This window comes from Pollutimonas bauzanensis (assembly GCF_040393045.1).
Lineage (GTDB): Bacteria > Pseudomonadota > Gammaproteobacteria > Burkholderiales > Burkholderiaceae_B > Pollutimonas > Pollutimonas bauzanensis_A.
The window spans coordinates 1-41,396 of the sequence record NZ_JBEBUX010000018.1; the positions used below are offsets into that span (position 1 = coordinate 1).

Here is a 41,396-nt window from a genome sequence, read left to right on the forward strand (position 1 = left end):
GAGGGGGTAGTGGCGAAAGCTGTGCGAGTTCGAGTCTCGCCGTCGGCACCAAGAAGCAGTATCAGGTAGCACACAGAAGTACATCAGGCCCGCGATTCTCTATAGAGACGCGGGTTTTTTGTTGCCTTTCTAAAAGGTACCAAAGACGATCTGTCTTTGGGGGCCAAAAGCACCAAGCTCATATTAAAGCTCGGCCGGACATTTCTGGCGGCCACTTCATGTTCATCTAAGCCATTCATACTGCGGTTCTTTACGCGTAGGCGTTACTTTCCCATCTTAAGCCCAGCGTCGACGCGCCCAATAGCGTCTCGTTTCAAACGTAAGTACGCCGTTGAGAGCTCAGCACGCGGCATTTGCTCGAAATCGGTAAGCGGCGCTCAGATTTGCTCAGTTTCAACTGGCGGGAAGTTGCTATGCTCAGTTTCCCGTCAGGTCGTTGTGCGCGCACCCCGTTCCTAGCCATTCGACACCAGCATGAGTCGAGCGACAGGAAAAAACGTGCCTCCAATTCATCATTACCCAATTTTGTGTATGCAGGCGCCACTTCATGGCGTGCATCAAGCTCTGAACGCGCTTTACCGCTGTGACCCTTCGTTTCCTTCAGTAGCTGACTCTAACAAAGCTCTCATGAATCATATTTATCGCATCGTCTTTAACCGTAGCCAAGGAATTTTGCAGGCCGTCAGTGAAAACGCCCGTGGGCAAGGCAAGGGCAGTCGTCGATTGACGCCTGCCGCTAATCTCCGCAGCCCGAGTGTGTTATTGAAGGCCGCCACGCTTGTTATGGCTCTGGCGGGCATCTGCAGTGCGCAACTCGCCTGGGCGCAAACCGTCACGGGGGGCGGGGACGTGATACCCGCTATCCTGGTGCCGCTGCCGTCGTGGACGGTTAGCGGCACCAACCTCTATGTCGGCAAATCTGGCATCGGCACGTTAGACATCTTGGACGGGGGTGACGTTTTCAGTGACTCTACCTATCTCGGCTCGGAACTGGGAAGCAATGGTACTGTTACGGTGTCTGGCATTGGCTCGACCTGGACGAACAGTGGGTGGCTCCTTGTCGGCGATGGGGGCACCGGCACGCTGAACATCATGGAAGGCGCATCGGTCACTAGTGACAGAGGCGTTATTGGCGAGATTTTGACGGGTCATGGCAAGGTCAATGTCTCCGGGGATGGGTCCGCCTGGCACAATGCTGCCGAACTCAATATTGGCGTCTTCGGTACGGGCACATTGACCATTCAAGATGGCGCTATCGTCTCCAATACCGTCGGTATTGTGGGTGCTAGTTCCGACGGCCATGGCACGGTCGATGTGTCCGGCACGGACTCCACGTGGAATAATGCGAATATCCTCATTGTTGGTGTATTCGGGACCGCCACCGGCACGCTGTCCATCGCGGACGCGGGCAGGGTAGTCGTTGGCAGCGGCGCTGGCATCACTGGCTTGGCTCTCGATGCCGGTTCAACTGGCACGATTAATATTGGCGCGGCCTCGGTCCTTCCTGGTGACGCCACAGGGGCCGGCACGCTCGAGACAGCAAGCATCGAGTTTGCCGCCGGCACGGCTTCGCTGAATTTCAACCATACCGATAGCAACTACGTATTCGCCACGCCGCTGCACAGTTCCGGTGGAGGTACGCATCGCCTCAATCACTATGCTGGAGCCACACGGCTCACGGGCGACAGTGCGGCCTTCCGCGGCGCGACCTCGGTAGCAGGCGGCACGCTCATTGTCGCGAACACGCTTGGTGGCACCGCCGCCGTGAGCGCAGGCCGTTTTCAGGTGGACGGCACCTTCGACGGTTCTGTCGCCGTGGAAAAAACCGGCACCTTGGCCGGGGCTGGTAACGTCGTCGGCAATACGAGCTTCCTGGGTGGCGGCACGCTGGAGGGTACGCAAGGCCAGACGCTGAAGGTGGGCGGCAGCTTCGTGCTGGACAGCGCGAGTCAGATCAATGTCGCCTTGGGTGGTGCACCGAGCAGTGCGCTGTTCGATGTGACGGGAGACCTTGTACTCGACGGCACGCTTAATGTGAGCAATCAGGGCGGCTTTGGCGCAGGCGTATATCGATTATTCGACTATCGGGGCACGTTGACCGACAAGGGCTTGCTGATCGGTTCAGTGCCTGCGGGTTCAATGGCCGAAGTTCAGACTTCGGTCGGCGGCCAGGTCAACCTGGCTTCGACAATGGGTGGGGAAATTCGCTTCTGGGATGGCGGCAACGCCGCGCGCCATTTCAATGGCGTGATCGATGGCGGGGCAGGCGTGTGGAAAGCCGACGGCAACAACTGGGCCGGTGCCGATGGCAAGCTCAATGGTTCGTTCCAGCCAACCCCCACCTTCGCCGTGTTTCAGGGCACGGCCGGAACCGTGACGGTTGACTCGACGGCGGGCGCAATCGGCGTCACTGGTCTGCAATTCGCAACCGACGGCTACAAGATCGACGGTGACGCGATTGCCCTGCAAGGCGCGGGCGGCGAGAGCATCATCCGGGTCGGCGATAGCACGGCGAGCGGCGCTACGATGACGGGCACGATTGCCGCCAAGCTCACTGGCGCGAGCAAGTTGGTGAAGTCGGACCACGGTACGCTGGTTCTGACGGGCGACAACACGTACAACAGCGGCACGGAGATACGTGGAGGCGTGTTGTCAATCTCCCGCGACGCCAATCTGGGCACGGCCGCAACTGGCGTTAATCTCAATGGCGGCATATTCGCCACCACGGCCAGCTTCAACACGGGCCGGGTGATCACGCTCATGCAGACGGGCATTGTCGATGTTGCCACGAGTACGCAATTGGGCCTGAGCGGTGCCATCGCAGGTAGCGCTGACCTGGTCAAGGCGGGCGCGGGTCAATTGCAAATCACGGGCGACAGCGGCGCGTTCACCGGTCATACACGAGTGCAAGCCGGTACGCTGGCGGTGGGTGTAGGTGGCGTGGGTCAACTGGGCGGCACGCTGACCGTGGCCGATGGCGCCACGCTGCTCGGCACGGGCCGGGTGGGTGCGACCACGTTGCAACGCGGCGCCACCATTGCCCCGGGTAATTCCATAGGCACCTTGACCGTGGCGGGTGACCTTACCTTCTTGCCCGGCTCAGTTTACCGTGTCGAGGTCGATCCGAATTCAGCCGTCAGCGACCGCATCGCGGTCACGGGTACGGCAACGCTGGCGGGCTCGGTGATCCACGTTGGTCCTGAGGGCGGCTTTGCCAGCAAACGCCAATACACCATTTTGACGGCCAATGCGGTGCAAGGGCAGTTTGGTTCGATCAGTTCGAACTACGCCTATTTGGATCCAATACTGAATTACGGCGTGCAGGACGTCACGCTACAACTCGCACGCAAGGGCTCCTTTGCTGACGCAGCACAAACCGCCAACCAGCGCGCCGCAGCCAACGGCCTGGACAGCCTGGCTGACAGCAGCCCGTTGCACGAGTTCATTCTGACCCTGCCGCAAGGCGCCCCTCCAGCCGTCTTCGACAATCTCTCGGGCGAAGTCCACGCAAGCGTGGCGTCCAGCTTGATAGGGGCTGGCGCCACGGTGCGCACGCTGCCGCTGGCGCACTTGCGCACCAACCTGGGCGCAGGCATGCAGCCCGGGGCACTGCTCGCGCAAGCGGGCAGTGCGCTGCCGGCCTCGGTGTTGCCCAGCTCCAACGCACGGCCCGCCTGGGCCGAGTTGGTGGGCAACTGGCAGACGCTTGATGGTAACGGCAACGCGGCACAAGCCAAGCAACACACCGGGGGCCTCTTCGTGGGGGCCGACCACGCCGTGGGTGGCGGCTGGCGTGTGGGTGCGGCGTTGGGTTACACCGATGGCAAGATCCGCGTCGATGAGCGCAACTCCAAGGCCGATGTGTCCAGCTACAGCGCGGCCTTATACGGCGGCAAGTCATTCGACGTCGGCGCAGGCAAACTGAACGTGCTGGCAGGCACCTCCTATACCTGGCACAACATCGATAGTGAGCGCTATGCCAACGTGGCCGGCGCCTCGCAAAAGCTCACGGCGGATTATGGCGCAAACACGACGCAGATCTTTACTGAACTGGGCTATGCAATGGCATTATCGGATCGCGCCAGCATTGAGCCCTTTGTCGGGCTGGCCTGGAACAACATGCGCACCCGCGGCTTTTCTGAATCAGGTGGTTCGGCGGCGCTCAGCGGTCAGCACAGCAGCGACGAGCAAACCAGCTCCACGCTGGGCGTGCGGGCGCAGACCGGCTTCTCGCTGGGGCAGAGCGCAGGCAAACTACGCGCCACACTGGGTTGGCGCCATGCGTTTGGCGAGGTGATGCCGCAATCGACAATGGCGTTTGATGGTGGCCAAGCCTTCACTGTGGCCGGCGCCTCCATTGCACGCAACGCGGCATTGGTTGAGCTGGGTGCAGACTTGGCTATCTCGCGCAACGCGACCGTAGGCTTGAATTACAGCGGCCAATATGGCGGGGGTAATCGCGAACATGGGGGTTCGTTCAATGTGCGTTGGCGCTATTGAGACCAACCCGAAAAACCAAGCCTTGCGCGCTTTTCATGGGGCTTCAGTTGATCGCTATTTTTGCCTTTTCTGCGATGACTTTCAGACGTTTTCCGTCCTCTTTCATGCGCTTGTCTTGTTCAGCGGGGGTGCCATATTCCGGCTCGAAGCCATTCGCCACAAATTGCTCTTGTAGCGTTTTGTCCTTCATGGTTTGAGCAATGGCCGATACCAGCTTGCCTTGTACCGCTGAAGGTAGGCCGGCCGGTGCGACAATAGCGAACCATGTGCTGAACTGGACTTCGGGATAACCGCTTTCTGTCGCGGTGGGAACTTGCGGCAGCATTTGCGATCGGTTTGCACTGGACACGGCAATAACCTTGATTTTGCCAGCCTTCAACTGCGGGGCGGCTGCAACGACAGTGTCCACGCTTAGCGGTACCTGGCCGCCAATCAGGTCTGTCATGGCCGGAGCACTGCCCTTGTAGGGTACGTGAAGAGCATCGGCTTTCAGCGCGGCGTTAAACATTTCCCCAACGAAATTCGATGTGCTTCCGCCGCCGAACGAGGCGTAGGCGACGTCGCTTCTTCCTTTCAGCTCGGCTTCGAGCTCTTTGAGCGTGTTGGCTTTGATCAGGTTGAGGTTGGCAAGCAGCGCCAAAGGCGTAGCCGCGAGAATGCCTAGCGGCTCGAAAGCTTTTTCGGGGTCGTAGGGAAGCTTTTTATAAAGTATTGGATTCACGGAATAAGTGGATGCTCCACTGAATAGAAGGGTGTAGCCGTCTGCGGGCGACTTGGCCACAGCATCGGCCCCTACGACTGTCCCCGCACCGGGCTTATTCTCGATAATAATGGTTTGTTTCAGCGTTTCGCTTAGCGATTTCGAGAATAAGCGGGCAAGCACATCGGTTGAACCGCCAGGAGGAAAGGGGACCACCATTCGGATCGGCCTTTCGGGGTATTGTTGCGCATGCACTGAAGCTATTGGCGTCAACAGTGTGGAAGCGGCAACGAGCCAGCCTAGGGTATTGAATCGGGGCATTGTAAGCATTCTCCGGAAGTCATCAAAAAATGATGTTGCATTTTTAATTGTCGTATTGCTCAGGCTTCAGGATACTTAGGTATTCCCGAACGGAGAATCCTGATGCTGCTCGGGGATCGCAACTTAACACCTGTTACTTGCAGTTATCGACCCTTTTGATTGCATTTTTATTGCCGTTGCGCTTGGGGTTTTCCCTTGAAGAAAGATGGGCTGATTTCGCCGTTTGGTCTCGAAGCGTAAGCATTGATAGGGTTTCATGCTCGGGGATAGGGGTAACCTCGCAGGAATTGCCCGCTTGAATGCCGCTTTCTAAAAAAAGCAACGCAAAAACGCTTATAGTGACACCAGCAAAAACCAGCCACAATCGTTGTTGCCCTCCGGCAGCAGCTGGCCACAGAGACAATGAAACTAAGCACCCTGCATGCCTCGTCGGTTATTTATTTCTTGGAAGTTGCCAAGCTTGGTTCGATCTCCGCTGCTTCTGAAACGCTGCACGTTGCCGTGTCGGCTATCAGCAGGCAAATAAGCCGTCTGGAATCTGATCTGGGGACCGATTTGTTTCTCCGCAATACCCGTGGAATGGCGTTGACGGAGGCGGGGCAGGTTGTTCAGCAATATGCACGACGCTTATTGCTGGATACGGAAACGTTGCAGGCTGAGTTGCTAGGTCTGCAGGGGCTCAAGCACAGCACCGTTCGTATCGTGTGTACGGACGGTTTCGCCCAAGACTATTTGCCTTCTGTCATCGTTGCCTTTCGCAAGCTCTATCCAGGCGTGATGTTCTCGCTGGATGTATGCGCGCCTGCACTTGCCACCAAGATGGTGCGGGAAGGTATTGCCGATGTTGCATTGACATTTACGATCGCCGCGCAGGAAGGAATCTATGTAGAGTATGCGGAGGCGGCTCCCATCTACGCGCACGTTGATAGACGTCATCCCTTGACGCTGCTCGGGCAGGTATCCTTGCGCGATATCGTGGCCCATCCTGTTGTGCTGCCCACAGGGCCGAACATAGTCCGCCAGTTATTCGACCTGGTCTGCGGCCTGGGAAATCTGCAGCCGACTGTCTTATTGACCAGTAACTCCCTTGCAGGGTTGACCGGGTTTCTTCGTTACGGCAGTGCCGTCAATTTTTGCGGGTCGTTGTCGGTGCGCAATAGTTTGCGGGCCAATCAACAGGTCTTGATCCCAATCACCGATCCGGAAATGAACCAGCGGGTCTTGCAAGTGCAGACCATGGCCGGGCGGCAGTTGTCGCCAGCCGTGCGTGCTTTTATTGATGTGTTGATTGACGATATTAAAAAGCGTCGCCGCGGCGTGCTAAAGTCGCCCGGAACACGTGCCTCATCAAGTATTCGGGTATAGCTGGCATTGCCAAAGGCGGTACGGCTAACTTGTCGGAAGTTCCTCGGCGGTATTCGACGTTTCTCCGAATGATCGCGAATTGGCATCAGTGCGAAACAAGATGGGCTCGCCCGTGTTGGGGTCTGCGGCCTTGTGGCGGGCATGCACCACGACGCGCTGTACTTTATCGTGGAAGGGCGATTTGTCGCATACCGGGTCGGCATTGGCCGCGTCACCCGTCAGCGCCAGGGCTTGGCACCGGCAGCCGCCAAAATCTTGCTCTTTTTCAGGACAGCTTCGACAAGGTTCCTTCATCCAGTCGTTGCCGCGATACTTATTGAAGGCCTCGCTGTCGTACCAGATTTCGTGAAGGCTGTGCTGCGTTACATTGGGAAAGACAATACCCGGCAAGGTTTTTGCCGCATGGCATGGTAGTGCCGAGCCGTCGGGCGCAATGCCCAGAAACACCGAGCCCCAGCCATTCATACAGGCTTTGGGCCGTGTTTCGAAATAGTCAGGCACGACAAATAGAATGCGCATTTTGTTGCCGAGTTTGGATCGGTATTCATGGACGACAGCCTCTGCTCGTGTCACTTGTTCGCGGGTGGGCAGCAGTTGCGCACGATTTGCCAGGCCCCAGCCGTAATATTGGGTGTTGGCTAACTCCAGGTATTCAACGCCCATGTCGTCGGCCATCTGGATGATTTGGCCGACATGGTCCAGATTATGGCGATGCAGTACGACATTCAAGACCATGGGGTAGTCATACTGTTTGATCAGCTTGGCGACACGCATTTTCAAATCGAAAGTCTTGGTGCTGGACAGGAAATCGTTCATCTCTTTGGTAGAGTCCTGGAACGATAGCTGGATGTGGTCCAGCCCTGCCTTTTTCATGAGGGCGATGCGCGGCTCGGTAAGGCCGATGCCGGAGGTGATCAGATTGGTGTAGTAACCAAGCCGGCTTCCTTCTTCCACGAGTGCTTCGAGATCATTGCGCTGCAAGGGTTCGCCGCCGGAAAACCCCAACTGTGCTGCACCGAGCTTGCGCGCTTGCTGCATGACGTCGATCCATTGCGCCGTGGTGAGCTCATGGGGGTTCTGCGCATAGTTCAGTGGGTTGTAGCAGAACACGCAGTGCAAAGGACATTTATAGGTCAGCTCGGCCAGCAGCCAAAGTGGCGGAGTGACAGGCCGGGGCTCGGAATTGGCATTCATGTTGGCAACCTTTTAGCGTATCCACCCACGCTCTTGGGCGGTCCGCATGAAGTCTTCGACGTCAGACTGCAAGCCCGTCGTGGAAAACGTGGTTTCCAGATCGTTGACGATGGCGGCGATATCGCGCTGGCCATCGCAACGCTTCAGGATTTCGGCGGCGCTGGTATTGAGTTTAACCATTCCTTCAGGATATAGAAGTACATAGTTATCTTGTGCTTCTTCCCATTGGAGGCGGAACAGTTTGGACAGCGCGGGTTTTTCGGGAAGTTCGCTCATGGTTCGGTAGCCGGTCAGGGGTTGGCTTTCTCGATGGCGTCCAGCATGGACCACAGGACATCGAGCTTGAACTGCAGGATCTCGAGTGCGCGATCTTGCTGCTCGCGGCTTGTGAAATGGTCCAGCGTTACCTGCAGCCCGTGCTCGACATCGCGTTCCGCAAGTGAAATACGACTACGGAAATACTGCAAACCATCGGCGTTTATCCAGGGGTAGTGTTGTGGCCAATTGGCCAGGCGGTCTTTGTGGATTTTCGGCGCGAACATTTCCGTGAGTGACGAACAGACGGCTTCTTGCCAAGGCGATTGGCGCGCGAAATTTACATAGGCGTCCACAGCAAAGCGTACGCCCGGCGCCAGATGCTTCAACGACCATAGATCTGCGGAGGCGATACCAACAGCTTCGCCCAGGCGTGCCCACGCTTCGATGCCGCCGGCATTGCCGTCGTGGCCGTCGTGGTCCAAGATGCGTTCCACCCATTTTCGACGCGTCTCGCGGTCGGAGCAGTTGGCGATGATGGCCGCGTCTTTACGGGGAATGCTGATCTGATAATAGAAGCGATTGGCCACCCAGGTGCGAATTTGATCGGGCCGCAGTTCGCCATTGTTCATCTTGACATTGAACGGATGATTGATGTGATAACCCGCACCTTTGGCGCGTAGTTGCGCCTCGAATTCTGTGCGGTTCCAGGCGGGGCTTGGTGCTGTATGCAAGGGTGTCGGGGCGTTCACAGGTTGATCTCCATGCCATCGAATGCGATTTCGATATCGTGACGCGCCAGCATGGCTGCCTCGTCCGAGTTTTCGTTGAGTATTGGATTGCTGTTATTGATATGGATAAGAATCTTGCGCGGCGATTCCAGCGCATCGAGTATTTCTATCATGCCACCGGGACCGGATTGCGGCAGATGCCCCATGTCGGCGGACGTTTTCTTCGACAGACCCAGGCGTATCATTTCGTCGTCGGTCCAAAGCGTGCCATCTACCAACACACAGTCTGCTTCACGCATTGCGTTCATGATGTGAGGTTCGATTTCGCCCAGGCCGGGGGCATAGAAAAGCTTCTTGCCGTTCACCGTATTTTCGATGAGCAGCCCCACGTTATCGCCAGGCCCGGGTGCGTTTCGTCGAGGCGAATAGGGTGGCGCCTTGCTTTTGAGCGGCAGGGCGGTGAAGCTGATATTGGTTACGCCCGGTACCTGGACTGTGTGTGCGTTGTTAGTGTCGACCAATAGCTCTTGCCTGTCGACGCCGCAATAGTGTGACAGCACCTTGGTCAGCGGCAGCCCGGTGGAAAGGTCTTCCCACACGGACGCGGTACAGTACAAAGGGATGGGTTTTCCTTCTCGCAGCATGAGCAAGCCGGTGACGTGATCGATTTGCGCGTCCATAAGCATTACGGCGACTATTGCCGTATCGCGCAACTTACGCCCCGGTTGCAGCGCGGGTGTCGCCTTGATCTGCGCCAGTATGTCTGGCGAAGCGTTGATGAGCACCCAGTCTGTGCCGTTGTCGGAGACGGCAATGGATGACTGGGTACGGGCTTTGGCCTGAATGGTGCCTTTGCGTATGCCGTCGCAATTCGGGCAATTGCAATTCCACTGGGGGAAACCGCCGCCGGCAGCCGAACCGAGAACAATGACTTTCATGAGGCATCCGACAAAAAAGCGCGGCGCTGGTTTTTACGAGCGCCGCGCTGTTTGCGATAGATACTAATATCGTATCAACGATTGGCAATGTACATGGTGATTTCAAAGCCAAAACGCAGGTCGGAAAATTCTGGTTTACTCCATTTCATGGTATCTCCTTGCAAAAGTTTGTGTAACTTTTCTAAAGACCACGACTGCGTGAACTATTGCTACCCTGCCGTAATCGCTGCAGTCAATTTGATAATATCACGCAGCTTTCCGTTGTCAAGCGGCCATGAAGGGCAAAAAGGATTATCGTAAAAAAAGCGCTTTTAGCAACAGAATGCCGAAAGTTAATCGCCGTAGCAGTTTGTTGCGCAAACGGATCACGTGTGCCAAAGCTGAAACAAGTCTGAACGACATAAGAAGAGGAAGGGGTCATGATGGTTCCATTTTCCGAAGGCATGCTTGATGTCGGAGACGATCATCTCCTGTATTACGCCGAGTTTGGCGATCCCAACGCCCCGGCAGTGGTGGTCTTGCATGGCGGCCCGGGGAGCTCGTGCAATAGCGCAATGTTGGAATGGTTCGACCTGTCCAGACATAGGGTGATTCTGTTTGATCAGCGCGGCTCTGGCCGCAGCACGCCAAAAGGTGGCCTCGCATGCAACACCACGCAGGATCTTGTTCAAGATATCGAGCGGTTGCGGCGGCATCTGGATATCTCGAACTGGCTGGTGGTGGGCGGGTCATGGGGGGCCATGCTGGGGATTATCTATGCTGGCACGTATCCTGCTTCAGTGCGTGGCATGGTCTTGCGGGGGGTGTTCTTGCCGGGTGATGATCAACTGAACTGGTTTTTCCAGGATTTGAAGGCTTTGGTCCCTATGGCGTGGAACGATCTGACCGCGGGCATGAGTGTGAGTGAAAGCATGGCGGTTCTGCCAACATTGGCTGATCGCTTGCTTGGTGGGACACCTGACATCGCAGCAGACACCGCGGCGCGTTGGGGGCGCTACGAGGATGCGATCATGACAGCCATGCAGGGCAAGCAATCAAATCCGCCAGCGCAGCGGCAAACGGGACAATTGGAGAAATACCGGGTGCAGTCTCATTACCTTTCACAGGCTTGTTTCGTTACCGAGAAAGACATTTTTCTTGCCCTGCGTCGCATCGCTATTACTCCCGTTTTTGTGCACGGTACGCATGACTGGATTTGTCCGCCAGGCAATGTGGTTCGTCTGATGGGCGCCATGCCGAAAACTAATGTCAGATGGGTCCCGAAGGGCACCCATACTGCCACAGACCCGCTGATACGCGATGCGTTACGTCAGGCTGTCAAAGACCAGGAACGCGCAGGGTAGTTTAGGCAAGAACTATAAAAAAAACATTAAGGCAACAAAGGGGGATTGGATGGTTCAACAGTACACCCGCACGGCAATACTATTGCATTGGGTTATCGCGGTTTTATTGATTTGCCAGTTCGCGTTCGGATGGTATCTCGACGGAATCCCGCGCGGCGTGCCCGAACGCAGCTATTTCGTTAATCTGCATAAAAGCACCGGCATCCTGATTGGGTTACTGATCCTCGTTCGCCTGGGTTGGCGGCTTACACACAAGCCTCCGCCACTACCCGACTCCATTTCGCATTTCCAGCAGCGTATCGCTTCGGCTACCCATATCCTGCTCTATGTTCTTATGATCGTGATGCCCTTGTCGGGTTATGTCGCATCCAACTTCAGCAAATGGGGCGTCAAGTTTTTTAACGTGATCACGTTGCCTCCCTGGGGATTTGAAGACGAATTCATTTATGCCGTTTTCAATCAGACCCATAAAGTGACTTCCTGGCTGCTGCTTGGTCTGGTTATTTTGCATGTGCTTGCGGGGCTTAAGCATTTGTTTATTGATCGCGATCGGATTTTTTCGCGAATATTGCCGCGTTGTTTTCCGGAACGGTAATAGCGCATTTCTAAAAATAGATTGGAGACAAACTGATGAGACGTCCACACTTGCAGCATCTTGCCGCGTTAGGATTAATGTCGTTTTCAGCGCTGGTGCTCGCCGAGCCGTTTGCCTACGTTCCCAACGAAGGCTCAGGCACTATCTCGATTATCGATACAGCAACCGACAAGGTCGTCGGCGATATGCCGGCTGGGAAGAAACCGCGAGGGCTGGCCTTTAGCGGCGACTGGCTATACGTCAGCGACCAGCCCAACAACAGTGTGCAATTGATTGACGTGAAAACTCGCAAGCTAGGGCCGGCTGTCGATTTGGGCGAGTCCCCGGAGGGTGTTTATGCTTCACCCGATGGTCGCTGGATAGCCGCCGCCGTCGAGGAAAATAACGAGGTGGCGATTATCGATACCCAAAGCAACAAGCTGGTAGCCAATATCAAGGTAGAGGGGGATAACCCCGAGCATGCAGTCTTCAGTCCCGACGGTAAAATGATGCTTGTGAGCGCCGAGGATGGGGGCGCCCTGGATATCATCGATTTCACGACACGCAAGCAAGTGGCGCAGTTGAAGATCGGTGATCGCCCACGCGGCATCGGCTTTTTACCAGATGGCAGCCGCGCTTATGTGGCCGCGGAAAACAGCAGTGAAATCTACGTCATCGATATGGCCAGCCATAAGGTGCTGACGCATCTGAAAGGAGGAACACGCGCCAATGGCGTTACAGTGCATCCAGATGGCAAACGCGTTTATATCTCCAATGGCGGCGACGGCACCGTATCGGTAATTGACACGGCAAGCAACAAGATCATTGCGACAGTGCCGGTGGGGCAACGCCCATGGAATATGGCTATTACCCCCGACGGCAAGAAGCTGTATGTGGCGAATGGCCGATCCGATAGTGTATCGGTGATCGATACCGAGAAAAACGCCAAGCTGAAAGACATCACCGTTGGAGTACGTCCGTGGGGAGTGGTCATCAGGTAGTCCACGAACGCTGCCCCTTGCTTGCTGTATGGGCTTCTAGCAGGCCTCGCGCAATGCAACGTTGATGTCTAGCCGCTCGAGCTTTCTGTAGAGCGTGTTGCGGCTTACTTTCAGCTGACGCGCCAGTTTGCTCAGGTTCCAATGTGAAATCCGCAGCTCTTGGATCAATGCTTCACGTTCGGCCAGTTCCAGGGGATTCAGCCGGCTGGACGTTACTGGGCCAGGGGTGGCGGGGTCCGCTCTAGGCTCGGCGAAGAAGTTTGCCGGCAGGCATTCCCGCGTCAGTACATTGCCATCGCGCAATGCCACCATGACGCGCAAAACGTTGCGTAGTTGCCGGATATTTCCTGGCCATCGATGGTGATCCAGTATATCCATCAGTTCGTCGCTTATCGTGACGGTGTCGTCGATTGACTCTTGTTCCAGCACGAACTGGATCAGCGCTTTGCGGTCTGCCCGTTCGCGCAAGGGAGGAAGTGTAAGCGTGACGCCCTGAATACGATAGTACAGGTCTTCGCGAAACTGGTTGTTCGCAATTTTTTCCGGCAGGTCGCAGTGCGTTGCACTGATAAGGCGGATGTTTAGTTTAGTTGGCGCCTTTCCGCCCAGCGGGGCGATTTCTCGTTCCTCGAGTACTCGTAGCAGGCGTGTTTGCAGCGCTAGCGGCATATCGCCGATTTCATCAAGGAACAATGTGCCGCCATTGGCCTGGAAAATCTTGCCGACCTGGCCTTCTTTGTTGGCACCGGTAAAGGCACCGGACTTGTATCCGAACAACTCGCTTTCAATCAATTGCTCCGGGATGGAGGCGCAATTGATGGCTACGTAAGGCTGATCGGCCCGGCTGCTGGACAGGTGTATGGCTTTTGCAAACAGCTCTTTGCCGGTCCCTGTTTCGCCGCAAAGCAAAATGGCGACATCGCGGTCGAAGACGCGCATGGCGGTCTGGATGTTATGTTCCATTTGGGCATCATGGCTGCGTTGCAGGTCATCGAGCGGTAAGCGTCGGTTGGACGCCGGCATGTTGCTGAGTGCCGGCGCGGCCACTTGCGTGGCGAAAACTTGCAATGGAGACTTGTTATCGGCTTGTCCGGAAAGCGCGGTCGCAAAGAAACGGCGGCCATGGCGGGCATCAAACACGATAAACGGAGCAGGCCCATGTTTTTGACTATCGTGCAACAGCGGCTTGAACGATACGTTGAAGAACGCGTCCAGGGGCTGGCCGACAATTTCATTTGATGTGACGCCTAGTTGCGCCAGGGCGTTGCGACTGGCGGCAAGGACGCAGCTGTCGGAGTCGAGCGCGATAATGCCTTTGCTCAGGGTGCCCACGAACTCCGGACGACTGTGAAATGTAAACAGGTGGCGGCCAGAGAATTCGTTGATGAATATCTTGTTTTCGATTTCCTGGACCGTCATGTTGACCAGGTCCAGTACATGGTTTGGAACCCCGTGAGTTTCCCCGGAAGCGTCAAGCACAGCCAGTATTTCGCCGCGCCAGTCGAAAATGGGTGCGGCCGCACAGGTAAGGCCGGTGTTGCGAAACAGGAAATGATCGTCCTGGTGGATCATCATCGGGCGTTGTTCTGCAAGACATGTGCCCATGCCGTTGGTCCCCTGGAAGCGCTCGGACCAGACGGCGCCCGGCATAAGGCCGGACTTTGATGCCGCATGGGTAAAACCGGGATCACCAAAGAAGTTCAGCAGAACCCCTTCGGTATCCGTCAGCATGATGGCGTAATTGGATTTGGCGATTTGCTGGAACAAGACAGTCATTTCGCTTTTGGCTGCCCGCATTACCAGTGCGACCTGCTCTTGCCGTTCTAGTAGTTCCTGGTTTTCTACCACGTAGAGTTCATGAGGGATGGTGGGATCGAGTTGGTATTCGCTGATACAGCGGATCCAGGACTCGGTAATATGAGCCGGTACACGCGAATGGGGGGCCGGCGACGACTGGACTACCTCGCGTACTCGGGCGCCATGACTGTGCACGCTTGCCATTTTTGTCTCCTTACTCTTTGATCGAACCATCCGGAGTTCTATAATATTGCCCCGGTATGGATGATGAGCTTGAAAGCAATACGGTATACGAATTCGCCGTCGAAAGCCACTGCTTAGATTATGATCGGTGTTACATGTGAGCAGTGGTGGCGCTTCGTAATTCTGCTTCTACTCAACGACGTGACCGCTGCTTTGCCGGGCGCCGATATCGACGCTGATTTTCCGGTTTCGGCTGGTCACTGGAACCTTATGTTTATCGCCATTTATGGTATCCAGGATGATCTGTATGGGATTGACCCCGAGCGAGGCGTGCAGGCCTACGTGCGACACGGTCATGCGCGGATTGACCTCGAGCACCACCGGCCCGTTTTCTGTCACGATGAAGTCTATGCCGACATAGCCCCATAAGCCCGGGATGGCAGCCAGTACGCGAAGTGCCAGGCTCTTGAACTCTCCGTTTGCATCGTCGAAGCTATTGACGATGCTGCCCATGTAGTGAAACTGATTATCGGATACGACAACGCGTTGATCATTGCATGCCATGAGCAACACTTCTCCGTTGCGGCACAGCAGCGATAAATTGCATGGCCGCCCAGTTACATAGGGTTGCAATACGTAGTCACCTTCTTGATGCGCTGCAATCCAGTCGATCGCCGCCTTTGCATGCAAGAAAATATGAGTGTCGGAGCATCCCGCTCCGTCGTCGGGTTTGACCACCCACCCATGTGGATCGGGCGGCAAGCAGGCCTGCGTCCTGTACGTGGGAACCACCGGAATACCACTAGCTTGCAGCGCCAGTGAATTATGATATTTGCTTGCGGCCATGCGCACCGCGTCTCCGGTGCTGCCGAGCAGTATCTTGTTACGCTGTATTGTCTTTCTGGAAATAGCTTCCAGCAGTCCGTTCGACTCGGGCGCGAGCGGCCAGACTGCATCGGCTTGTTCGATACAGTCGTCGATGGCGTCAAGAAACGCTTCGGGGCTCAAGCTTGGGAGTATGCGCCGATTTGAAAGTTGCGGCGTTTGTGGGACCGGGTGTTGTAGCGTCAGTACGTCGAGCGCTTCAATGCTTGAAATATCAGCCAGCAGAGAACGCAGCATGATATCGCCGCGAAACGCGGAAGAAGACAAGGCTCTGTTGCCGTTGGACGCCACGGCGCTGAGCGTCACTACGCTGGTATGCTCAAAGATGAAAATTTTCACGATGCAGCCCCAATTTGCGGTCCGATACGACTATTGCCAATAGAACGTTTACTTAGTTTTCTGATTTACATTGTTTCGGATCGCCCCCGGCAATGATTAGGCTGGAGTCGGCCGCCTGGTCTGTTTTGTTGTTCATCGTCGTATAGATGCAATACACCTTGCCCGGTACTGCGCCGCTGGTGACGAAAACATACGCCTTCTCGGCGTACGGGGTCAAGCGTTGTCTCTGGGGATCTTCCGAATAGGGGAAGATAGTGATTTCCTGTCCTGGGACAGCCTGGCTGTTGTAATCAACGAGAACATGCCGGATGCGCACATCGGCCGCAGCGAGCGCAAGCCGGATACGCTTGCGAAAATAGTTGACCGAACCGCCGGTCAGGCGCTTCATCTTTGCAATATCGTTTTCCAGGAAGCCGAGGATGATGGGGTTGCCTGTTGCGCCCTCGATAGGCGGGATGGGAATGGCATGTTGGTCTGACAGGAATTCGGTAGTGACCGACGCCGTTCCGTCTGGACGCTGCTCATCCACCTCTATCGTTGCCTTGTCGTCGAACGCTGGAATGTCGCTTGTTTCCTGATGAAACAGATAGGTGAGTTTTTGCTTCCCCGTAGAGCTGAAGTGCTTGTCCAGGAATAGTGTGCGTTCTGCGATAGTGATATCTTGTGCCGCCGCGGTCGGGATGGTCGGGCCAGTGCCCGCAGCGGCCAGTGCAATCAGTATCACCCCTCTGCAGCTTTTCATTTTCAGGCGCATCATCGGTATCAGCCTCCTTGCCCTGCCTGCGTTGTTGGCAGGCAGAGCGATGGTTTCACTTCAGGAAGCTGTGGTGTTGCTTTGGGGCGGTTCCGGTGTCACGATCGGTACGCTGTATTCCTGAAGAATTGCATCGATCTCCGGCTGGCTCGTATCGATGAGCGTATTGATCTGGTCGCGGAATTCCTGCTCGCCATGACGCACGCCCATTGCGATGCTGAAGCCATATCTGATACCGTCAGCCTTAGGGGGGAAAGGAACGACCTCGATAGGTACGCCATGTGCGTTCTTTGCGAAGTAGCCGGTGATGGGTCCCCATGCAATGGCGATATCTAGCTTGCCGGAGGTCAAGTCGTTTTCGATGATCTGGCCCGGGTACTGATCGCGATCACCAGTTTGCAATTGATACGACACCATTTGCTTGGAGAGTTTGTTCTTTATCAGCCAGTCGGCGGCGGGCGTACCCGTGAATATACCGATCTTGAGCTTGTCGAGCGTTGCCTTATCCAGTTTGTGAATATCTTGCGGGGTACGAATCGAATCCAGTCCTTTGCCTTTTACATAAGCCATGGCATACGTGGACGTGAAGTAGGGTTTGGTCGCTATGCCCATTTCGAAGCCGGGCGATACGCTGGTGACCAGGTCACATTTATACGTGTCGGTATCGGGAATCTTGGCTCGCAAGGTATTGCGAATGAAACCCATGCGCTGTGGTGACCAGGTATGCTCCAGTTTCCAGCCCAGCTTCTTGGCGAACAGGGCCGCTATCTTGTTTTCGAAGCCACGTTCCTGCTCGTCCGACATCGGCAGGTTTTTTGGATCCTGACAAACCCGAAGCACCTTTTCTTGAGTATCGGCTGCCGGTTTTTGCTGTGCATTTGCAGAGCAGGCCGCGAGTATGGCTACCATAGCGCCGGCTGTGCGTAGCGTAATGGTTCGATATGATCTTCCTGAAAACATGGATGACTTCCTTTACATAGCCGGTTTCATACATTCGGATTGCACCGGTGGCGGTTATTCAATTGCCTCAAGTCGTCCGGGCGCGATATCGCCCTGCGAGCGCCCCTTCAAGTACGCATAAAGATTGTCGATATTCTCGACGACGCGAGGTACGCCGCCGAACGGCGGCATGCCTTTTTCGATTCGCCCTTCTTTTATCGTATGTTCGAACTCTGATTTACTTAGTGTTTTAAGGCTTGCTATCAAGGAGGGCCCCACCATGCCTTCTTGCTGTGCGCCGTGACATCGAGCGCAAGACAGTGCACGCCAGGTTTTCCAGCCCTCAAGTGTGTTTGCGTCGACGTGATTCTTGTCAACCACGGTGTACAGTTTTTTGTCTGCGGAAGTCTCGCTTTGCGCAGAGGATGACTCGGTGGCCGGCTTGGCCGCGGCATCGTCATTGCTTGCAATGGCATGAGCGGATACTACGCTGGCAACAACAACCAGCAGGCTTACATTGATCAAGGTGAAACGTGACAACATACCGACATATCCTTAATAAAAGAACTCGCATGGCGGCGTGAGCCGCGACGCCAGTTTCTCCTCATGAACAGATATCGCAGCCGGATCGGAGTAAGGTCCGGCCGCGATGTCGTGCCTACTTGGCTGCAACCTTGGTTTGATTGGTTACGCTATCTGGCAGAGCAAAGACCATCAGCACACCTCCGAGTTCGGTGTAGCGTGCAAGGTCTTTGTAGCCGCCGACCGCGCCCAAGCCGTCAGTGGACTTTTCAAGAGCCGCGGCAAGGCCAATGCCAGCCCAACCGCCAATTCCTGACAACACGCCGATGTACTGCTTACCGTTGCGTTCCCAGGTAGTGACGTTGCCGATCACGCCGGATGGGGTCTTGAATTTCCACAATTCCTTGCCGTCGTTGTCGACCGCCTTGATGAAGCCTTCAAGTGTTCCATAGAAGTTGACATCGCCAGCGGTAGCCAGGGCGCCGCTCCAGACCGAAAATTTCTCGGGCTTGGACCAGACGATCTTGCCGGTACCGGCATCCCAGGCGATGAAGTTGCCCATGCCGCCATGGCTTCCCGGAGTTGGATACATGGATAGTGTTGCGCCAACATAAGGTTGTCCTGCGATGTATTCGACTTGATACGGTTCATAGTCCATGCAGACGTGGTTGGTTGGTACATAGAACAAGCCAGTTTTGGGCGAAAAGGCAGCGGGTTGCTGGTCTTTGGTGCCAAGCGCGGCAGGGCAAATGCCTTTGGTATTGACGTCTTCACCATTTTGCAAGGTACTGTACTTGGCATCGACTTGTGGTCGGCCGGTTTTCATGTCGACATGGGTCGCCCAGTTGACTGTCGGGTCGAATTTCTCGGCCACCAGCAGTTCGCCGGTTACCCGGTCCAGCGTGTAGCCGAAACCGTTGCGATCAAGGTGGACTAGCGCCTTGCGGTCCTGGCCCTTGACTTTGATGTCGGCCAGTATCATTTCATTGACACCGTCGTAATCCCATTCGTCGTGGGGAGTCATTTGATAGACCCATTTGGCCACACCGGTATCCAGATCGCGCGCAATAATGGACATCGACCATTTGTTGTCACCGGGGCGTTGCTTGGGGTTCCAGGTGCCAGGATTAGCCGAGCCGTAATAGACGAGGTTGGTCTCTGGGTCGTAGCTGAACCAGCCCCAGGTCGTGCCGCCGCCGATCTTCCACTGGTCGCCTTCCCAGGTTTTGAGGGAAGAGTCCTTGCCGACAGGTGCCATCTTGCCGTCCGTCCAAGTCATCGTCTTTTCTGGATCAAACAGCATTTCTTCATCGGGGCCGACCGAATAGCCCTTCCAGACTTCTTTACCGGTTTTCAGGTCGTAAGCGGTCAAATGACCACGCACCCCGAATTCGCCGCCGCTGATGCCGGTGATGATTTTATCTTTGAAGATATGAGGAGAGTTGGTATTGGTCTCACCCTTCTTAGGGTCGCCATTGACGATTTTCCAGACCTCCTTGCCCGTTTTGGCATCAAGCGCCACCATCGTGGTGTCGGCCTGCTGCAGGATGATCTTGCCATCGCCATATGCCACTCCGCGATTGACTGTGTCGCAACACATGACTGCGATCACGGAGGGATCTTGTTTAGGTTCGTACTTCCAGATCATGGTTTGATCTTCGAGATTGATGGCATAGACCTTGTTGGGGAAAGGGCTGTGCACATACATCGTGTCGCCGATTACCAGAGGACCGCCTTCGTGCCCGCGCAATACGCCTGTCGAGAATGTCCAGGCTACCTGGAGATCTTTGACGTTTTCGCTAGTGATCTGCTTGAGTTCGCTATAGCGATGATTGGCGATGTTTCCGGCTTGCATGGCCCAGTTGGCTGAGTCTGCCGCAGCTTTGTCGAGCATGGGGTCTGCTTGCGCTGCACCGGTTGCCATAATGACGCCGGCGATGCATAACGCGGTTTTCAGAGTTACCTTAAATGACATGTCTTCCTCCGATGTGGTTATACGGCGAGGCATATAAGAGATGAAATACAGTTCAGCGCTATAGCACCCCGACGACTTGTTGCATGATGGATAAAGCACGTACCGTGCCAATACTGATTGACCATAGTCGTTGGGGCCCGATCGCCTGTCTGGGCAACATGTGTTTCGAGAATGTCCTGTCACCTGAACAACCTGGCTGATCTTGTGTTCCGTTTAGTCAACACATTTTCCCGGCGTTTGGCTCTCTTGTGCTGTTGCAGTAAGCACAGGCGATGTTGGCACGGCGATTGCAATGATCACAGCGTGCGACTTGATACAGGGATGCAATGGAAAAAATAAACCCGTGCGGCGTGCACGAGTCATGGCCTGTTGCGCGATGGTCGGCTCAGGCGTTTACCGGCGTTGCAAAGTGGCTAGGTGCGCCGCTGGTGTGCTGCGCTATCCCGTCCTTGGTATTGGGTGCCGACAAGCCACTGCCTGTACAAGAGGTGGCTGCTGGCGTTTTTGTGCATCAGGGTGTGCACCAGGACGCCATGCCCGGCAATTACGGAGCAATCGCCAACGTGGGGTTTATCGTGGGCGCCAAGTGCGTGGCGGTCATTGACACCGGAGGGAGCTTTGCACAGGGCAAGGCCTTGCGCACAGCAGTAAGCAGGCATACCCCACTGCCGGTTTGTTATGTAATCAACACTCATGTTCATCCGGATCATGTATATGGGAATGCAGCGTTTATCGCCGACAAGCCCGAATTCATCGGCCATCACAATCTTGCCGCGTCGATGCGTTCCCGGGGTGGCTACTATGCAACGTACTTGGAACGCACGATCGGTCCGGATCTGGCGCGGCAAAGTACTCTTGTTCCACCCAGCGTGTCAGTGAAGGGAATACATCAGGTTGAGCTGGGCGAACGCAAGTTAATCATCCAGGCCTGGCCAACTTCCCACACGGACAATGATTTAACGGTTCTGGATGAAACGACGGCCACGTTATGGACGGGCGATCTGGTGTTCCGCGAGCGAATTCCATCGCTTGATGGCAGTCTTTCGGGCTGGCTGTCCACCATGGAAAGCCTTGCCGGCATTCCGGCAAGGCTTGTCGTACCAGGCCATGGTCCTGTCAGCGCTGATTGGCCCGCCATAATGAAGCCGCAGCAGCGGTATCTACAACAACTGCTGGCTGACGTGCGCGCCGCGATAAAGGCCAAGCGGTCCATACAGCAGGCCACGAATGAAATCGGCGCCGCGGATTCGTCACATTGGCAGCTATTCAACGGCTATCATCGACAGAACGTGACAGCGGCATTCACGGAGCTGGAGTGGGAAGATTGACATACAACCACGAGGTGTCAGGAGACTCAAATGCGTAGCATGTATCGTAAATTTCGGATTCGCATTGCCGCTATTATTGTGCTGGTTCCCATGCTGTCGTTTGCGGCTGAGCCCAACTTGCCACCGGATAGTCCAATGTGGCAAAAACTGCGCGTAGGTTTGTTCCAGGACCGGTCCATCAGCGATGATGGAGATCAACTGATCACCCTGACGGCGCCGCAACGGGCACAAGATGCTGCCGTCGTACCGGTGTCGATCAAATCCCTTATACCGCAGACGCCGCAACGCTATATCAAGACCATACACCTTATTGTCGACGATAATCCCGCGCCGCTCGCTGCGGTATTTCACCTGACGCCCGCAAGCGGTCTCGCCGACATTGAAACGAGGGTGAGGGTAGAGCAATACACCTACGTGCGCGCAATCGTCGAAACCAGTGACGGCGAGCTGGCCATGACGAAGGCGTACGTCAAGGCATCGGGCGGCTGTTCGGCTCCTGCCAACAGGGCGCCCGGTGGCGACGACAATCTGGGCAAGATGAAACTGATGGTCCAGGACAACCCACAGTTGAACCAGCCGGTGATGGCCCAGCTCATGATTCGTCACCCGAACGCGTCGGGCATGGTTATGGATCAGGCGACCCGGCTATACGCGCCGCCTCACTACGTGCGCCGGCTGGAGGTCGCCTTCGCCGGGAAGCCGGTCATGACCGCAGATGTGGATTTTGGGATCAGTGAGAATCCCAATTTCAGGTTTTACTTCACGCCGCAGGCAGAAGGCACGTTAACGGCCCGTGCTCAGGACACCAATGACCTTGTCTTCAACACATCGTTGGAGGTCATGCCTGAATAGGGACTAGGGGGCGCTAAAGCCCAGCCTGGTTTTTCTCGACCATGCTTCGAACCATATAGCGAATGCCGCGACTCCATGTTTGATCGGTATTGCCCCGGATATCCACCGATTTGTTCAGGACGATATTGCCGTTTTCCACGTCGCGAACCTGGATGTTGATGTTCAAAATCAGGTTGCTGACTTTCTGCACCCATCCGGTCAAGACACGGTTAGTGTGCAGCGCGCGTCCGATTTCCACATCGCAGCCGTTGCAGCTATACAGGTTGAAGCGCTTCTGTAGATCTCCGATCAGGATTGCAGCTGGCGCGTTGTCAACCACCGTATACAGTTGCTTTTCGGCAATGTCTTGGCGTAATTGCTGGGAGATCTTGGCTAGGCGCAGTTGCTGTTCGGCATCTTTGCCGGTTTCGCCCGTACTGTCGAGCAGCTCGAAATCCATGATTGCAATCGACTGCACGGGCTTTTCAGCAGCGCAAACCGCAAACGGGGCCGATATGACAAGGGCGGTGAGACACCGCCGGCCCATAAGCAAAGTCGTTGCGAGCCTGCTATTTAAGGAAGCAGGCATTGGCGGCTCTTGTTTCGATGTCCTTGTACTTCTTGGCCATGACCTTGACCTGCTTGGGATCACGGAACTCGGCTCCACGCTCGCCGCCTAGTCTAAGGTACTTGGATGCGGTTGATATTTCAGCGTATTCGTCGAATGCAGTCTGCTTGGCGATTTCATCGATGGCGCACGAGCATTTGTAGAAGGACTCATAGTTCTTCCCTGGATGGGCTTGCATGCACTCCAAGACATATTCCACGCGCGTGGTGGTTGGGAAGTCGTTGACGGGCGCGGCGGCCGATGCAGTAATTGGCATAACGCTTGCTACAAGCAGTGCAAGGACGGTAGACGATAAGAACTTCATGTTTTCCCCTAAAAGCGATATATCCAATGACAGACCAGTTCGTGGCCCGGTGCAACAAGACAGGCAAACCGTTATGTATTCTCATAGCAATAGTCATGCCATTATTGCGGGGTGCCTGGGTATGGGGGGCGCTTGCCTGTGCGTTGCCGGTGCAGGCCGAGGAGTCGCGGGTTTCCTCAGTGCAGCAGCTTGCGCCCGGCGTTTATGCGGCCATCGGTCAAAACAGCGAACCGACACCGCAGAACCGCGGCGTAGTGGGCAACCAGGGAATCATCATCGGCAAGGATGGCGTCATCTTGATTGACACGGGCACCAGTGCCCGGCATATGTCGGATCTTATCGCCGCAGTCGGGTGTTTAACATCCAAGCCCATCGTGCTCGCTGTCAACACGCATCAGAATCCGGCATTTGTATTTGGAAACGGCACACTCGCGCTACAAGGTGTTCCGATTCTTGCGCACCATGATGTCGCCGCACTGATCGCCCAGCGATGCCAGAAGTGCCTGAAAAAACTTAATGATGTATTGGGCGCCGACGAGATGGACGGCACCCGGGTTACGGTACCGACACGAACGCTGGATGGCGCCACGACCATTGATGTTGCCGGTCGACAGCTGGATATCCTTTATTACGGGCATAGTTCGTCGGCGGGCTCCATCGGTGTGGTCGATCGCGAGTCAGGTGTCTTGTTTGCCGGAGGGCTTGTATCGATAGGCCGTATACCGGACGCCAAAGACGCGCACATTGCGACTTGGCTTGCGGCGCTCCAAGATATCAAAGCCCGCAAGCCCTCAAGGATAGTGCCTGGCGAAGGCCCCGTTTCGTCGGTGGCCGAACTGGATGGTTTAAGCGGCTACCTCACCGCTCTGGAAAGCCTCGTGAACCAAACCTACAAGGCGGGCATCAGTCTTGGCAGACTTGATGAGTTTTCGCAATTGCCAGAGTTTCAGCAATGGCCGTTGTACGAGACAGCGCACAAAAAGAATGTAGAGCAGCAGTATCTTCAGCTGGAGCGCCGGGTTCTCGATGACCAGTCCTGAAATATTTTTCACCATGTCTTTAAACAGGCTTGGTTTTTGCTAGGTAACCCAGGGATGGCAAAAAAGCAGCCATTTATCCACGGTTCGATCTACTGGCGAACCGTACGGTTCAAGACGCCTATCAGGAGACATTAATGAGCATAAACATCCATCCCGCTGTTGATAACGGCATTGCGCCTACAGCGCCAGGATTTTCCGGGGGCACCTTGCTGTGCAACTGCGCCAACGACAAAGTAGAGGTCAAGATCAGCTCGCAGACGGCACATAATCATGTCTGCGGATGTACGAAGTGCTGGAAGCCCGCTGGTGCGCTGTTTTCACAGGTCGCAGTGGTTTCGAAAGACGCAGTCAAGGTTACCGCCAATGAAAACAAGCTGAAAGTGGTTGATCCGACGGCTGCGATCCAGCGCCATGCATGCTCTGGTTGCGGTGTTCATATGTTTGGACGCATCGAAAACCAGAATCATCCCTTCTATGGATTGGACTTTGTCCATACCGAACTGTCTCCCCAAACTGGATGGGCAGCTCCAGAATTCGCCGCGTTCGTTTCGTCGATTATCGAAAGCGGCACTCCCCCCGAACAGATGGGTGCTATCCGGGCTCGTCTGGAAGACCTTGGCCTGCCTCCTTACGATTGCCTGTCGCCACCGCTTATGGACGCAATCGCTACGCATGTAGCGAAATCCAGATAAGCTCTCGCCTATACTTTGTGTAGCGGCACACATCCGCTACACAAAGCCAATTCAATAAATGAGGATTTACACATGGACGTACGTGCAGCAGTAGCCACCAAGGCCGGCGCTCCGTTAACTATTGAAACAGTTCAGCTCGAAGGACCTCGTGCCGGCGAAGTGCTTGTCGAAATCAAGGCGTCGGGGGTTTGCCATACTGACCTGTTTACGCTGTCGGGAGACGATCCTGAAGGCTTGTTTCCGGCCATCCTGGGTCACGAAGGCGCTGGCGTCGTGGTTGAGGTCGGGGCAGGCGTTACGACGTTAAAGCCGGGCGATCACGTCATTCCGCTGTACACCCCGGAATGTCGCACTTGCTCGTACTGCCTGTCGCGCAAGACCAATTTGTGCCAGGCAATACGCGAAACTCAAGGTCGCGGCGTCATGCCCGACGGCACCAGCCGCTTCAAAATGAACGGCAAAGAAGTGCTGCATTACATGGGCACTTCGACTTTTGCGAATTACACCGTCGTGCCTGAAATCGCATTGGCCAAGATCCGGGAAGACGCACCCTTTGAAAAGGTTTGCTATATCGGCTGCGGCGTGACTACAGGTATTGGCGCTGTCATCAATACAGCAAAGGTTGAACCAGGCGATAACGTAATCGTCTTCGGGTTGGGCGGCATCGGCTTGAATGTGATTCAAGGTGCGCGCATAGCTGGCGCCGATATGATCGTCGGCGTCGACATCAATCCTGCTCGTGAAGAACTCGCCCGCAAGTTCGGCATGACACATTTTGTCAATTCCAATGAAGTCGAGGGCGACCTTGTGCCTTATCTGGTCAATTTGACCAAGGGTGGCGCTGACCATACTTTCGAATGTATCGGCAACGTCAAGCTCATGCGCCAGGCGCTTGAATGCGCTCATAAGGGCTGGGGAAAGAGCACCATTATCGGTGTGGCCGGCGCTGGTCAAGAGATTGCGACCCGCCCATTCCAGCTGGTTACTGGCCGGGTCTGGCAGGGGTCGGCATTTGGTGGCGCGCGCGGTCGTACCGATGTGCCGAAAATCGTCGACTGGTACATGGAAGGCAAGATCAATATCGATGATCTCATTACCCATGTCATGCCGATCGACAAGATCAATGATGCATTCCAAATGATGAAAGACGGTACGTCCATTCGTTCGGTCGTTACTTTCTAGGAAAATGCTTCGAATAGGCCCATATGCCGCGTCGCCGCAGCATATGGGCCGTTTTCTTATCTGCGACAAATTAAGGATAAAAGATGACGATGCAAATCATTTCAAAAAACAAAAGCTTTGGCGGAGAACAGGGGGTGTACAGTCACGAGTCAGCGGAAACCGGGTGCACGATGCGTTTCGGTGTCTACTTGCCGCCCGCCGCGCAAGAGGGCCCTGTACCCGTGCTGTTCTGGCTATCTGGCTTAACCTGCACCGAAGACAACTTTATTGTCAAGGCTGGCGCCCAGCGTATGGCGGCCGAATTAGGGGTTGCCATCGTCGCTCCCGATACCAGCCCGCGCGGGTTGAATTACCCCGGCGACAGCGAGAGCTACGATTTTGGAGTGGGTGCAGGATTTTATGTCGATGCGACGCAGGCGCCATGGGTCAATGGGTACCGTATGTATTCGTATATCACCAAAGAGCTATTCCAATTGGTCGCCAAGGGTTTCGCTGTTGATCCTTTGCGCGCAGGCATCTTTGGGCATTCGATGGGTGGTCATGGCGCATTGACCATCGGCTTGAAGAATCCCGACTTGTTTAAAACGATTTCGGCGTTTTCGCCTATTGTTTCGCCGACCCGCTGTCCATGGGGTGAAAAGGCCTTGGCCGGTTATTTGGGGGACGATCGCGACACCTGGGCTGACTACGACGCGACCTTGCTGGTGAAGCGCTACGGCTGGTCGGGGCCCGCGCTGTTGATCGACCAGGGTACAGACGACCAGTTCCTGGAAACGCAACTTAAGCCGGAGTTGCTCGTTGCCGCATGCGCTGATGCCAAAGTGCCTTTGGATCTTCGTATGCAGCCAGGTTACGACCATAGCTATTTCTTCATTTCAACTTTCATTGACGACCATTTGCGCCATCACGCGGCGCATTTGTAAGTCGACGCATTTCAAATGTTCTTGGGGAAAACCCGCGTTTTCAGCATGGTTATTGACAAAGGAATTTTTCACTTGTAGAGTTCATTCAACGAGCTGAAGAATCAACTCAATCCATTTCGCACCGGCCGCCAATGCTGCCAGCCAGGTGCAAGGCAAAAAAGCCTCACCCGGACATTTTATGTCCGGGTGAGGCTTTTTGCGTTGAGTGGGATACGGCCCGTGAGTGTTGTTGGTGTTGAATTTAATTCTGAACTTACATAACAGGTGAATGACAATGAACCATCTCACACGGCGTCGTTTTATCCAGATTGGGGGCTCGCTTGTCGCAGCGAGCGCCATGCCGCGTTTGGCCCAGGCAAAAGAACTTAAAGGCGTTACCGCGGATAAAGTGCGGCTGGGGTTGCTGCATTCGTTAACCGGCACATTTGCCTTTGCGGAAGCAGCGCAGGTGGACGCAGAAAAATTGGCAATCGAAGAAATCAATGCAGCGGGCGGGGTGCTTGGGCGCCAAATTGTTCCATACGTTGAAGATGGCGCAAGCGAAAGTCCGATTTTCGCCGAGAAAGCCAAGGTGTTGCTGCGTCGGGATAACGTGGTGGCGATTATTGGTTGTTACTCGTCGGCCTTGCGCAAGGCAGTGCTTCCCACGATCAACCAGGCTAAAAGCCTGCTTTATTACCCAACCTATTACGAAGGGCAAGAACAAGACAAGCGCTGCCTGTATACGTCACAGGAAGCAACACAGTCTGTGATTGCCGCGGTGACTTGGATGGCCAAGGAAAAAGGCAAGAAATTCTTCCTGGTCGGGTCGGATTACATCTATCCGGTCACCTGCAATAAGATCGCCAAGCCGACTATCGCGCATCTGGGCGGCACGGTTGTCGGAGAAGAATATGCGCCGCTGGGACATACCGAATTTTCCTCGATCATCAATAAAATTAAAGCTGCCAAGCCGGATTGCATCTACAGCACAGTGGTGGGCGGCAGTAACGTCGCTTTCTACAAGCAGTTGCGGGCAGCCGGTCTTGATGGCTCGAAAATCACCTTGCTATCCACAGTCGTCTCGGAGAACGAAGTGGAAGGTATTGGCAAGGACAACGCTGTCGGCTACTACGCTTGCATGGGCTACTTCCAATCCCTGGATAATCCGGACAACGCGAAATTCATCAAGGCTCTCAAAGCCAAGTATGGGCAAGATCGAGTCGTTGGCGACCCCATGCAATGTGCCTATAACTCAGTCTATCTTTGGCGGGACGCCGTTGAAAAAGCCCAGTCATTTGCTCCTGACGATGTCATCGCTGCAAGTGCCGGCTTAAGCATGAACGCCCCCGAAGGCGAGGTCAGGTTCGACGACGCCAACCACCATGTGTGGAAAAAAGTCCGTGTCGGTCGCGCTCGGGAAGATGGGCAGTTCGACATCGTTTATGAAACGCCGGAGCTGGTCAAGCCCAATCCTTTCCCCAAGTTGTAGCGCCGCTATGTAACAGGCAAGCCCAAAATTGGACTGCGGGTTCCTTGTCCGGGCAAAGGCTTGCCTGAAGAAACGTTGACGCGCCAATTTATAACTCAAGCAAAGCACAACGAAAGGAGTGGTCGATGAGTCTGAACATCATCATCATGCAAATTTTCGGCGGCCTCAGTCTATTCACCATCTTGCTGCTGATGGCGCTGGGATTGGCGATCGTGTTTGGACTGATGGGCGTCATCAACATGGCTCACGGTGAGCTCATGGCCATGGGCGCCTACGTTACCTACTTGGTGGCTAATTTTTTTCAGCACTTTCTGCCGTCACTGATGAGCGTTTATCTGTTTGTGGCCATTTTTTGTGCTTTTGCTGTCACGTTCGGATTCGGATACCTTCTGGAACGCAGCTTCATTCGTTTTTTGTACCACCGGCCATTGGATACCCTGCTGGCCACATGGGGTCTGAGCCTGTTGCTCCAGCAGTCTTACCGCACGATTTTCGGTGCGCAGGAAGTTAGTGTTCCGCTTGCCTCATGGTTGTCGGGGGCATGGGAGCCAACAGCCGGCATACAGCTGCCGCTTAATCGCATATTCATTATTGGCTTAACCATATTGGTTGCTTTGGGCGTGTATCTGTTGCTTTACAAAAGCCGCTGGGGCTTGAAGGTGAGGGCTGTTACCCAGAATCGCGCCATGAGCGGCGCGGTAGGAATCAATACCAGGAATGTCGACGCCATGACCTTTGCCCTGGGCTCGGGCCTGGCGGGCATAGCCGGCAGCGTATTCACCATGATTGGGTCAACCAATCCAGGCACCGGCCAGCTCTATATCGTCGACTCTTTCATCGTTGTCGTGTTTGGTGGTGTTGCGAGTTTGTTTGGAACAACGATCTCTGCATTTTCGATTGCACAGTCTCAAACCACACTTGAATACCTGATGAGCGGCACGATGGCCAAAGTCACTATTTTGCTGTGCGTCATTGTGGTGCTTTACTTCCGGCCGCAAGGTTTGTTCGCGACCAAGGTCAGGGGGTAGACGATGAAAGCGCTTAGAAATAGATCGGAGCTTGCCGCCTATGTTGCCCTTGCCGTGCTCTTGGTCATTATCCTGCCGCTGTGGCTGGATCCTTACCGGTTGCAACTGGTAAGTAAATACCTGGCTTTGGGGTTTGTCGCGATCGGCATCGTATTGATGTGGGGCTATGGCGGCATTCTTAGTTTGGGGCAGGGCGTGTTCTTCGGCATAGGCGGCTACTTGATGGCCATGTTTCTGAAGATGGAAGCTTCCGCGCCCGAATTGCCGGATTTCATGGTCTGGAGCAGCGTCGAGGCCTTGCCTGCCTGGTGGATTCCCTTTCAAAGTTTCACCAATACCATCCTGGCGATTTTCTTGGTGCCCGCTGTCCTGGCCTTTGCATTCTCTTACGCCATTTTCCGTAAACGGGTCAGCGGCGTGTATTTCGCCATTGTGACCCTGTCTTTGGCATTGACGCTATCCGTCTGGATCGTGGGTCAACAGGGCGACACAGGCGGCTTTAATGGGATTACTGACTTCAGCACGTTGCTGGGTCTGGATATTCTTGAGGACGAATCAAAGAACGCGCTTTATTTTATTCAGCTGGGGCTGTTGTTCCTCGTCATGCTGACGGCAAGCGTCATTGTGCGTACTCGCCTTGGCAAAGTGCTGATCGCCATTCGCGACCGGGAAGACAGGGTTCGCTTCTCGGGGTATGACACGGCGATGATCAAGGCGTTCATATTTACGATTGCTGCGATTTTTGCCTCAATGGGCGGCGCCTTGTATACGCTGCAGGTCGGCTTGATTGCACCATCCGTCGTAGGGGTGATGGCATCTGTCGAAATGGTCATCTACGCGGCAGTGGGCGGGCGGTTGTCGGTTCCTGGAGCCGTTGTCGGTGCTTTGCTTATTGGTTATTGCCGCTCATACCTATCGGAGAATTTTCCCGAAAGCTGGCTGTTCTTCCTTGGATTGGTTTTTATTCTGGTTGTGCTGGCCATGCCTAACGGCCTGGCTGGTGTTGTCGAGCGCATGTCGGAGCGAGTGCAAAGCAAGGGGTTAGCCAAATGACGACTGCGACCTTAAACACCAGTCCACGCATGGATTCGTCGCCTATACGAGCGAGCATCATGGAAAACAACATACTCTCCGTAGAAAATTTGACGGTCTCGTTTGACGGATTCAAGGCCGTCAATGACTTGAGTTTGAGCATCGAGCACAACGAACTGCGAGTCATCATTGGCCCGAACGGCGCAGGCAAGACCACATTGCTCGACATCATATGCGGCAAGACCAAGCCTAGTTCCGGCAAGGTGTTGTTCGGGGGAACCGACCTGACCTCGAAAGCCGAGCACCAGATTGTTCGCCTGGGTGTGGCGCGGAAATTCCAGACACCGTCCACATACGAAGATCTTTCGGTATTTGAAAACTTCGAAATCTCTATTCCCAGAGGGAAAGGGGTATTGGGCTCGCTTTTCTTCAGGCGTGATAAGGCCGTGACCGAAAGGGTGACGGATATCGCCAACGAGGTATTCCTTTACGACGCACTGCACACGAAAGCGGGAAGACTGAGCCATGGTCAAAAACAATGGCTCGAGATCGGAATGATGCTTATACAAGAGCCCGAACTGTTGTTGCTGGATGAGCCGGTAGCGGGGATGAGTCCGCGCGAGCGCGAAAAAACCGCAGTTTTGCTAAGAAAAATTTCGCTTGGAAACTCCCTGATCGTGATCGAGCACGATATGGAGTTCGTCAAGAGTATTGCCAAGAAGGTCACCGTTATGCATCAGGGCTCGCTGCTGTGCGATGGCAGCATTGATGAGGTTCAGCGTAACGAACGTGTCATTGAAGTCTACCTTGGAGCGTGAGCCAGGCATGCTGGAAATTTCAAATCTCAATGTGTATTACGGTGAAAGCCATACGATCCGCAATGTGTCCTTATCGTTGAGCGATAGCGAGGCGGTTGCCATCATGGGCCGCAATGGAATGGGTAAGACCACGCTGTTGAAGTCGATCATTGGCATGCTGCCCACGCGCACTGGCACTATTTCTTTGAACGGTGCCGCCATGCAGCATCGTCCAAGCTACGAGCGGGTCCATGAGGGGCTGGCGTTTGTGCCGCAAGGGCGCATGATATTTCCATTCCTGACGGTCAAAGAGAACATCCTGACGGGCATGGAGCGTAGCCGCAGCAAAACAGTGCCGGAATATATATACCGGTTCTTTCCCGTCTTAAAAGAAATGGAAAGCCGAAGGGGAGGCAATCTGTCGGGGGGGCAGCAGCAGATGCTCGCTATTGCGCGAGCGCTGGTATCGAATCCGAAAGTATTGATCCTGGATGAACCGACGGAAGGCATTCAGCCTTCAATTATCAAAGAACTGGCCAGAACGCTTACCGCGCTTCGCCAGGAAAGACATTTTTCGATATTGGTTTCCGAGCAAGTCCTTAGCTTCGCATTGGAAGTGGCCGATCGCTTCCTGGTTATCGACCGGGGTGAAATTGTGCACGAGAAATTGAAGGACGCTGTTGATATCGAGGAAATTCGCGCTTTTCTGACTGTGTAAAAAAGACTTTGGGTTTTTACAGTGCCGCCGTTTGGGGCTGCATATCCTAGGAGAAAGTAACCATGAAGAAGGTAATTAGTATTGACCGGTCAAAGTTGCCGACCGAGCAGCCCGATCCGGTGATTATGAACCGCTGGCACTGCGATATCCCGATGGCTGCCTACGTCAAGCCAGGCGAGTCATTTCGTGTCGAATGTTTCGACTGGACAGGAGGGCAGATCAAAAACAATGACAGCGCGAACGATATTCGTGATGTCAATCTGGCGCCTTGCCATCATTTATCCGGACCGGTGGGCGTCACAGGCGCCGAGCCAGGAGATCTTCTGGTTGTTGATATCCTGGATATCGGCCCATTTGAAGATTCGGAGTGGGGATATACCGGTATCTTCAGCAAAGAGAAGTTCGGTGGTTTCCTGACCGATTACTTTCCCAATACTGCCAAGGCTGTCTGGGATTTCAATGGCATCTTTGCCACGTCCCGCCATATTCCCAATTTACGGTTCGCTGGATTGACCCATCCTGGAATCATAGGGTGCCTGCCGTCGCGCGAACTGCTGACCGAATGGAATCGGCGGGAAGGCGAATTGATTGCCACGGATCCCAACCGAGTGCCGCCATTGGCGCTTCCGCCCAATCCCACCGATGTCATTCTGGGGGGGCTTAAAGGTGCGCAATTGGAAGCCGCCGCCAAGGAGGGGGCTCGCACTGTGCCGCCTCGCGAGCATGGCGGGAATTGCGATATTAAAAATCTTTGTCGCGGCAGCCGTGTTTATTTGCCGGTATACGTCAAGGATGGCGGCCTGGTTGTCGGCGATCTTCACTTCTCTCAGGGTGACGGGGAAATCACCTTTTGCGGCGCTATTGAAATGGCTGGCTGGATCGACATGCACGTCGATTTGATCAAAGATGGGTGCAATAAATATGGCATTAAACAAGCCATGTTTGAACCAGGCCCGGTGGATCCCAACTATTCACAGTTTCTGGTGTTTGAAGGGATTTCAGTCGAGGACTCAGGCAAGCAGCGCTATCTGGATGTGAATCTGGCTTATCAACAGGCGTGCATGCATGCAGTCAACTACCTGAAGAAGTTCGGCTATACAGGCGAACAGGTCTACACCATCCTGAGTTGTGCTCCCATTGAAGGGCATATAAGCAGTGTGGTCGATATTCCCAACGCATGCGTGGCATTGCAAGTGCCCATTTCAATATTTGATTTCGATATTCGCCCCAATTCTCAGGGACCGGAAAAACGGGTTCCGGCCAGCGACCTTGCCTATGAAACCTGATTCTTTATAAACGCAAAGAGTTGCTTGATGCAGCTCTTTGCAATCTTGACTGGAGCCAATATGCCTATTTATGCTTATTTTTGCCAAGATTGCGGTCCCTTTGAAAAACAGCGGCCTATGGCCGAATTTCAACAGCCCGCGATTTGTCCTACATGCCAGTTATCAGCGCCACGAATGGTTACCGCAGTGCGTCTGAACTTGATGCCGGGAAATAGTCGAATTGCACATACCAGGAACGAAAAAAGCGCCAACGAACCGCGTGTGACGCAGTCGCACTGTCATCATCATGCAGGCCATGACAAAGAGGGCAAACATCAACATAATCATGCCCATCACCATAAGGCCCAAGTATCGAGCCGGCCGTGGCAGGTCGGGCATTAGTTTCCAACAGTAGGTCGAAGCGACTGCTGCAAATTTGCTTGCCTATGTGCAAAAGGTGGACAATTGTCTGAAAGTAATCCGATCAGAGTTGGTATTCTTTTTTCTGAAACAGGCGATATTTCAACCATAGAAACATCTCAGTTGATGGGGACTTTGTTCGCCATTGCCGAAATTAATGAAGCGGGGGGAATCAATGGCAGGGAAATCCAGCCGGTGCGATATAACCCGGAGTCTTCGCCGGGTTTGTACCGTGTGCTGGCGGAGCGGTTGGTGCTACAGGACAAGATCAACGTCATTTTTGGCTGCTATAAGTCCGATACCCGGAAAGCCGTCATTCCCATCATAGAAAAGTGGAACCGGCTGCTGTTTTACCCGACGCTCTATGAAGGTTTTGAGTGCTCGAGCAATATTATTTATACCGGTGCAGCGCCCAATCAAAATAGCGTCCAGCTTGCCGAATTCATGGTGTCTAACTACGGCGCCCGGGTATATATGGTCGGTTCCGACTATATATATCCGTATGAATCCAACCGAATCATGGGTGATCTTGTTTTGCAGCGGCCCGGCGGCGCGAAGATAGGCGAAAGGTATGTTCCGCTGGACGCAACCGAGAAAGACTTCAAAAGCATTATTACTGATATTCAAAAAGTAAGACCTGACTTTATTTTTTCGACTGTCGTTGGCGACTCGACTCAATGTTTATACCGCGCTTATGCCGACGCGGGCCTTGATCCGCGTGAAATGCCTATCGCCAGCTTGACCACCCTCGAGTCCGAGGTCGCTCAAATGGGTTTTGATGTAGGGGCAGGGCATGTTTCGGCAGCGCCTTATTTTCAGTCCATAGATTCGGAGATCAATCGCTTGAGTTTATCGAATTTCAGACGTCGATTTGGCACTGATGTCGTACCTAGCGCAGGTTGGGAGGCGGCCTATTTTCAGGTTCATTTATTTGCCAACGCCATGCGTGCATCAGGTAGTGACGCCATCGATCTGCTTATGCCGCATTTGCTTGGCTCCGAGTATGACGCGCCCCAAGGGCGTATCCGGATCGATCCGTCGAATCACCATACCTGCCTGTATCCACGTATAGGGATAGCCAATTCCGAGGGGCAGTTCACCTTGGTCAGGCAGGCCACACGTGCTGTACACCCCGATCCTTATCTGGTCACCCACTCCCTGGGCGACTGGACATTAAGGCTCGGGGCCACAGGGTGATAAACGATGACTATCAGCATGCCAGAGTCCAAGCGTATTACGCCAGAGCTCCTTCGGGATCTACGGACTTTGCGAGTGGCTGTATTCCATCCCGCTGATCTGGATGGAGAAGAGCTGATACTTCAGTTGCGTCGGATCGGTTGCCAGGTACAGGCGTTTTGGCCGCCATCCCCGACGCTCCCGCAGGGAACTGATGTCGTGTTTCTGGCGGTTCGCCCGAATATATTCATTCCCGATTGGTCTGCTTGCAGGGAAGTGAGCTCCCCAGCGATTATCGCCGTCGTCACCTATGAAAACCCAACCGTGGTCGAAGCCGTGTTGAAAGTGGGGGTGGCCAGTGTCATTGCGTCGCCCATCAAGCCTTTTGGCTTATTGTCTACGCTGGTGGTGGCGCGCCAGATCAATCAGAATTTGCGTACTCTAGTTCGGTTGACCCAGCGCCTCGAGGCGAAACTGGCCGGCGTGAGAAAAGTCGCTGAAGCAAAATCCATCCTGATGAAAGCGCGGCAGGTCAGCGAGGACGACGCCTATCAGATAATACGTGACCAAGCCATGGCCAGGCGCGTTACCGTCGAGCAAATCGCCAGCGCCATTGTCGATGCGAACGGAATACTTTCTTTCAGCAAATAATATCCGTCCCATTGCTGATGTAAATGCAAATCGTTTACACTTGCCGTCAGCTAAATAATACTAATCTGAATTAATCAATTTAGGAACGAGGCGATGCTTCGGGGGATTGCTATGCATAAATTATTGCTGGGGGTAGTGCTGACCGCATTGCTCAGCACTGGGGTTCATGCCGCGGTGGAGCCTAAAGCTGTTGTCAATACCTATGCCGACGTGGCGCAGGCCGAGTTCGAGGACGCGTTGTCCAGCGCACGCAAACTACAACAATCGGTGGCCGACTTGCTGGCCAAGCCCAGCGCCGTCGCATTGAAGTCCGCTCGCAATGCCTGGCTGGATGCGCGTGTACCTTATCAGCAGACTGAAGCTTTCCGTTTTGGCAATTCCATTGTCGATGATTGGGAAGGGAACGTAAACGCCTGGCCGCTGGACGAAGGCATGATCGATTACGTGGATGCGTCTTATGGCACCGACTCGGATGCCAATGCTTATTACGTCGTCAATGTTATTGCCAACAAAAACCCCAGCATTGGCGGCAAAGCCGTGGATGCCTCTGATATTAATGAAAAGCTGCTGCGCGATGTGCTGCACGAAGCCGATGGCAACGAGGCTAACGTGGCAACCGGCTATCACGCCATCGAATTCCTGTTGTGGGGGCAAGACCTCAACGGCACAGGTCCGGCGCCCACTGGCCGCAGCGGCACCCCGCAAGAGCGTCATGCCGGCGATCGCCCTCATACCGACTTTGATGTGGCTAACTGCACGGGCGGTAATTGTGAGCGGCGAGGTCAATACTTGAAAGTGGTTACGGATTTACTGGTCGCCGACCTTGAGGAAATGGTTGCCAACTGGCAGGCCGGGGGCGAAGCGCGCCTGGCCGTGCAAAGCGATCCCAAGGCGGGCCTGGTTGCCATGTTGACGGGGCTGGGAAGCTTGTCTTATGGCGAACTCGCCGGCGAGCGCATCAAACTGGGTTTGATGTTGCACGACCCCGAAGAAGAGCACGACTGCTTTTCCGATAACACGCATAACTCGCACTTTTACAATCAGCTCGGAATGATGAATGTCTATCAGGGGCAGTACAAACGCGTGGACGGGTCTCTGGTTCAGGGCGCCAGCCTGTCAGACCTGGTAAAAGCCCGCGACGCCAAACTCGATGCGGAAATGCACGAGAAGCTGAACGCTACTTTTAAAGCGATGCAAGCCATGAAGCAGCGTGCGGAAACTGTGGAAACCTACGACCAAATGATTGCCCAAGGGAATGAACAGGGCAACGCCGTGGTACAGGCTGTGATTGACGGACTGGTTGCGCAAACACGCAGTATCGAACGGGTGATCGCGGCCCTGGAGCTTGGCGATATTCAACTGGAAGGTTCGGACAGTCTTGACAAGCCTGATGCCGTTTTCCAATAAGCGTGCAATGGTGAAATTAGTTGCGGGTTTGATTTTTCTGGGTCTGGGTGCGGTCGCAATCGCCGGCGGAGGCCCAGCGCAACGCCAGGACCTCAGCGCTGAAGACCGCGCCCGCGTCAGCGCGATTACCAAACCGTCCACCAGCTTTTCCCAAGCAGAGCAATTCGAGCAGATGCAGGGCGGCGCGGGTACAGTCAAAAAGCTGATCAATCCCGATATTTTCTCGCACCCTGCCGCCAACCTGACCTTCGAAGGGAGGCAGGAGTTCATGGTAGGTAATGGTTTGTTCCGGAAAGATTGGGTGTCGTCCCCCGCTTCCACGCAGGCCTCGGATGGCCTGGGGCCTTTGTTTAATGCGAGATCCTGTCAAGCCTGTCATGTGAAGGATGGCCGGGGCACCGTGCCAGGCTTCGATCCACTCGAGCGTAGCGATGTAGTCGCGTTGTTATTGCGCCTGTCATTGCCTGGCAGCGCGGATGACGCCCGCAAGCGTCTGGACCAGGGAGAGGTGGCTTCGTTGCCGGACCCGGTCTATGGACATCAGTTGCAGCCGTTTGCTGTGCCGGGCTTGGCAGCCGAAGGTCGTATAAGAATCGATTACCGCGAGGTCCCGGTCCAGCTTAACGGGGGTGAGTCAGCCACGCTAATGGATCCTTCTTATCGTGTAGAAGACTTGGGCTACGGTCCCATGCATCCCGATGTTCGCTTTTCCCCTCGATTGGCGCCACCCATGCTGGGGCTGGGTCTGTTGGAAGCGATCCACGAGGACGACATTCTGGCGCATGCCGACGTCGACCTTGGCGACGGCATTTCCGGGCGTCCTAATTGGATTAAGGATGTGCACACGGGCCAGCGTGTGCTGGGCCGTTTTAATTGGAAGGCGGGGCAACCCACGGTCGAGCATCAGTCGTCCAATGCATTTTCGGGCGATATGGGGCTGTCCACCCCTATGTTTCCCAGCCATTACGGCGATTGCACACCAAGCCAGCAGGCTTGCCTGGACATGCCGCATGGGGCTCAGGCTCATCTGGGCGAGCATGAGGTGCCCGCGCGCCTGATGGACTTCGTCACCATGTATTCGCTTAATCTGGCGCTACCGCAGCGCCGCGATGTGAGCGATGAGCGGGTATTGGCCGGTAAGAAGCTGTTCTACGAATCCAATTGCATCGCTTGCCACGTGCCCAAGTACGTGACCCGACGCGACGCGAAGCGGGCCGAACACCGCTTTCAATTGATATGGCCTTATACCGATCTGCTGCTGCACGATATGGGCCCCGGCCTGGCCGACGGCCAAGATGAAGGAGATGCCAGCGGCCGCGAATGGCGCACCCCGCCATTGTGGGGAATAGGGCTTACCAAAACCGTCAATCCGAACGCCACCTGGTTACACGACGGCAGGGCGCGTACCTTGTTGGAGGCCATCCTATGGCATGGCGGCGAGGCCCAGGCGGTTCGTGATCGGGTTGTGGCAATGACCCCCGCCCAACGTGCCGATTTGATCCGGTTTTTGGAGTCGCTTTGATGCATACCCGCGTATCGCTGTTTCGTCCCTTGCTGCTTCGGTGTCTAGGAAGCGTTTTTCTATTTCCTATGGCAATGGTCAACGCCGGGGAGTTGTCGCCCGACCTGGGTGCAAGCCTGGTGAACAGCTATATTTCGCCCGCGATGCGGCATTTTCAGCACTCTGCGCATAGTCTGCACGCTACATTGGAGACCTGGTGCGCCCAACCTCAAAAAAGCGGAGCGAAAACCGTCCATGAGGGCTTTGCCGCATTGGTAGGCGCTTGGTCTGGCATTGAGTTCCTGCGTTTCGGTCCTCTGGTCGCAGCTAATCGTTACGAGAGAATCAATTTCTGGCCTGATCCGCGCGGCATTACCTTACGGCAAGTCCAGGCCCTATTGGCAGCGGCTGATCCTGTGTCGGACGCAGCCCAGTTGGCAGGGCAAAGCGTAGCGATACAAGGCTTGCCTGCGCTGGAATACGTGCTTTATCGAGATAAGGGTTTGTTGACGGATCCGGCGCATGCCGGTAACGCGTCAGCATGTGCCTATGCTAGCGCTGTCGCCGGAAACCTTGCGATTTTGGGCTCAGAGCTCGTGAGCGAATGGAAGCCGGGCGGCGATTATGCACAACGGTTTTCTAGGCCCTCGGCATCCAATTCCTTGTATCGGAACCAGCAGGAAGTGGCAGGGGAATCCATCAAGGCACTGTCAACGGGTTTGCAATTTGTTCGCGACGTAAAGCTTTTGCCGGTGCTGGGCCGTAATATCAACGCGGTCAAGCCCAAACGCGCTCCCTTCTGGCGCAGCGGGCTTGCGGTCCAGTCCATGGCGGCGGGAACTCAGGGCATGCTGCAATTTTATAAGGCAGGCCAGTACAAGTACGGAAGCAATGAAACGTGGATAGACGCCAGCCTGCAGGCAGAACTGCTTCGCATTAATGCTAATTTCAACGCCATCCAGATTGACGCCTCCCAAGCGGCCACAAGCCCGGGGCCGGAGCAATGGCTGCAATTTACGACGACGGAAGCTGGCTATCGCCAGCTGACACTTGCAAGCTTACTGATAAAGAATGCCAAGAGCCTGGTCGACGAGAATGTCGCGCCGGCTTTTGGCGTAAGGATAGGCTTTAATGCGCTCGATGGAGATTGACCGCCGTCGATTCTTAAAGCTGCTCGCCGTCTATGGCGCCAGTCCTTGGGTAGCCCAGGCCGCAGGCGCTGAAGCCCTGTCAACGGGCATCGAGAAGTCTCGCTCCCTATACCTGTCTGCCCGCAAGCATGCTGGCCGATACGAGGCCGTTGTTATCAATGAGCAGGGGCGTGATCTTTTGGTAGTCCCTATGCCTGATCGGGGCCATAGCTTTGCCATCGATGCTGTTCGCGGGCGCGCAGTGGTATTCGGAAGGCAGCCGGGTTTTTTTGCGGTCGCCTTTGATCTTGCGGGTAAACGTCCGCCTCAAGCGCTGCCTGTGGCCACGGATAGGCATTTCTTCGGCCACGGTGTGTTCTCGCCAGACGGCAAGATCATGGTCGCCACTGAAAACGATTATGAAGAAGGGCGGGGCGTACTCGGTGTGTACGACGCTACCGAGGGTGGCGCCTACCGCCGTATTGGCGAGTTTTCTACTGGCGGCATAGGCCCCCACGAAGTCGTGCTGATGCCGGATGGCCGCACTGTGTGTGTGGCTAATGGCGGTATCCTGACTCATCCCGATTATGGCAAGCTTGAACTCAACCCCGAGTCCATGAAGCCGTCGCTAGCTTATATAGATTTACACAGCGGCGACGTGCTGGAACAGGTATACCTGGCCCCTGCATTGCATAGGTTGTCTATCAGGCACTTGGTCATTGATGCCTCAGGCGCGGTATGGTTCGGATGCCAGTACACCGGGCCTGCGCAAGACCGGCCGCCTTTGGTGGGCAGGCACCGTAGGGGCGCGCAGCCGGAAATGTTCGCTGGGCCTGACGAAACCCTGCGCGACCTTAAGAATTATGTCGGCTCATTGGCGCTCAGTGCTGATGGCGCATTAATTGCTACATCCAGTCCGGTGGGCGGGAAAGTCGTATTCTGGGACACAGTCACAGGTAATTGTGTTGGCCAAGCCGATATTTTTGACGGTTGCGGGGTGGCTCCTATGGTCGACAAGGGGTTTATTGTTAGCAGTGGACAAGGCGTCTTGGCGCACTCGCTGCCGGTTCAAGATAATTTGCAAACTCTTGCTTCTCGTTCCGACCTGGCTTGGGACAATCACATGCGCCGCATCTGATTTGGTGGATTGAAATGCTGGTTTTGAATGCAAATCTTTGAAAGTATTACAAAAAAATCAGTCTAAGCTTGAACTGAAAGAGTCAATAAAAACAAACTATTGCAGTGCTTATTTAAAACTAATATCAAAGTTGGTATGGGCCTGTAAGTGTCGCGGCGATGCCACACCAAACCCAAGGGTAAACCCTTATATAAAGGGGTGCGAATACGTGTTTTGTTGCTGTCGCCCAACACAAAAGCAGAAAACAAAGGCTTTTGCGCACAGGAACATAGCCAGCGGCCCCGAATTTTGATGCAATAGCTCCAACTTCCCATCGCGGAGTTAGAAAGAGCAGCAGCACTTGTATTTATCAGTCGCTGCTCTGTTTACTCAAATCTACGGAGATTTCTTACATGAAAAAGACTCTGCTCGCTGCTGC

38 protein-coding genes are annotated in these 41,396 nt (G+C 54.8%); 24 read left to right on the forward strand and 14 right to left on the reverse strand.

Annotated elements, in window-relative coordinates:
- The first annotated feature begins 627 nt into the window (after positions 1-627).
- Entirely contained in the window at positions 628-4,500 is a 3,873-nt protein-coding gene (locus tag ABWO67_RS04620; RefSeq protein ID WP_353148189.1) for an autotransporter domain-containing protein, read from the forward strand.
- A 43-nt stretch (positions 4,501-4,543) separates the two neighbouring features.
- Here the strand turns inward: ABWO67_RS04620 and ABWO67_RS04625 are convergent, their stop codons facing one another.
- Entirely contained in the window at positions 4,544-5,521 is a 978-nt protein-coding gene (locus ABWO67_RS04625; RefSeq protein WP_353148192.1) for a Bug family tripartite tricarboxylate transporter substrate binding protein, read from the reverse strand.
- Between the two features lie 402 nt (positions 5,522-5,923).
- On the opposite strand from ABWO67_RS04625, the gene ABWO67_RS04630 reads away from it, so the two are divergent.
- Positions 5,924-6,886, forward strand: a complete 963-nt coding sequence (locus ABWO67_RS04630; RefSeq protein ID WP_353148194.1) for a LysR family transcriptional regulator — start codon at positions 5,924-5,926, stop codon at positions 6,884-6,886.
- Positions 6,887-6,910: 24 nt separating this feature from the next.
- Here ABWO67_RS04630 and pqqE read toward each other — a convergent pair whose 3' ends face one another.
- The 5 genes from pqqE to pqqA form a co-directional block, all read right to left on the reverse strand.
- A complete protein-coding gene (pqqE, locus tag ABWO67_RS04635; RefSeq protein ID WP_353148197.1) occupies positions 6,911-8,080 on the reverse strand; it encodes a pyrroloquinoline quinone biosynthesis protein PqqE in 1,170 nt (389 codons plus the stop codon).
- 12 nt (positions 8,081-8,092) lie between these two features.
- Positions 8,093-8,356, reverse strand: a complete 264-nt coding sequence (gene pqqD, locus ABWO67_RS04640; protein ID WP_353148199.1) for a pyrroloquinoline quinone biosynthesis peptide chaperone PqqD — start codon at positions 8,354-8,356, stop codon at positions 8,093-8,095.
- 14 nt (positions 8,357-8,370) lie between these two features.
- Positions 8,371-9,087: a pyrroloquinoline-quinone synthase PqqC gene (gene pqqC, locus ABWO67_RS04645; protein WP_502929964.1), complete on the reverse strand. Its 717-nt coding sequence runs from the start codon at positions 9,085-9,087 to the stop codon at positions 8,371-8,373.
- Positions 9,084-10,004, reverse strand: a complete 921-nt coding sequence (gene pqqB / locus ABWO67_RS04650; RefSeq protein ID WP_353148201.1) for a pyrroloquinoline quinone biosynthesis protein PqqB — start codon at positions 10,002-10,004, stop codon at positions 9,084-9,086. Before pqqB ends, pqqC begins: the two co-directional genes overlap by 4 nt.
- A gap of 74 nt (positions 10,005-10,078) precedes the next feature.
- Entirely contained in the window at positions 10,079-10,153 is a 75-nt protein-coding gene (gene pqqA, locus ABWO67_RS04655) for a pyrroloquinoline quinone precursor peptide PqqA (protein WP_102070171.1), read from the reverse strand.
- Positions 10,154-10,423: 270 nt separating this feature from the next.
- Between pqqA and ABWO67_RS04660 the strand changes: the two genes are divergently transcribed.
- Genes ABWO67_RS04660 through ABWO67_RS04670 form a run of 3 tightly spaced genes read left to right on the forward strand, consistent with a single transcriptional unit; the run spans position 10,424 to position 12,922 of the window.
- Positions 10,424-11,347, forward strand: a complete 924-nt coding sequence (locus ABWO67_RS04660) for an alpha/beta fold hydrolase (protein WP_353148204.1) — start codon at positions 10,424-10,426, stop codon at positions 11,345-11,347.
- Positions 11,348-11,396: 49 nt separating this feature from the next.
- Entirely contained in the window at positions 11,397-11,942 is a 546-nt protein-coding gene (locus tag ABWO67_RS04665; protein ID WP_353148207.1) for a cytochrome b, read from the forward strand.
- A 35-nt stretch (positions 11,943-11,977) separates the two neighbouring features.
- Complete coding sequence (locus ABWO67_RS04670; RefSeq protein ID WP_353148210.1) at positions 11,978-12,922, forward strand: beta-propeller fold lactonase family protein; 945 nt, start codon at positions 11,978-11,980, stop codon at positions 12,920-12,922.
- Between the two features lie 36 nt (positions 12,923-12,958).
- On the opposite strand, the gene ABWO67_RS04675 is transcribed toward ABWO67_RS04670, so the two are convergent.
- The 6 genes from ABWO67_RS04675 to thdT form a co-directional block, all read right to left on the reverse strand.
- A complete protein-coding gene (locus ABWO67_RS04675; protein WP_353148213.1) occupies positions 12,959-14,923 on the reverse strand; it encodes a sigma-54-dependent Fis family transcriptional regulator in 1,965 nt (654 codons plus the stop codon).
- Between the two features lie 168 nt (positions 14,924-15,091).
- Entirely contained in the window at positions 15,092-16,126 is a 1,035-nt protein-coding gene (locus tag ABWO67_RS04680; RefSeq protein WP_353148216.1) for an ATP-grasp domain-containing protein, read from the reverse strand.
- A 52-nt stretch (positions 16,127-16,178) separates the two neighbouring features.
- Positions 16,179-16,883, reverse strand: coding sequence for a hypothetical protein (locus tag ABWO67_RS04685; protein ID WP_353148219.1), 705 nt, complete (start codon positions 16,881-16,883; stop codon positions 16,179-16,181).
- Positions 16,884-16,940: 57 nt separating this feature from the next.
- Complete coding sequence (locus ABWO67_RS04690; protein WP_353148221.1) at positions 16,941-17,840, reverse strand: quinoprotein dehydrogenase-associated putative ABC transporter substrate-binding protein; 900 nt, start codon at positions 17,838-17,840, stop codon at positions 16,941-16,943.
- Positions 17,841-17,894: 54 nt separating this feature from the next.
- Entirely contained in the window at positions 17,895-18,362 is a 468-nt protein-coding gene (locus ABWO67_RS04695) for a c-type cytochrome (protein WP_353148224.1), read from the reverse strand.
- A 115-nt stretch (positions 18,363-18,477) separates the two neighbouring features.
- The gene (gene thdT / locus ABWO67_RS04700) at positions 18,478-20,316 is read right to left on the reverse strand and encodes a thiol dehydrotransferase (protein WP_353148226.1); all 1,839 of its coding nucleotides are present in this window, start codon (positions 20,314-20,316) and stop codon (positions 18,478-18,480) included.
- Positions 20,317-20,642: 326 nt separating this feature from the next.
- Here thdT and ABWO67_RS04705 point away from each other — a divergent pair, with 326 nt between their 5' ends.
- Both ABWO67_RS04705 and ABWO67_RS04710 read left to right on the forward strand, forming a co-directional pair.
- Positions 20,643-21,644 carry a quinoprotein relay system zinc metallohydrolase 2 gene (locus ABWO67_RS04705; protein ID WP_353148229.1) on the forward strand — a complete coding sequence of 334 codons (1,002 nt, stop codon included), beginning with the start codon at positions 20,643-20,645 and terminating at the stop codon, positions 21,642-21,644.
- 30 nt (positions 21,645-21,674) lie between these two features.
- Positions 21,675-22,496 (forward strand): quinoprotein dehydrogenase-associated SoxYZ-like carrier, encoded by an 822-nt coding sequence (locus tag ABWO67_RS04710; RefSeq protein ID WP_353148232.1) that lies wholly within the window; start codon positions 21,675-21,677, stop codon positions 22,494-22,496.
- A 13-nt stretch (positions 22,497-22,509) separates the two neighbouring features.
- On the opposite strand, the gene ABWO67_RS04715 is transcribed toward ABWO67_RS04710, so the two are convergent.
- On the reverse strand, positions 22,510-22,953 hold the full coding sequence (locus ABWO67_RS04715; protein WP_353148235.1) for a DUF3280 domain-containing protein: 444 nt from the start codon (positions 22,951-22,953) through the stop codon (positions 22,510-22,512).
- Between the two features lie 91 nt (positions 22,954-23,044).
- On the reverse strand, positions 23,045-23,407 hold the full coding sequence (locus tag ABWO67_RS04720) for a hypothetical protein (protein ID WP_353148237.1): 363 nt from the start codon (positions 23,405-23,407) through the stop codon (positions 23,045-23,047).
- Between the two features lie 95 nt (positions 23,408-23,502).
- On the opposite strand from ABWO67_RS04720, the gene ABWO67_RS04725 reads away from it, so the two are divergent.
- The 17 genes from ABWO67_RS04725 (at position 23,503) to ABWO67_RS04805 (ending at position 40,978) form a co-directional block, all read left to right on the forward strand.
- On the forward strand, positions 23,503-24,447 hold the full coding sequence (locus ABWO67_RS04725) for an MBL fold metallo-hydrolase (RefSeq protein WP_353148240.1): 945 nt from the start codon (positions 23,503-23,505) through the stop codon (positions 24,445-24,447).
- A 134-nt stretch (positions 24,448-24,581) separates the two neighbouring features.
- Positions 24,582-25,139, forward strand: coding sequence for an S-(hydroxymethyl)glutathione synthase (gene gfa / locus ABWO67_RS04730; protein ID WP_353148243.1), 558 nt, complete (start codon positions 24,582-24,584; stop codon positions 25,137-25,139).
- 72 nt (positions 25,140-25,211) lie between these two features.
- Positions 25,212-26,321 carry an S-(hydroxymethyl)glutathione dehydrogenase/class III alcohol dehydrogenase gene (locus ABWO67_RS04735; protein ID WP_353148245.1) on the forward strand — a complete coding sequence of 370 codons (1,110 nt, stop codon included), beginning with the start codon at positions 25,212-25,214 and terminating at the stop codon, positions 26,319-26,321.
- Between the two features lie 83 nt (positions 26,322-26,404).
- Positions 26,405-27,244 (forward strand): S-formylglutathione hydrolase, encoded by an 840-nt coding sequence (fghA, locus tag ABWO67_RS04740; protein ID WP_353148248.1) that lies wholly within the window; start codon positions 26,405-26,407, stop codon positions 27,242-27,244.
- Positions 27,245-27,518: 274 nt separating this feature from the next.
- Positions 27,519-28,715 (forward strand): transporter substrate-binding protein, encoded by a 1,197-nt coding sequence (locus tag ABWO67_RS04745; RefSeq protein WP_353148251.1) that lies wholly within the window; start codon positions 27,519-27,521, stop codon positions 28,713-28,715.
- A 125-nt stretch (positions 28,716-28,840) separates the two neighbouring features.
- The gene (gene urtB, locus ABWO67_RS04750; protein ID WP_353148254.1) at positions 28,841-29,743 is read left to right on the forward strand and encodes an urea ABC transporter permease subunit UrtB; all 903 of its coding nucleotides are present in this window, start codon (positions 28,841-28,843) and stop codon (positions 29,741-29,743) included.
- Between the two features lie 3 nt (positions 29,744-29,746).
- Entirely contained in the window at positions 29,747-30,796 is a 1,050-nt protein-coding gene (gene urtC / locus ABWO67_RS04755; protein ID WP_353148257.1) for an urea ABC transporter permease subunit UrtC, read from the forward strand.
- 29 nt (positions 30,797-30,825) lie between these two features.
- Positions 30,826-31,593, forward strand: a complete 768-nt coding sequence (urtD, locus tag ABWO67_RS04760; RefSeq protein ID WP_502929965.1) for an urea ABC transporter ATP-binding protein UrtD — start codon at positions 30,826-30,828, stop codon at positions 31,591-31,593.
- Positions 31,594-31,600: 7 nt separating this feature from the next.
- The gene (gene urtE / locus ABWO67_RS04765; protein WP_353148287.1) at positions 31,601-32,290 is read left to right on the forward strand and encodes an urea ABC transporter ATP-binding subunit UrtE; all 690 of its coding nucleotides are present in this window, start codon (positions 31,601-31,603) and stop codon (positions 32,288-32,290) included.
- 62 nt (positions 32,291-32,352) lie between these two features.
- On the forward strand, positions 32,353-33,576 hold the full coding sequence (fmdA, locus tag ABWO67_RS04770; protein WP_353148260.1) for a formamidase: 1,224 nt from the start codon (positions 32,353-32,355) through the stop codon (positions 33,574-33,576).
- A gap of 60 nt (positions 33,577-33,636) precedes the next feature.
- Positions 33,637-33,957 carry an FmdB family zinc ribbon protein gene (locus ABWO67_RS04775; protein ID WP_353148262.1) on the forward strand — a complete coding sequence of 107 codons (321 nt, stop codon included), beginning with the start codon at positions 33,637-33,639 and terminating at the stop codon, positions 33,955-33,957.
- A 63-nt stretch (positions 33,958-34,020) separates the two neighbouring features.
- Positions 34,021-35,172 (forward strand): transporter substrate-binding domain-containing protein, encoded by a 1,152-nt coding sequence (locus ABWO67_RS04780; protein WP_353148265.1) that lies wholly within the window; start codon positions 34,021-34,023, stop codon positions 35,170-35,172.
- 6 nt (positions 35,173-35,178) lie between these two features.
- A complete protein-coding gene (locus ABWO67_RS04785) occupies positions 35,179-35,802 on the forward strand; it encodes an ANTAR domain-containing response regulator (protein WP_353148268.1) in 624 nt (207 codons plus the stop codon).
- A gap of 111 nt (positions 35,803-35,913) precedes the next feature.
- The gene (locus ABWO67_RS04790) at positions 35,914-37,209 is read left to right on the forward strand and encodes an imelysin family protein (protein WP_353148271.1); all 1,296 of its coding nucleotides are present in this window, start codon (positions 35,914-35,916) and stop codon (positions 37,207-37,209) included.
- 7 nt (positions 37,210-37,216) lie between these two features.
- Positions 37,217-38,731 carry a di-heme oxidoreductase family protein gene (locus tag ABWO67_RS04795; protein ID WP_353148274.1) on the forward strand — a complete coding sequence of 505 codons (1,515 nt, stop codon included), beginning with the start codon at positions 37,217-37,219 and terminating at the stop codon, positions 38,729-38,731.
- On the forward strand, positions 38,731-39,861 hold the full coding sequence (locus ABWO67_RS04800) for an imelysin family protein (protein WP_353148277.1): 1,131 nt from the start codon (positions 38,731-38,733) through the stop codon (positions 39,859-39,861). Before ABWO67_RS04795 ends, ABWO67_RS04800 begins: the two co-directional genes overlap by 1 nt.
- Complete coding sequence (locus ABWO67_RS04805) at positions 39,851-40,978, forward strand: DUF1513 domain-containing protein (protein ID WP_353148290.1); 1,128 nt, start codon at positions 39,851-39,853, stop codon at positions 40,976-40,978. The genes ABWO67_RS04800 and ABWO67_RS04805 overlap by 11 nt, the downstream gene beginning before the upstream one ends.
- Positions 40,979-41,396: the final 418 nt, after the last annotated feature.

Excerpts from the sequence above, each read along its gene's own strand:
- urtE (WP_353148287.1), top strand. The coding sequence starts at position 31,601 with ATGCTGGAAATTTCAAATCTCAATGTGTATTACGGTGAAAGCCATACG.
- ABWO67_RS04690 (WP_353148221.1), bottom strand. The coding sequence starts at position 17,840 with ATGTTTTCAGGAAGATCATATCGAACCATTACGCTACGCACAGCCGGC.
- ABWO67_RS04735 (WP_353148245.1), top strand. The coding sequence starts at position 25,212 with ATGGACGTACGTGCAGCAGTAGCCACCAAGGCCGGCGCTCCGTTAACT.
- ABWO67_RS04775 (WP_353148262.1), top strand. The coding sequence starts at position 33,637 with ATGCCTATTTATGCTTATTTTTGCCAAGATTGCGGTCCCTTTGAAAAA.
- ABWO67_RS04795 (WP_353148274.1), top strand. The coding sequence starts at position 37,217 with ATGGTGAAATTAGTTGCGGGTTTGATTTTTCTGGGTCTGGGTGCGGTC.
- ABWO67_RS04745 (WP_353148251.1), top strand. The coding sequence starts at position 27,519 with ATGAACCATCTCACACGGCGTCGTTTTATCCAGATTGGGGGCTCGCTT.
- pqqB (WP_353148201.1), bottom strand. The coding sequence starts at position 10,004 with ATGAAAGTCATTGTTCTCGGTTCGGCTGCCGGCGGCGGTTTCCCCCAG.
- fmdA (WP_353148260.1), top strand. The coding sequence starts at position 32,353 with ATGAAGAAGGTAATTAGTATTGACCGGTCAAAGTTGCCGACCGAGCAG.
- ABWO67_RS04800 (WP_353148277.1), top strand. The coding sequence starts at position 38,731 with ATGCATACCCGCGTATCGCTGTTTCGTCCCTTGCTGCTTCGGTGTCTA.
- ABWO67_RS04705 (WP_353148229.1), top strand. The coding sequence starts at position 20,643 with ATGGAAAAAATAAACCCGTGCGGCGTGCACGAGTCATGGCCTGTTGCG.
- urtD (WP_502929965.1), top strand. The coding sequence starts at position 30,826 with ATGGATTCGTCGCCTATACGAGCGAGCATCATGGAAAACAACATACTC.
- ABWO67_RS04695 (WP_353148224.1), bottom strand. The coding sequence starts at position 18,362 with ATGTTGTCACGTTTCACCTTGATCAATGTAAGCCTGCTGGTTGTTGTT.
- ABWO67_RS04685 (WP_353148219.1), bottom strand. The coding sequence starts at position 16,883 with ATGATGCGCCTGAAAATGAAAAGCTGCAGAGGGGTGATACTGATTGCA.
- fghA (WP_353148248.1), top strand. The coding sequence starts at position 26,405 with ATGACGATGCAAATCATTTCAAAAAACAAAAGCTTTGGCGGAGAACAG.
- ABWO67_RS04660 (WP_353148204.1), top strand. The coding sequence starts at position 10,424 with ATGATGGTTCCATTTTCCGAAGGCATGCTTGATGTCGGAGACGATCAT.
- gfa (WP_353148243.1), top strand. The coding sequence starts at position 24,582 with ATGAGCATAAACATCCATCCCGCTGTTGATAACGGCATTGCGCCTACA.
- ABWO67_RS04790 (WP_353148271.1), top strand. The coding sequence starts at position 35,914 with ATGCATAAATTATTGCTGGGGGTAGTGCTGACCGCATTGCTCAGCACT.
- ABWO67_RS04675 (WP_353148213.1), bottom strand. The coding sequence starts at position 14,923 with ATGGCAAGCGTGCACAGTCATGGCGCCCGAGTACGCGAGGTAGTCCAG.
- thdT (WP_353148226.1), bottom strand. The coding sequence starts at position 20,316 with ATGTCATTTAAGGTAACTCTGAAAACCGCGTTATGCATCGCCGGCGTC.
- ABWO67_RS04785 (WP_353148268.1), top strand. The coding sequence starts at position 35,179 with ATGACTATCAGCATGCCAGAGTCCAAGCGTATTACGCCAGAGCTCCTT.
- ABWO67_RS04630 (WP_353148194.1), top strand. The coding sequence starts at position 5,924 with ATGAAACTAAGCACCCTGCATGCCTCGTCGGTTATTTATTTCTTGGAA.
- ABWO67_RS04720 (WP_353148237.1), bottom strand. The coding sequence starts at position 23,407 with ATGAAGTTCTTATCGTCTACCGTCCTTGCACTGCTTGTAGCAAGCGTT.
- ABWO67_RS04625 (WP_353148192.1), bottom strand. The coding sequence starts at position 5,521 with ATGCCCCGATTCAATACCCTAGGCTGGCTCGTTGCCGCTTCCACACTG.
- pqqD (WP_353148199.1), bottom strand. The coding sequence starts at position 8,356 with ATGAGCGAACTTCCCGAAAAACCCGCGCTGTCCAAACTGTTCCGCCTC.
- urtB (WP_353148254.1), top strand. The coding sequence starts at position 28,841 with ATGAGTCTGAACATCATCATCATGCAAATTTTCGGCGGCCTCAGTCTA.
- ABWO67_RS04725 (WP_353148240.1), top strand. The coding sequence starts at position 23,503 with ATGCCATTATTGCGGGGTGCCTGGGTATGGGGGGCGCTTGCCTGTGCG.
- pqqE (WP_353148197.1), bottom strand. The coding sequence starts at position 8,080 with ATGAATGCCAATTCCGAGCCCCGGCCTGTCACTCCGCCACTTTGGCTG.
- ABWO67_RS04805 (WP_353148290.1), top strand. The coding sequence starts at position 39,851 with ATGGAGATTGACCGCCGTCGATTCTTAAAGCTGCTCGCCGTCTATGGC.
- urtC (WP_353148257.1), top strand. The coding sequence starts at position 29,747 with ATGAAAGCGCTTAGAAATAGATCGGAGCTTGCCGCCTATGTTGCCCTT.
- ABWO67_RS04665 (WP_353148207.1), top strand. The coding sequence starts at position 11,397 with ATGGTTCAACAGTACACCCGCACGGCAATACTATTGCATTGGGTTATC.
- ABWO67_RS04670 (WP_353148210.1), top strand. The coding sequence starts at position 11,978 with ATGAGACGTCCACACTTGCAGCATCTTGCCGCGTTAGGATTAATGTCG.
- ABWO67_RS04710 (WP_353148232.1), top strand. The coding sequence starts at position 21,675 with ATGCGTAGCATGTATCGTAAATTTCGGATTCGCATTGCCGCTATTATT.
- ABWO67_RS04620 (WP_353148189.1), top strand. The coding sequence starts at position 628 with ATGAATCATATTTATCGCATCGTCTTTAACCGTAGCCAAGGAATTTTG.